This is a genomic window from Streptomyces sp. NPDC002044, assembly GCF_040296725.1.
Classification (GTDB): Bacteria; Actinomycetota; Actinomycetes; order Streptomycetales; family Streptomycetaceae; genus Streptomyces; species Streptomyces antarcticus.
Window position 1 is genome coordinate 1,427 of record NZ_JBEOXU010000019.1, and the last position, 56,485, is coordinate 57,911.

53 protein-coding genes and 2 riboswitches are annotated in these 56,485 nt (G+C 72.4%); of the genes, 31 read left to right on the forward strand and 22 right to left on the reverse strand.

From position 1 onward, the window contains the following. The first annotated feature begins 64 nt into the window (after positions 1–64). Both ABT106_RS07595 and ABT106_RS07600 read left to right on the forward strand, forming a co-directional pair. Positions 65–745 (forward strand): hypothetical protein, encoded by a 681-nt coding sequence (locus ABT106_RS07595; protein WP_351273730.1) that lies wholly within the window; start codon positions 65–67, stop codon positions 743–745. Between the two features lie 200 nt (positions 746–945). Continuing rightward, positions 946–1,161: a DUF6458 family protein gene (locus tag ABT106_RS07600; RefSeq protein ID WP_267717753.1), complete on the forward strand. Its 216-nt coding sequence runs from the start codon at positions 946–948 to the stop codon at positions 1,159–1,161. A gap of 48 nt (positions 1,162–1,209) precedes the next feature. On the opposite strand, the gene ABT106_RS07605 is transcribed toward ABT106_RS07600, so the two are convergent. Beyond that, the gene (locus ABT106_RS07605) at positions 1,210–2,328 is read right to left on the reverse strand and encodes a glycosyltransferase (RefSeq protein WP_351273733.1); all 1,119 of its coding nucleotides are present in this window, start codon (positions 2,326–2,328) and stop codon (positions 1,210–1,212) included. Further along, the gene (locus ABT106_RS07610; RefSeq protein WP_351273736.1) at positions 2,325–2,864 is read right to left on the reverse strand and encodes a WcaF family extracellular polysaccharide biosynthesis acetyltransferase; all 540 of its coding nucleotides are present in this window, start codon (positions 2,862–2,864) and stop codon (positions 2,325–2,327) included. Before ABT106_RS07610 ends, ABT106_RS07605 begins: the two co-directional genes overlap by 4 nt. 96 nt (positions 2,865–2,960) lie before the next feature. Here ABT106_RS07610 and ABT106_RS07615 point away from each other — a divergent pair, with 96 nt between their 5' ends. Next, on the forward strand, positions 2,961–4,472 hold the full coding sequence (locus tag ABT106_RS07615; RefSeq protein ID WP_351273738.1) for a hypothetical protein: 1,512 nt from the start codon (positions 2,961–2,963) through the stop codon (positions 4,470–4,472). Positions 4,473–4,482: 10 nt separating this feature from the next. Here the strand turns inward: ABT106_RS07615 and ABT106_RS07620 are convergent, their stop codons facing one another. From ABT106_RS07620 to ABT106_RS07630, 3 genes are read right to left on the reverse strand one after another with little or no spacing between them, the layout of a single operon-like run. Then, positions 4,483–5,712: an MATE family efflux transporter gene (locus tag ABT106_RS07620; protein WP_351273741.1), complete on the reverse strand. Its 1,230-nt coding sequence runs from the start codon at positions 5,710–5,712 to the stop codon at positions 4,483–4,485. Beyond that, entirely contained in the window at positions 5,709–7,463 is a 1,755-nt protein-coding gene (locus ABT106_RS07625) for a lipopolysaccharide biosynthesis protein (RefSeq protein WP_351273743.1), read from the reverse strand. The genes ABT106_RS07620 and ABT106_RS07625 overlap by 4 nt, the downstream gene beginning before the upstream one ends. Next, positions 7,460–8,665: a glycosyltransferase family 4 protein gene (locus ABT106_RS07630; RefSeq protein WP_351273882.1), complete on the reverse strand. Its 1,206-nt coding sequence runs from the start codon at positions 8,663–8,665 to the stop codon at positions 7,460–7,462. The genes ABT106_RS07625 and ABT106_RS07630 overlap by 4 nt, the downstream gene beginning before the upstream one ends. Positions 8,666–8,837: 172 nt before the next feature. On the opposite strand from ABT106_RS07630, the gene ABT106_RS07635 reads away from it, so the two are divergent. Continuing rightward, entirely contained in the window at positions 8,838–9,326 is a 489-nt protein-coding gene (locus ABT106_RS07635) for an FAD synthase family protein (protein ID WP_351273745.1), read from the forward strand. On the opposite strand, the gene ABT106_RS07640 is transcribed toward ABT106_RS07635, so the two are convergent. Together ABT106_RS07640 and glgX are read right to left on the reverse strand one after the other, a co-directional pair. Beyond that, on the reverse strand, positions 9,307–10,029 hold the full coding sequence (locus ABT106_RS07640) for a CDP-alcohol phosphatidyltransferase family protein (protein ID WP_351273748.1): 723 nt from the start codon (positions 10,027–10,029) through the stop codon (positions 9,307–9,309). The two genes, ABT106_RS07635 and ABT106_RS07640, sit on opposite strands and share 20 nt — an antisense overlap. Positions 10,030–10,266: 237 nt before the next feature. Further along, positions 10,267–12,462 carry a glycogen debranching protein GlgX gene (gene glgX / locus ABT106_RS07645; protein ID WP_351273885.1) on the reverse strand — a complete coding sequence of 732 codons (2,196 nt, stop codon included), beginning with the start codon at positions 12,460–12,462 and terminating at the stop codon, positions 10,267–10,269. A gap of 414 nt (positions 12,463–12,876) precedes the next feature. Between glgX and ABT106_RS07650 the strand changes: the two genes are divergently transcribed. The 8 genes from ABT106_RS07650 to ABT106_RS07685 all read left to right on the forward strand — a co-directional run bounded on the left by ABT106_RS07650 (position 12,877) and on the right by ABT106_RS07685 (position 22,759). Beyond that, on the forward strand, positions 12,877–14,073 hold the full coding sequence (locus ABT106_RS07650; RefSeq protein ID WP_351273750.1) for a L,D-transpeptidase: 1,197 nt from the start codon (positions 12,877–12,879) through the stop codon (positions 14,071–14,073). 226 nt (positions 14,074–14,299) lie between these two features. Further along, positions 14,300–16,468, forward strand: coding sequence for a choice-of-anchor A family protein (locus tag ABT106_RS07655; protein WP_351273753.1), 2,169 nt, complete (start codon positions 14,300–14,302; stop codon positions 16,466–16,468). 130 nt (positions 16,469–16,598) lie between these two features. Further along, positions 16,599–17,399, forward strand: coding sequence for a L,D-transpeptidase family protein (locus ABT106_RS07660; RefSeq protein ID WP_351273756.1), 801 nt, complete (start codon positions 16,599–16,601; stop codon positions 17,397–17,399). 144 nt (positions 17,400–17,543) lie between these two features. After that, positions 17,544–18,782: a L,D-transpeptidase gene (locus ABT106_RS07665; RefSeq protein WP_502979255.1), complete on the forward strand. Its 1,239-nt coding sequence runs from the start codon at positions 17,544–17,546 to the stop codon at positions 18,780–18,782. 106 nt (positions 18,783–18,888) lie between these two features. Then, positions 18,889–19,656: an enoyl-CoA hydratase/isomerase family protein gene (locus tag ABT106_RS07670; RefSeq protein ID WP_351273759.1), complete on the forward strand. Its 768-nt coding sequence runs from the start codon at positions 18,889–18,891 to the stop codon at positions 19,654–19,656. A gap of 243 nt (positions 19,657–19,899) precedes the next feature. Further along, on the forward strand, positions 19,900–20,403 hold the full coding sequence (locus ABT106_RS07675; RefSeq protein ID WP_351273762.1) for an ATP-binding protein: 504 nt from the start codon (positions 19,900–19,902) through the stop codon (positions 20,401–20,403). Between the two features lie 374 nt (positions 20,404–20,777). Beyond that, entirely contained in the window at positions 20,778–21,575 is a 798-nt protein-coding gene (locus ABT106_RS07680) for a polysaccharide deacetylase family protein (protein ID WP_502979258.1), read from the forward strand. After that, positions 21,572–22,759, forward strand: coding sequence for a YncE family protein (locus ABT106_RS07685; protein ID WP_351273768.1), 1,188 nt, complete (start codon positions 21,572–21,574; stop codon positions 22,757–22,759). Before ABT106_RS07680 ends, ABT106_RS07685 begins: the two co-directional genes overlap by 4 nt. Before the next feature lie 107 nt (positions 22,760–22,866). On the opposite strand, the gene ABT106_RS07690 is transcribed toward ABT106_RS07685, so the two are convergent. Together ABT106_RS07690 and ABT106_RS07695 are read right to left on the reverse strand one after the other, a co-directional pair. Beyond that, entirely contained in the window at positions 22,867–24,108 is a 1,242-nt protein-coding gene (locus ABT106_RS07690) for a cytochrome P450 (RefSeq protein ID WP_351273771.1), read from the reverse strand. Further along, the gene (locus ABT106_RS07695; protein WP_351273774.1) at positions 24,089–24,898 is read right to left on the reverse strand and encodes a tRNA-dependent cyclodipeptide synthase; all 810 of its coding nucleotides are present in this window, start codon (positions 24,896–24,898) and stop codon (positions 24,089–24,091) included. Before ABT106_RS07695 ends, ABT106_RS07690 begins: the two co-directional genes overlap by 20 nt. 255 nt (positions 24,899–25,153) lie before the next feature. Between ABT106_RS07695 and ABT106_RS07700 the strand changes: the two genes are divergently transcribed. Continuing rightward, the gene (locus tag ABT106_RS07700) at positions 25,154–25,366 is read left to right on the forward strand and encodes an EF-hand domain-containing protein (protein WP_351273776.1); all 213 of its coding nucleotides are present in this window, start codon (positions 25,154–25,156) and stop codon (positions 25,364–25,366) included. A 43-nt stretch (positions 25,367–25,409) separates the two neighbouring features. On the opposite strand, the gene ABT106_RS07705 is transcribed toward ABT106_RS07700, so the two are convergent. From ABT106_RS07705 to ABT106_RS07725, 5 genes are read right to left on the reverse strand one after another with little or no spacing between them, the layout of a single operon-like run. Continuing rightward, on the reverse strand, positions 25,410–25,967 hold the full coding sequence (locus ABT106_RS07705; protein WP_351273778.1) for a PadR family transcriptional regulator: 558 nt from the start codon (positions 25,965–25,967) through the stop codon (positions 25,410–25,412). Between the two features lie 29 nt (positions 25,968–25,996). Then, positions 25,997–26,845 (reverse strand): ATP-binding cassette domain-containing protein, encoded by an 849-nt coding sequence (locus tag ABT106_RS07710; RefSeq protein ID WP_351273781.1) that lies wholly within the window; start codon positions 26,843–26,845, stop codon positions 25,997–25,999. Further along, positions 26,842–27,591, reverse strand: a complete 750-nt coding sequence (gene cbiQ / locus ABT106_RS07715) for a cobalt ECF transporter T component CbiQ (protein WP_351273784.1) — start codon at positions 27,589–27,591, stop codon at positions 26,842–26,844. The genes ABT106_RS07710 and cbiQ overlap by 4 nt, the downstream gene beginning before the upstream one ends. A gap of 3 nt (positions 27,592–27,594) precedes the next feature. Further along, positions 27,595–27,942, reverse strand: coding sequence for an energy-coupling factor ABC transporter substrate-binding protein (locus ABT106_RS07720; protein WP_351273786.1), 348 nt, complete (start codon positions 27,940–27,942; stop codon positions 27,595–27,597). Next, positions 27,942–28,637, reverse strand: coding sequence for an energy-coupling factor ABC transporter permease (locus ABT106_RS07725; protein WP_351273890.1), 696 nt, complete (start codon positions 28,635–28,637; stop codon positions 27,942–27,944). Before ABT106_RS07725 ends, ABT106_RS07720 begins: the two co-directional genes overlap by 1 nt. 27 nt (positions 28,638–28,664) lie before the next feature. After that, positions 28,665–28,860, reverse strand: a riboswitch (cobalamin riboswitch). Between the two features lie 83 nt (positions 28,861–28,943). On the opposite strand from ABT106_RS07725, the gene ABT106_RS07730 reads away from it, so the two are divergent. Then, positions 28,944–29,675, forward strand: coding sequence for a flavodoxin family protein (locus ABT106_RS07730; protein ID WP_351273789.1), 732 nt, complete (start codon positions 28,944–28,946; stop codon positions 29,673–29,675). Positions 29,676–29,723: 48 nt separating this feature from the next. Here the strand turns inward: ABT106_RS07730 and ABT106_RS07735 are convergent, their stop codons facing one another. The 6 genes from ABT106_RS07735 to gcvT all read right to left on the reverse strand — a co-directional run bounded on the left by ABT106_RS07735 (position 29,724) and on the right by gcvT (position 35,516). Then, positions 29,724–30,284 carry an AMIN-like domain-containing (lipo)protein gene (locus ABT106_RS07735; RefSeq protein WP_351273791.1) on the reverse strand — a complete coding sequence of 187 codons (561 nt, stop codon included), beginning with the start codon at positions 30,282–30,284 and terminating at the stop codon, positions 29,724–29,726. 86 nt (positions 30,285–30,370) lie between these two features. Further along, positions 30,371–30,778, reverse strand: a complete 408-nt coding sequence (locus ABT106_RS07740; protein WP_351273794.1) for an SsgA family sporulation/cell division regulator — start codon at positions 30,776–30,778, stop codon at positions 30,371–30,373. A 203-nt stretch (positions 30,779–30,981) separates the two neighbouring features. Continuing rightward, a complete protein-coding gene (locus tag ABT106_RS07745) occupies positions 30,982–32,364 on the reverse strand; it encodes an L-serine ammonia-lyase (protein ID WP_351273797.1) in 1,383 nt (460 codons plus the stop codon). 280 nt (positions 32,365–32,644) lie between these two features. Further along, positions 32,645–33,901 (reverse strand): serine hydroxymethyltransferase, encoded by a 1,257-nt coding sequence (gene glyA / locus ABT106_RS07750; RefSeq protein WP_351273799.1) that lies wholly within the window; start codon positions 33,899–33,901, stop codon positions 32,645–32,647. A 17-nt stretch (positions 33,902–33,918) separates the two neighbouring features. Then, entirely contained in the window at positions 33,919–34,302 is a 384-nt protein-coding gene (gene gcvH, locus ABT106_RS07755) for a glycine cleavage system protein GcvH (protein ID WP_351273801.1), read from the reverse strand. Between the two features lie 98 nt (positions 34,303–34,400). Continuing rightward, a complete protein-coding gene (gene gcvT, locus ABT106_RS07760) occupies positions 34,401–35,516 on the reverse strand; it encodes a glycine cleavage system aminomethyltransferase GcvT (RefSeq protein ID WP_351273803.1) in 1,116 nt (371 codons plus the stop codon). Between the two features lie 193 nt (positions 35,517–35,709). Further along, positions 35,710–35,813, reverse strand: a riboswitch (glycine riboswitch). Positions 35,814–36,018: 205 nt separating this feature from the next. Here gcvT and ABT106_RS07765 point away from each other — a divergent pair. From ABT106_RS07765 to ABT106_RS07815, 11 genes are all read left to right on the forward strand, one after another. Then, on the forward strand, positions 36,019–36,678 hold the full coding sequence (locus ABT106_RS07765) for an AAA family ATPase (RefSeq protein ID WP_502979257.1): 660 nt from the start codon (positions 36,019–36,021) through the stop codon (positions 36,676–36,678). A gap of 109 nt (positions 36,679–36,787) precedes the next feature. Beyond that, positions 36,788–37,522: an enhanced serine sensitivity protein SseB gene (locus tag ABT106_RS07770; RefSeq protein WP_351273806.1), complete on the forward strand. Its 735-nt coding sequence runs from the start codon at positions 36,788–36,790 to the stop codon at positions 37,520–37,522. An 80-nt stretch (positions 37,523–37,602) separates the two neighbouring features. After that, a complete protein-coding gene (locus tag ABT106_RS07775; protein ID WP_351273809.1) occupies positions 37,603–38,343 on the forward strand; it encodes an enhanced serine sensitivity protein SseB C-terminal domain-containing protein in 741 nt (246 codons plus the stop codon). A 442-nt stretch (positions 38,344–38,785) separates the two neighbouring features. Beyond that, positions 38,786–39,781, forward strand: coding sequence for an ABC transporter permease (locus tag ABT106_RS07780; RefSeq protein WP_351273812.1), 996 nt, complete (start codon positions 38,786–38,788; stop codon positions 39,779–39,781). 76 nt (positions 39,782–39,857) lie between these two features. Beyond that, positions 39,858–41,633 (forward strand): ABC transporter substrate-binding protein, encoded by a 1,776-nt coding sequence (locus ABT106_RS07785; protein WP_351273815.1) that lies wholly within the window; start codon positions 39,858–39,860, stop codon positions 41,631–41,633. Positions 41,634–41,765: 132 nt separating this feature from the next. Next, entirely contained in the window at positions 41,766–42,764 is a 999-nt protein-coding gene (locus ABT106_RS07790; RefSeq protein WP_351273818.1) for an ABC transporter permease, read from the forward strand. After that, entirely contained in the window at positions 42,761–43,852 is a 1,092-nt protein-coding gene (locus ABT106_RS07795) for an ABC transporter ATP-binding protein (protein WP_351273821.1), read from the forward strand. Before ABT106_RS07790 ends, ABT106_RS07795 begins: the two co-directional genes overlap by 4 nt. Positions 43,853–43,866: 14 nt before the next feature. Continuing rightward, entirely contained in the window at positions 43,867–44,961 is a 1,095-nt protein-coding gene (locus ABT106_RS07800; protein WP_351273896.1) for an ABC transporter ATP-binding protein, read from the forward strand. Between the two features lie 158 nt (positions 44,962–45,119). Next, positions 45,120–45,776, forward strand: coding sequence for a trimeric intracellular cation channel family protein (locus ABT106_RS07805; RefSeq protein WP_351273824.1), 657 nt, complete (start codon positions 45,120–45,122; stop codon positions 45,774–45,776). A gap of 47 nt (positions 45,777–45,823) precedes the next feature. Continuing rightward, positions 45,824–46,681 (forward strand): thioesterase family protein, encoded by an 858-nt coding sequence (locus ABT106_RS07810; RefSeq protein ID WP_351273827.1) that lies wholly within the window; start codon positions 45,824–45,826, stop codon positions 46,679–46,681. A 180-nt stretch (positions 46,682–46,861) separates the two neighbouring features. Then, positions 46,862–48,025 carry a cysteine desulfurase family protein gene (locus tag ABT106_RS07815; RefSeq protein ID WP_351273830.1) on the forward strand — a complete coding sequence of 388 codons (1,164 nt, stop codon included), beginning with the start codon at positions 46,862–46,864 and terminating at the stop codon, positions 48,023–48,025. 59 nt (positions 48,026–48,084) lie between these two features. On the opposite strand, the gene ABT106_RS07820 is transcribed toward ABT106_RS07815, so the two are convergent. Then, positions 48,085–48,759 (reverse strand): N-acetylmuramoyl-L-alanine amidase, encoded by a 675-nt coding sequence (locus ABT106_RS07820; RefSeq protein ID WP_351273833.1) that lies wholly within the window; start codon positions 48,757–48,759, stop codon positions 48,085–48,087. Positions 48,760–48,828: 69 nt separating this feature from the next. Between ABT106_RS07820 and mnmA the strand changes: the two genes are divergently transcribed. Then, positions 48,829–49,962, forward strand: coding sequence for a tRNA 2-thiouridine(34) synthase MnmA (gene mnmA / locus ABT106_RS07825; RefSeq protein WP_351273836.1), 1,134 nt, complete (start codon positions 48,829–48,831; stop codon positions 49,960–49,962). Positions 49,963–49,995: 33 nt separating this feature from the next. On the opposite strand, the gene ABT106_RS07830 is transcribed toward mnmA, so the two are convergent. Then, complete coding sequence (locus ABT106_RS07830) at positions 49,996–50,919, reverse strand: NADP-dependent oxidoreductase (protein WP_351273839.1); 924 nt, start codon at positions 50,917–50,919, stop codon at positions 49,996–49,998. A gap of 114 nt (positions 50,920–51,033) precedes the next feature. On the opposite strand from ABT106_RS07830, the gene ABT106_RS07835 reads away from it, so the two are divergent. The 5 genes from ABT106_RS07835 to ligA all read left to right on the forward strand — a co-directional run bounded on the left by ABT106_RS07835 (position 51,034) and on the right by ligA (position 56,446). After that, positions 51,034–52,020 (forward strand): GlxA family transcriptional regulator, encoded by a 987-nt coding sequence (locus ABT106_RS07835; protein WP_351273842.1) that lies wholly within the window; start codon positions 51,034–51,036, stop codon positions 52,018–52,020. 95 nt (positions 52,021–52,115) lie between these two features. Continuing rightward, entirely contained in the window at positions 52,116–52,460 is a 345-nt protein-coding gene (locus tag ABT106_RS07840) for a DUF1330 domain-containing protein (RefSeq protein WP_351273845.1), read from the forward strand. An 84-nt stretch (positions 52,461–52,544) separates the two neighbouring features. Continuing rightward, on the forward strand, positions 52,545–53,234 hold the full coding sequence (locus ABT106_RS07845) for an SDR family oxidoreductase (protein WP_351273848.1): 690 nt from the start codon (positions 52,545–52,547) through the stop codon (positions 53,232–53,234). Further along, positions 53,231–54,214, forward strand: coding sequence for a methionine synthase (locus tag ABT106_RS07850; protein WP_351273851.1), 984 nt, complete (start codon positions 53,231–53,233; stop codon positions 54,212–54,214). Before ABT106_RS07845 ends, ABT106_RS07850 begins: the two co-directional genes overlap by 4 nt. Before the next feature lie 30 nt (positions 54,215–54,244). Continuing rightward, complete coding sequence (gene ligA, locus ABT106_RS07855) at positions 54,245–56,446, forward strand: NAD-dependent DNA ligase LigA (RefSeq protein ID WP_351273854.1); 2,202 nt, start codon at positions 54,245–54,247, stop codon at positions 56,444–56,446. The last annotated feature ends 39 nt before the right edge of the window (positions 56,447–56,485 follow it).

A 56,485-nucleotide genomic window follows, 5' to 3' on the forward strand; every position in this document is an offset into this window, starting at 1 on the left:
GTCCGGCCTCTTCCCGGCCGGGCCCCGCACGCCTGTCCCACCCAGTAAGTACGGGAGCCATCCGATGTACCGACGCTCCGCAGCGGCTGCTGTTCTGCTGGCCGCCGCCCTCACGCTGACCGCCTGCAGTTCGGGCGGCGACAAGGCCGAATCCGCCGCGGCCGCCAAGGCGAAGCCGCCGGCCTCGTCGGCGGTTCCGGACCCGGCGGACACCCCGGCGACGACGGACCCCTCACCCGAGGCCAAGCCGTCCGGCCCGGTCGTCCCGGACAGCAAGCTGACCCCGAAGACGGGCAGTTTCACCGCGCAGGAGAAGAAGTACCTGAGTGGCCGGGTGCCGGAGAAGATGGACCCGGCGGCCGTCCTGCAGAGCGGCCAGGAGTCCTGCCAGCGGGTGCAGCGCACCGCGAAGCGGGACAAGGACGCGGCGACCGGCGCCGTCATCACCGGGGAGATCGCGGGCGCGAAGGACGCGATCAACCTGCTGTGCCCGGAACAGAAGCCGATCCTCGCGGCGGCCGAGAAGGGCTTCCCCGAAGGCCCCCGGACCTCGCCGGCCCCCGGTACGTACCGGGCGCTGACGCAGGCCCCGAACTGCACCTGGGAGGCGAAGGGCAAGGACGGGTCGATCCTGGCCTCGGGCCCCGAGACCCCGCCGAAGGCGGGCGACAAGATCACGGCGGCCGTCCCGGCCGGCACCGCCGAGTTCAACTCGACGGGCTGCTACGCCTGGCTGCCCGCCTAGGACGTCTCCGGTGCCGGGGGCCCGCCGCCGCGCGGACCCGGCTCCCCGTACGCCCCTTCCCCAGCCCTTCCGGGCGCGGGGGAGGGGCGTTCGTGCGTGCCGCGGCCCAACTGTCGCGCGCCCGGGGCGTTTTCGTGTACGGATCGCGGGTACCCGCGGGTCCAGAGCGAGACACGACACCGAATTCGGAGGCGAGTCCTATGACCGGCCTGGGCGGCTGCATCGGTCTGATCGTGGTGGGGGCGATCCTCACCTTCGCGACGGACTGGGAGATGCGGAGCGTCGACCTCGATCTGGTCGGCCTGATCATGATGGCGGTGGGTGCCATCGGCCTCGCCGTGTACTCCAGCGTCCTGAAGCGGCGTCGCACCGTGGGCGCGGTGCCGGTGGTGCAGGAGCGCCGCGACGTCATCTGAGCCCCGCGGCGCGGCCGGTCCTCCCGGAGCCGGCCGGCCCGCGCGCGGTCAGCCGCGTACGGCTCCCTCGTACACCGGCAGCAGCGTGTCCAGGACGGAGTCCATCGAGAACGACCCGGCGGCCAGTTCCCGCGCGGCGGCCGATGCCGCCCGGTTCGCGGCGGGGTCCAGCAGCGACAGGACCGCCGCCGCCACGCCCCGCGGACCGGGGTCCACGGCCCGTCCCGCACCGGCCGCCGCGATGTCGCGGGCCAGGCCGTTGGAATGGGTCACCACCGGGGGCACGCCCACGGCGAGGGCCTCCAGCACCGACATCGGGAACGGCTCGTCCACGGAGGGCAGGACGTAGACGTGCGCCCGGCGCAGCTCGCGCAGCACCTCCTGCCCGCTCAGCGCCCCCGGCACCCGCACCGTGTCCGCGAGCCCCAGCTCCGCGATCCGGCGCAGCACGGCCGCCCGCTCGCCCTCGTCGGGCCCCGCCACGACGAACTCCGCGTCCGGGTGCGCCGCCAGGACGGCCGGGACCGCGTCCACGAAGTCCACCGGCCGCTTGCGGGCCTGTAGCCGCGCCGAGTACAGAACGCGCGGCGGGCCCTGGGGAGCGGGCCGTTCCTCCTGCGCCGGAGTGCCGTTGACCAGGCGCACCGCGTTCGCCAGCGGGGCGCCGACGACCGCGTCGAGGCCCTCCCGCTCGTGCGGGGTCAGGTACAGCACCGCGGCCGCCCCGCGCAGCACCCGGCTTACGGCCAGCGCGTCCAGCACCTTGGCCAGCAGCTTCCCGCTCGGGTCCACCATGCCGTGGGTCTGGAGCACCAGCGGCTTCCCGGCCCGCAGCGCCGCCAGGGCCACGGGCAGCGTCACCAGGTCACGCGCCAGGTGGACGTGGACCACGTCCGCGTCGCGCACCAGCCGGCCCGCCGAGGCCAGCAGGGCCGGCGAGGTCATCCCGCTGAAGCCCAGCGGCAGCAGCCGCCGCGCCGGGAACAGCCTGGCCGGGACCCCCTCGACCTCGGTCGGCCACGGGTCCCCGAACCCCTCGCCCAGCGCGAGCAGCCGCGCCTCGTGGCCGCGGGCCCGCAGCCCCTTGGCCAGGTTCAGCGCGACCCGCACCGGCCCGCCGAAGGCGTGCGACGGCGAGTGCAGGGTGACGGCGTGCAGGACTCTCACTTGGGCTCCTCCACCGGGCGGCGACGCCCGTCCTGGGTCTGCAGGGTCAGCTCCGGCAGGTCCTTGTGCACGACGGACCCGGCGCCCGCGACCGCGCAACGGCCCAGGGTCACCCCGGCCAGCACGGTCGCCCGTACCGCCACCCACGCGCCGTCCCCGACGGTGATCGGGGCGTTGCGGTAGCGGAAGTCGGCGGCCCGGTGGTCGTGCGAGCCGGTGCACAGCATCGCCTCCTGGGAGACGCACGCGTGCGAACCGATCGTCACCGGCTCCAGGTTCAGCACCCAGGCGCCCTCGCCTATCCAGGCGTGATCCCCGACGGTCAGCTTCCACGGCCACAGGATCCGCACCCCGTGCCGGATCAGCACCCCGTCGCCGATCTTCGCCCCGAAGGCCCGCAGCAGCGCCACCCGCAGCCGCGCCGGACAGAACCAGCTCATGAACAGCGTGTTCATCACGGCGAACCAGAGCGCCTGCGTCAGCAGCCCGCGGCCCTTGTCGTATCCGGCCAGCGTGAAGGCAGGAAGATCGCGCAACTGAGGTCCCCTTCGTCCACCCCCGGCGGCGCCTCCCCGGGCGCCGACCGCTCAGACTAGACTGCGGCCGGACCAGGCACATCGGGTGGGGGCGCAGTGGCAACGGACATACGCAAGCCCTCCGCGGCGCGCCCGGCGCCGCCCGCGCCGGACGAGGCCAAGTGGGGCCGGGTCACCACCCCGCGCACCCTGCTCTCCCGGGCGCTCTCCGTCCCCCTCGCCCTCGGGTTCACCGTCTTCCTGCCGCTCTTCGTCGCCGTCCAGACCGGCGACGGCCAGCGCGACGCGGCCTTCTGGCTCCAACTGCTCCTCACCATGTACGCGGGCGCCCGGCTCTCCGCGATGGTCCTCACCAGCCGCCGCAAACTGCTCCAGGGCTCCTTCTGGCTGTTCGTCTACATGGCCATGGGCGTGGCCCCCCTCGCCCAGGCCGTCCTGGGCCGGGTCCCGACGCCCGTCGTCGGCCCGCGCTCCGACCTGACCCTCGCCATCGGCCTGGTCCTGCTCGGCTGCCTCGCCTTCGACGTCGGCGTCCTGCTCGCCCGCCACCGGCCGACCGTCCGCGCGGGCGGCCCCCGCAAGGAGGAACGGCCGGTGATGGCCCACCGGCGGCGCCTGCAGCTCCTCGCGGCCCTGTCGTTCGTGTGCAGCGCGGCGTTCGTCATGAAGCTGGGCGGCCCGGCGGTGTTCTTCTCCAGCCGCCAGGAGATCATCGCGGGCATCGAGGAGGCGGGCGTCTCCAACGGCGACGGCCAGGCCGGCCAGGCCCTGCTGCGCGGCTTCGGCACCGTCCCGGCACTGCTCGCCCTGCTGCTCTACACGCGCTGGGTGATCACCTCGAAGTTCGCCCGGCGCAAGGTCTCCATCATCGTCACCTGGGCGGCGCTGGCCGCCCTGAACCTGGTGGTCAACAACCCGATCTCGAACCCGCGCTACTGGTTCCTCACCGTCATGTTCGCGCTGCTGTTCACCGTCTTCCCGGTGAGCGCCGCGATGTACCGGGTGGCGCTGTCGATGGCCGTGGTGATCGCCCTGCTCGTCTTCCCGTTCGCGGACCGCTTCCGCTACGACGAGAAGAACTACAAGCCGGTCGAGACCACGTCGTTCCTGGAGCCGATGGCGCTCAAGGACTACGACCAGATCGGCATGTTCGCGAACACCATCACCTACGCGGAATCGGGCCCCGGCCACGCCTACGGCCGCCAGCTCGCCGGGTCGGTCCTGTTCGCGGTGCCCCGCTCGGTCTGGCCCGGCAAGGCGCGCGACACGGGCGTCCTGGTCGGCCAGTGGATGGGCACGGTCAACACCAACCTCTCCTCGCCGATCTGGGCCGAGCTGTGGCTCGACTTCGGCCCGCTCGGCATGGTCGGCGGACTCCTCGGCATGGGGTACGCCGCCGCCCGCGTCGACCGCCGCTACGCCAAGCGCGCCACCCGCCGGGCCCCGCCCGGCGCGCTGATCTCGGTGGTGGTGCCGCTGGTCGCGGGCTACTCCTTCATCCTGCTGCGCGGACCGCTGCTCCAGGCTTCGGGCCGGGTCGCGATAGCGGCGATGTGCCTCGCGCTGGTGGCCACGTACCGCGCGGACAAGGGCACCACCCTGCGCTGAAGCCGGCGGATCAGGCCGCCGGCACCGACCGGTCGGGCTCGGCGGCCGGCGCCGGTACCTTCAGCCGGGCCACCCGGAGCCAGCCCGCGCCCGCCTTCGCGGCGGAGCCCAGCGCCAGCCCCCAGGCGGCCCCGGCCACGCCCCACAGGACGTACCCGCCCACGAGCAGGCCCACCGAGAGCAGCGAGAAGACGACCTGGAGGGACAGCGTGGCCCTCGGGTTGAGGACCCGCAGGGTCAGCAGCGCGCAGGTGCCGAGCCCCATGACGGCGTACTGGGCACCCGTGGCCGGCAGCAGCGCGGCCGCCGCCTCCCAGGTGTCGCCGAGCAGCCGGCGCCCGGCCCGGTCGGGGAGCGCGTACAGGACGGCCCCCCATCCGGCGCCGAGCAGCGCGAGCGTGCCGCCCATGAGCGCGGTCAGGCGGACGACGCCCCGCTTGCCGCGGGCCCGGCCGACGATGGGCGGTCCGAAGGCGTTCGCCGAGTTGAACAGCACGTTCAGCGGCCCGAAGAGGGTGGTGGCGCCGCGCAGCGCGCCGACGGCGAGCGGGGTCGCGAAGACGCCGAGGCCGAGCACGGCGAGCTGGCTGGAGCCGTTGCCCACCGCGAACTCGACCACGAACCGCTGCCCGAGGTGACCGCGGCGCAGGTACGGCCGCAGGTCGGCGCGCACGCCCCGGACGTACGGCCGCAGCAGCCACAGCCCGAGCGCCAGCGCCGGCAGCGCGGACAGCCCCCACACCAGCACCAGCCGCCCCGCCGAGGCCCCCTGGGGCTGCACGGCCAGCGCCGCGAGGACGCACGCGAGGCGCAGCGCGTCGGCGGCCAGCGCCCGTCCGGGCACGCGCAGCGCGGAGAAGCAGTACCGCAGGCCGTCCTGGAGCAGCACGAGCGGCAGGACCAGGCCCAGCGCGAGGAAAGCCCGCCCGGCCGGGCCGGGCAGCGCCAGCCCCACGAGCGCGACCACGGCGCCGGCGGCGGCCGAGGAGGCCCCGGTGAAGGCGACGGCCGACCGGCACACGGCGCCGAGACGCTCGCCCTTCTCCAGGACGACGCTCTGGCCGACGTAGGCCATGTTCAGCCCGAGGAGCACGCTGAAGGCCACGTACACCATCGAGAAGTCGGCGAACCCGGACGCCGAGGACAGCCGGGCGGCCAGCACCAGCACCAGGATGTTGGTGGCGCTGGAGGCTGCCTGGTCCAGGACCGACGCGACCGCCGCGAGAGCGCGCCGGCTCACCGCCGGCCCGTGCGGACGGTGCGCAGGGCGACCGTGTCGGTGCCGTCGCCCGGGATGTGCTGCTCGGCCTCGGCGACCTCGTACGGGATCGGCTGGGGCTGCGGCGGCCGCGGCTTCGCGGCCGCGTCCGGCGCCTCCGGGGCGGCGGGGGAGCCGCCGTCCTTGCCCTTGCGGCCGCGCTTCTCGCCGGGCAGCGGCGCGTGCAGCACGGCGCCGAGGACGGTGCCGCCGGCGCCGCTGATCAGCTCGCGGATGCGGGACAGGTCCGTGCGGTGCACGGCGCGCGGGTCGCAGACCACCAGCACGCCGTCGACGCGGTCGACCAGGGCCAGGGCGTCGGCGTACGAGAGCACGGGCGGCGCGAGCACGACCACGGTGGAGTTGGGGGAGTCGGCCTCGGAGATCAGCCGGGTGGCGCGGGCCGAGGTCAGCGCGCGGGGTACGTTGCGCGCCCGCTCGCCGGGGATCAGGTCGAAGGAGCCGGACTCGCCGGCGTCCACGACGAGCTGGCGCCCGTCGGGCCACTCGGAGTCGCCGTGACGCCCGCCGGCGGGGGTATTGCCCGGGGTCTGGCTCCAGCGGGGCCTGCCGCCGGCGTCGGTCGGCAACTGGCTGGCGAGGACGGGGGTGCGCAGGTCCGCCTCGATGAGCAGGACGTCCTTGCCGGTCTCCGCGAAGGAGGCGGCCAGGTTCACGGCCACCGCGGCGGCGGTCTCGCTGCTGCCGCGCGGGGCGACGACGAGCAGCCGGCGCCGGTCGGCGAACCGGGCGTCATAGGCGAGCCGGAAGGCCACCGAGCGGTACTCCTCGGCGAGCCGCGGATCGGCCTCGCCGGCGGCGAGCAGCGGGCCGCCGCCGGTCTTGTCCCGCGGCAGGTAGCCGAGGACGGGCGCGCGCAGCGCGCGGGCCACGTCGCCCTCGGAGCGGGGCGCCGGGTCGAAGACGAGCCGGACCCAGGCGGCGAGGAGACCGAGCGCGAGGCCGACGGCCGCGCCGAGCGCGAGCGACATGACGATGCCGGGGCCGTCGGTCGACGTGGGCGCGGTCGCCGCGCTGGTGACCCGGCCCGGGGTCATGTCCAGCGCCTGGAGCTTGGTGATCTTGCCGTTGTAGCCGCCGACCTCGCTCTGCAGGTCCGTCTTGGTGGACGTGGCGGTGTCGCGCGGGGCGCCGGCCGGCATCCGGGCGATGTCCTTGGACAGCTCGTCGAGCTGCTTGGCGACCGGGTCGCGCTGCTCCTGGTAGCCCTTGACCATCTTGTCGCGGGTCGCGTCCAGGGACTCCTGTCGCTTGAGGAGGTACGCGTCCGTCATCGCGTTGGCCCGCTTGGCGGCCTCCCTGGGGGAGGACGCGGTGTAGGTGAAGCGCAGCACCATGGTCTGCGGCGGGTTGGTCACCTGGAGGCCGCCGCGCAGGGCGCTGAAGTCCTTGGCGGACACGCCGAGCTTCTTCGCGGCCTCGTTGGCTATGGAGGAACTGAGCGCGACCTGCCGCTCGGAGCCGATGTTGATCGCCTTGTCGGGGGCGAGGCTCGGGTTGAACGGGTCGTCGGTCGGCGCGCGCAGGACGACGTCGGCGGTGGCCACGTAGGTGTCCGCCGTGGAGATGCCGAGGTAGACGCCGCCCAGCAGGCCGACCGCGATGCCCGCGCCGATGAGCCGGCGGTAGCGCAGGAGCTGCCTGAACTGGTCCCTGAGGAGGTCGGGCTCGTCCTCCGCCGGGGCCGCTGCTGGGCGGTTCGTCTCGATCACGGCCGGGGACCCCCAAGTGCTTCGTCTATCAGTGCGTCGATCCGGGCCAGGCCCGCTTCGCGGCTCAGGTGGGCCGCCACGTGGCGCGGTCCGGCCGCGCCCAGCGCGTCCGCGCCCTCCGGGTCCTCGGCGAGGGCCCGTACGGCCTTCAGCAGGGCGTCGGGGTCCTCCGGCGGTACGAGGACCCCCGCGCCCGAGCGTTCCACCTCCTGGGCGGTTCCGCCCAGCGCCGCCACGGAGGCGACGACCGGCCGGCCGGCCTGGAAGTAGGACGTGAGTTTCGACGGCACGCTCATGTCCATGACGGCGGCGTGCTGCGTGACCGCGAGCACGTCCGCCGCGGCGAGGATATCCGGGAACTCGCCGTCAGCGGCAGGGGGGATGATGTCAAGGTTCGGCACATCGGCCGCGAGGGTGGCCAGGGCCGAGCGCTGACTGCCGTCACCCATCAGGACAAAGCGGACGCCGGGGTCCAGCCGGGCGGCGCCGACGAGGACTTCGAGCCCCTGCTTGAGGCCCATGTTCCCGGAGTGCAGCACGACCGTCTGGCCCGGGGCCCAGCCCAGGTGGTGACGGGTCTCGCCGCGCGGCTTGGTGGGCACCGCCACGTGGGACCAGTTGGGCACCAGGCGTATCTTCGCCGGGTCCACGCCCATGCCGACGACCCGGTCCACGAAGGTCTCGTGGATGACGCCGACCAGGGTGGCCCGCTTCAGCGCGTACGCCTCGGCGCGGCCCGCGATGGCGGCCGCCTTGTCGCCGCCGCTGATCCCGCTCTGCGCGGCGGCGGCTCCCATCAGGTCCTGGACCACCGGGACGTACGGGACCCTCCACTTCGCCGCGAGCCGGGCCGCGAGGACCCCGCCGGCCAGGCTGGGCATCTGGGCGAGGACCGCGTCCGGCCTGGGCATCCGGGGCGGGGCCACGGCGCCGTGCAGCAGAATCGATCCTTCGAACAGGGCCCGCTTCACGGCGGTCTGGCGCGCCGGCACGGTGTGCGCACGCCGGTGCACCTGAACCCCCGCGCGCTGTTCCGTGCGCCGTAGCGCCCCCTTGTACTCCGGCTCCAGCGACCACGCCGGGTAGTGCGGCATGCCCGCCAGGACGTGCGTCTCGTGGCCGAGATCCGCCCAGTGCTCGGCGATCTGGGTCGCGTACGGCCCGATCCCCGCGTGCTCCGGAGCGTAATTCGTGGAAACCAGCAGCAGGCGCCGGTGACCGGATCTGGACACTGAGCGTCCCCTCTTCCCCTGGATGATGCGCACGTCACCCTATTCGTTCACCGGCATGGTGGGGAACGTGCACGCTATTGTCTGCTAATCCGCCACACCGGGGGGTGTGGCCTCTGGGGGGTAACAGATGACGGAGCGGGACATGTCCGACGTGGGTGCGCCGGCGCGCAGACCGTATCGAGTCGGCTACGCGCCGGGTGCGTACGATCTCTTCCATATAGGGCATCTCAACATCCTTCGGCACGCCCGGAGCCGGTGCGACTACCTCGTGGCCGGAGTGGTCTCCGACGAGATGGCGGAACGGGCCAAGGGCCGCCGCCCGATGATCCCGCTCGTCGAGCGGCTGGAGATCGTCCGCAGTGTGAAGTACGTCGACGCGGCCTTCGTCGAGACCGTCCCGGACAAGGTGGAGACCTGGAAGCAGGTCCGCTTCGACGTCATCTTCAAGGGCGACGACTGGCGGGGCACGCCCAAGGGCGACCGCCTGGAGAAGGACTTCGCCGTCCACGGCGTCGACGTCGTCTACTTCCCGTACACCGTCCACACGTCCAGCACCCAGCTGCGCCGGGCACTGGACGCGCTCGCCGAGCCCCTCGGGGGCCCGGCGAACGTCACCGCGGAACGGCGCTGAGCTCCCGGTACCACTTGGCGAGGAACGCGAGCAGGAACAGGGCGGCCACCGCGCCGAGTCCCGCGTACGCCCAGCGGAACAGCCCCCCGCCGCCGAGCAGCAGGAAGACCAGGCAGAAGACCCCGTAGTCCACGGGCAGCAGGGCCACCGCGCGCACCGTCGACGGTGCGGCGGCGGGGCTGCCCGGGGCGGCCTTCGGCTTCAGCTTCTCGGTCAGCAGCCCGCCGAAGAAGGTGACGACGGCGGCGAACTGGAAGCCCAGCGGCACCAGCAGCCAGGCGTCGGAACCCGTGCCGTACTCCCCGGGGAAACGGTAGAAGGCGATCAGCACGCAGGTGTGCAGCGCGGTGAGCTTGGCGCAGTCCACGACGTGGTCGAGCCACTCGCCCGAGGCGCTGCCGCCTCCGCGCAGCCGCGCCAGCTGCCCGTCCGCCGAGTCGAAGGCGAACCCGACGGCGAGCAGCGCCCACACGGCGATCCCCAGCCCCCACGAGGGCGCCGCCAGCGCGACCGCGGCCGCCCCGGCGAAGCTGAGGGCCGCGCTGACCAGCGTCACCTGGTTCGGGGTGAGCCCGAGCGCGTACGAACCGGCCGCCAGGTAGCGGCCCAGGGGCCGGTTGACGAACCTGGAGTACAGCGACACGCCCTTAGCCGACTTCTGTGCCCCGCGCAGCTCCCGCAGCGCGGTACCGACACTCGCCATGCGCACCCCTGACCTTCTCTATGGCACGCGTGTTCAGTGCACGCGTGTACGACGGCCACATCATCGCAGGGCGGACGGCGCCGCCCGCTCCGGATGCTCCCGCACGTCCGGAAGCAGCGGTACGGCCGGGCCGGCGGCCACCGCCAGGGCGGCGGCCGGGCGGGTGCCGCTCCACGTCGAAACCCGCTGAACGGCGGGCCAGGCCCCGCCCGCCAGGCCCCGCCGGCCCCGCTCTCCTCAGGCCGTCACGCGGAACAGCAGGACCGAGCGGGCCGGCACCGTCAGGGTCTCCCCGCCCAGGTGGCTGGTGCCCGGCGCGGCCGCCTGGTCCTCGCACGAGGTGTCCAGGACGAGTTCGTACCGCTCCGCCCACGGCGCCCCCGGCAGGACCCACCGGGCCGGCCGGTCCCCGGCGTGCAGCAGCGTCAGGAAGCTGTCGTCCGTCACCTGCCGGCCCCGCTCGTCGCGGCCCGGGATGTCCCGCCCCGAGAGGTACATGCCGAGCGCGCCGGCCGGCGCGTACCAGTCCCGCTCCGTCATCTCCGCCCCCGCCGGGGTGAACCAGGCCAGATCGCGCAGCCCGTCCGCGCCCTGCGGCCGCCCGGAGAAGAACGCCCGCCGGCGCAGCACCGGATGGGTGTGCCGCAGCGCGATCAGCCGCCGCGTCAGGGCCAGCAGCTGCTGCCACGAGGGCTCCGCGAGCAGCGACCAGTCCACCCAGCCCGTCTCGTTGTCCTGGCAGTACGCGTTGTTGTTGCCGCCCTGGGTGCGGCCGAACTCGTCGCCCGCGACCAGCATCGGCACCCCGGTGGACAGCAGCAGGCTCGTGAGGAGGTTGCGCAGCTGCCGCCGGCGCAGCGTCCCGATCCGCGCGTCGTCGCTCTCGCCCTCGGCCCCGCAGTTCCAGGACCGGTTGTCGTTGGTTCCGTCCCGGCCCTCCTCGCCGTTCGCCTCGTTGTGCTTGCGTTCGTACGTCACCAGGTCGCGCAGGGTGAAGCCGTCGTGCGCGGTCACGAAGTTCACGGAGGCGTACGGCCGCCGCCCGCCCCACGCGTACAGGTCGCTCGACCCCGACAGCCGGTAGCCCAGGTCCCGCACGTCGGGCAGCGCGCCCCGCCAGAAGTCCCGTACGGCGTCCCGGTAGCGGTCGTTCCACTCGGTCCACAGCGGCGGGAACGCCCCCACCTGGTAGCCGCCCGATCCCACGTCCCACGGTTCGGCGATCAGTTTCACCCGCCGCAGCACCGGGTCCTGGGCGATCACCGCGAGGAACGGGGACAACATGTCCACGTCGTGCATGGAGCGGGCCAGTGCCGCCGCCAGGTCGAAGCGGAAGCCGTCCACCCCCATCTCCGTCACCCAGTAGCGCAGCGAGTCCGTGATCAGGCGCAGCACGTGCGGCCGCCCGGCGTGCAGGGTGTTGCCGCAGCCGGTGTAGTCGGAGTACCGGCGCTGGTCGGACTGGAGCCGGTAGTAGCCCCGATTGTCGATGCCGCGCAGCGACAGCGTCGGGCCGAGTTCGCCCGCCTCCGCCGTGTGGTTGTAGACCACGTCGAGGATCACCTCGATCCCGGCCGCGTGCAGGGCCCGGACCATCCGCTTGAACTCCCCGACCTGCTGCCCGGTCGTCCCGCTGGACGAGTACCCGGCGTGCGGGGCGAAGTAGCCGACCGAGTTGTAGCCCCAGTAGTTGCGCAGGCCCCGGCGCAGCAGGTGGTCCTCGTGCGCGAACTGGTGCACCGGCAGCAGCTCCACGGCCGTCACGCCCAGCCCCGTGAGGTGCTCGATCGCCGCCGGGTGGGCCAGCCCCGCGTAGGTGCCGCGCAGTTCCCGGGGAATGCCCGGATGGCGCATCGTGAAGCCGCGCACGTGCAGCTCGTAGATCACCGAATCGGCCCAGGGGGTCTTGGGCCGGACGTCGTCCGCCCAGTCGTCGTCATCGTGGACGACCACGCCCTTGGGGACGAACGGCGCCGAGTCCCGGTCGTCGCGGACGGTGTCCGCGATGTACTGCTGCGGCCAGTCGCGTACGTGCCCGTACACCTCCGGGGGAAGGGTGAAGTCGCCGTCCACCGCCCGCGCGTACGGGTCCAGGAGCAGCTTCGCCGGATTGTGCCGGGCCCCCGTCCAGGGGTCCCACCGGCCGTGCACCCGCAACCCGTACCGCTGGCCGGGGCGCACGCCCGGCACGAAACCGTGCCAGATCTCGTGCGTCAGCTCGGCCAGCGGACAGCGGGTCTCGGCCCCGCCCTCGTCGAACAGGCACACCTCCACCGCCTCCGCGCCCTGCGCCCACACGGCGAAGTTGGTGCCCGCCGTCCCGCCCGGGCCGTAGTGGAAACGGGCTCCCAGGGGATGGGAGGACCCGGGCCACACCGGTGGCCCGGGGCGTGCGGACGCCCGGGGCGGCTGGACCCGGGCCTGCCCGTTCACCTGGCCGTTCGGCTGCCCGGCGCTCTGCCCGGCGCTCTGCCCGTTCGGCGGTCCGGCGGGACGGCCGTTCGGTTGCCCGACCAGCTGCCCCGCGCCGGGATGGCCGTCGGCCGGCGGTGCGGGCGCGGTCCGGCCGCTCCCCGCCGTGCCCGTGACATCCCCGGCATTCCTGACGGCTTCCACCGCCTCTTGCTCGGCTGCGCTCGACACTGCCCGCCTCCACGGCTCCTGGGTACCGGCAGGGGAGGACGGCAGGGCCCTGGCGTCCCGGCCCGGGCCCGCCCCCGTCTGGTCCTTCCCACTGTTCTGCCCGAACAGTTCTGCCCGGAACGTGGCCCGCGCTCACGTTTCCCCCGGAGGGGCCCTGTCGTTGGAGGGAACGTGACACTTCTGACGAGGCGGGCAGGGGCGGGCTTGGCCGCCGTGGCGGCATGGGCGGCCCTCCTGGGCGGCCTGGCCGGATGCACCCAGGACGGCAGGTCGCCGGTCGAGATCGGGCTGCCGGGGAAACCGCGACCGCCGGAGGAGGCCATCCGGGTCACCCCGGAGGACAACGCCAAGGGGGTCCAGGCGGACGGGAGACTCAACGTCACCGTGCCCGAGGGGAGACTGGAGCGGGTCGTGGTCACCAAGGTCGAGGACGCCCAGGAGGAGCGGGTCCCCGGCGCCATCGCGGCCGACGGGCTCAGCTGGAGCCCCGACCCGGCGGCCGGCCGGCTCGCGCTCGCGGCCAAGTACACCGTGGACGCCGTCGCCCTCGACGGGCACAACCGCCGCCAGGCCCGGCACACCACCTTCACCACCTACGTCCCCGAGGAGCGGTTCATCGGCTACTTCAAGCCCGAGCACCGCTCCACCGTCGGCACCGGGATGATCGTCTCCTTCAACTTCAACCGCTCGATCGAGCGGCGCACGGAGGTCGAGCGGGCCATCACCGTCACCTCCGTCCCGGCCGTGGAGGTCGTCGGACACTGGTTCGGCGACGAGCGCCTCGACTTCCGGCCCAAGGCGTACTGGAAGCCCGGCACCGAGGTCACCGTCAAGGTGAACCTGCGCGACGTCGAGGGGGCGCCCGGTTCGTACGGCATCCAGGACAAGACGATCACCTTCACCGTCGGCCGTTCGCAGGTCTCCACCGTCGACGCGGCCGCCCACACGATGGAGGTCCGGCGCGAGGGGCAGCTGCTGTCCAAGGTGCCGATCAGCGCCGGGGCGCCCAAGACCACCACCTACAACGGGAAGATGGTGGTGATGGAGATGTTCGACGTCACCCGGATGAACGGCCAGACCGTCGGCTTCGGCGGCGAGTACGACATCCCCGACGTCCCGCACGCCATGCGGCTCACCTCCTCGGGGACCTTCCTGCACGGGAACTACTGGCTCAGCCCCGACACGTTCGGCAGCAGCAACATGAGCCACGGCTGCGTGGGCCTGCGCGACGACAAGGGCGGCGGCTCGGACACCCCGGCGGGCTGGTTCTTCGACCGGACGCTGGTCGGAGACGTCGTCGAGGTCGTGAACTCGCAGGACAAGGTCGTCGCCGCGAACAACGGGCTGGGCGGCTGGAACATGTCCTGGGCGGACTGGGTGGCCGGCTCCGCCCGCGTCTGAGCCCGGGCACCGCGCGCGACGCCGCAGCCAGGGCCCCCGGTCAGGGCCCCGGTCAGGCCCCCGGTCCGGGCTCCGGCTCCGTACGGCGGCCCACACGGTGCCCCATACGGGTGATTCGTGTGATCAGAATGCCGTAGCGGACGAGTGTCTCCCGGCCCCCGCCGACCGCCCCCCTCCAGCCTGTCAGGGCACATCAGCCCAGGTGGCAGGTAAGGGACGGAGCGTCATGTCAGCTAGGAACTGGACCCTCGGGGTGGCGATCGGCGCCGTACTGGCGGCCGGGGCGCCCACCGCTCTCGCGGCGGGCCCCGGCGCAGACAGGCCGGCGGCCGCCCCGCGGGCGCTGCTGCCGGGCGGGCTCGGGCCGTGCGTGCCGGCGCCCCCGGCTCCCTGCCCGAACCCGTTCCCGCCCATCGGCAGCAACGGCATCCCCGTCGGCCGGGACAACGGCATCAACATCTTCGTCGGCGGCGACTTCCGCGTCCGCGAGCGGGCCTCGGAGGCCGAGGGCCGCCTCGTCGTCCTCGGCGCTTTCGACCAGGACAAGACGACGGGCGCGGACAGCCGCTACAACGTCGGCATCGTGGGCGCCGGATCGCTGGTGCCGCCGCCGGACGGGGCGGACTTCCTCACCACCGGCGGGAACATCACCGTCGCCGCCGGCGAGCGGCTGATCGCCGACGGTGGAGTGGTCCGCCACGCCGGGACCGTCACGGGAACCGTGACCGGCACCCTGCGCCCGGACCCCGCCGCCGTCGCCCCGTACACCGCCCTGCGCGACCAGCTCAGCGCCGCCAGCGAGTGCTACGCCCGCGTCGACGGCCAGCCCCGCACGGCGACCGGCACCGCCACCAACAGCGGTTTCGCGACGGTCTTCCGCGGCGACGGCACCTCCGCGCTCCAGGTCTTCAACGTCGACGCCGACCTGGTCGGCAACCGGGGCAGCCAGCAGGGGATCACCTTCGAGCAGATCCCGGCGGGCGCGACGATCCTGGTCAACGTCCTCGGCACCAACCGGACGATCAACACCTACAGCGGGGGCATCACCGACGACGACCCGCTCAACGCCTACCGCGAGCGGCTGCTGTGGAACTTCCCGGACGCCACGACGGTCGACCTGAACGGCACCGGCCAGTTCCAGGGCAGTTTCCTGATGGGTGAGCAGACGTCGCAGACCAACGTCCGGCTGCCCGGGATCAACGGCCGGTTCTTCACCACCGGCTCGGTCACGCACACCAGCGAGCCCGGCGGCGGCGGAGGCCAGGAGTTCCACGCCTACCCCTTCACCGGCGACCTCCCCACCTGCGGGCAGCCGCCCGTGACCACGGGCCTGGTCTCCGTCCTCAAGCGCGACGAGACGGGTACGCCGCTGGCGGGCGCCGTCTTCGAGCTGTGGAAGGAGTCCAACGGCACCGAGGGCCTGCAGACCACCGGCCCGACCCCGGACACCGAGGTCACCGAGTGCACCACCCCGCGCAACGGCGTCTGCGAACAGCGGGCCGAACCCGGCACCTACTACTGGCGCGAGACCGCCGCCCCCGACGGCTACGCGCTGCCCGCCGACCCGGTCCACCAGCTCACCCTGACCGAGCAGAACGCCGCGGCCGGCGTCCGGGTCACCGCCGACAACCAGCGGATCCCCGTACCCGGCGCGAGCGTCGTGCTCCGCAAGACCGACCGGGAGACCGGACTCCCGCTGGCCGGAGCCCGCTTCGAGCTGTGGCGTGAGGAGAACGGCCGCGACGGCCTGCAGACGGCCGGCCCGGACGCGGACTTCCAGCTGGCCGCCGGCACGTGCACGACCGATGCCCGGGGCACCTGCACCGTGGAGCTGCCGATCGGCGAGACGTACTACTGGCGGGAGACGGCCGTCCCCGCCGGCTACGACCTGCCGGTGAACCCGGTCACCGCGTTCACCCTGGACCAGGACGACGTGGCAGGCGGCCTGGCCCTGACGGTGTCCAACGCCCGGACCCCGGTGCCGCCGGTGTACGAGGGCTCGGTCCAGGTCCTGAAGAAGGACGCGAAGACCAAGCGGCCGCTGCGCGGCGCGGTCTTCGAGGTCTGGAAGGAGACCAACGGCATCAGGGGCCTCCAGACCCGGGGCATCAACGCCGACCGCCTGGCCAGGCCCGGCTGCGCCACCGACCGGACCGGCGCCTGCGACTTCACCGGGCTGGAAGCGGGCTCGTACTACCTGCTGGAGACGGACGTGCCCGAGGGCTACGTCCTGCCCCGCGACCGGGTGACCGGCCCGCTGGTGCTGGACGGGCGCACCCCGGGCGGGCGGCTCGTGGTCACGGTCCAGAACAAGCGCGACGAGCACGGCAAGGGCAAGGACGGCAAGGACGGCAGGGGCGAGGGCCGCGAGCACGGCCACGGCCCGCACGCCTGACCCGGAGTCCCGTCCGGGTGCGCCGGTGGAGTGAGCACCTCACCCCGCCGGCGCACCCGCAGGGCGCTTGCCCTCCCCGTCGGGTTGGCTGGGCCCCGGCGGCCCGGCCGGCGGGCCCGAGGAGGCCCCTATGACCGCAGGCGACCCGTCAGGCGCGAGGAGCGCGGCGGCCACGGCCCCACGGCCGGCGGGGGCCGCTCCCGGATCCCGCCGCCCCCCGGCGCGCCCGCCCACGGCGGCCCCGGGGCTCCGCCGGACCGCCGTGGTCCCGGCCGCGCTGCTCGCCCTGACGGCCTGCGCGGCCCTGGCACCCCCGGCCGCCGCGGCCCCGCGGGAGCCCTGCACCGCGGGGACCGGCCCGTACCAGCGCGAGCTGGAGGCCCATCTGGGCCGGCCCGCCGACGGGGTGCAGTCCCCGGCCGACTGCGCGGCCGTCCGTACCTTCCAGCGGGCCAACGGCGTACGGCCCGCCGACGGCTACCCGTCACTGGCCACCTACCGCGTGATGACCGCCGTCGCGGCCCGGAAGGCCCCCAACGCCGCCGGCGACTGCCCGGTCCGCGCGCACCGGGTGACGTGTGTCGACATGGCGCGCCAGTTGCTGTGGGTGCAGCGGGGCGAGCGGGTGGTCTTCGCCCCCGTGCCCATCCGCACCGGCCGCGACGACCAGGAGACCCGTCCCGGCTGGCACGAGGTGTACTGGCGCAGCATCGACCACACGTCCACGCTCTACGACGACGCCCCCATGCCCTACGCCCAGTTCTTCGACGGGGGCCAGGCGCTGCACGGCCGTCCCGGCGACCTGTACGCCCACGGCGGTTCGGCCGGCTGCGTCAACCTCTCCGTGCCCGACGCGGAGCGCCTGTGGGACCTGCTCGGCGAGGGCGACGCGGTCTACGTCTGGGGCACCAAGCCGGGCACCGACGACTGACCGCCGCGGCCCGCCCGTTGCCGTCCCGTACCAAGCCGGGTCCTTCCGGCACTTGGGACGGAACGGTGACAAGACCGTGGCTTTTCGTGATTGCCCCGTGTGATTACCTGTCGACAAGCGCGCGACTGCCCGTGCGCGGGGGACATGGGGAGAACACGAGTGAACCTGCAGCCGATACGCGGCCGCGCCCGCACCGGCCTGCCGGCCCTTCTGCTGGGGGCGGCCCTGCTGTTCACCACCGCGTGCAGCGGGGGCACCGGCGGCGCCGGCGGGAGCGGTGACGACAACAGCGCTGGCGGAGCGAAGACGGGGACCGAGGCGTCCAAGGCCGTGGTGACGGTCAAGCCGGACGACGGGGCCAAGGAAGTCGCCACCAGCGGCGTCCTGAAGATAACCAGCGCGGGCGGCAAGCTCGCCACGGTGACGGTCGCCGACACCAAGGGCAACGCGGTGGACGGCACGGTCGGCGCGGACGGCGCGAGCTGGGAGCCGAGCCGCCACCTGGCCTCCGCGACCGAGTACAAGGTGCACGCGGTGGCCAAGGACGAGGCGGGCCGCGAGTCCGCCAAGGACACCACCTTCACCACCCTGACCCCGGCGAACACCTTCATCGGCCAGTACACGCCCGAGGACGGCTCGACCGTCGGCGTGGGCATGCCGGTGTCGATCAACTTCTCCCGCGGGATCACCAACCCCGAGGCCGTCGAGAAGGCCGTCACCGTGACGGCCGAGCCGTCCGTGCCGATCGAGGGCCACTGGTTCGGCAACGACCGCCTCGACTTCCGCCCCGAGAAGTACTGGGCCGCGGGCACGACGGTCACGGTGAAGCTCGCCCTCGACGGAGTCGAAGGCCGGCCGGGCGTCTACGGCAAGCAGACCCGTACGGTCACCTTCAAGGTCGGCCGCTCGCAGGTCTCCACGGTCGACGCGAGCGCGCACACCATGGAGGTCGTCCGCGACGGGCAGGTCCTCAAGAACGTCCCGATCACCGCGGGCGCGCCCTCGACCACCACGTACAACGGTCAGATGGTCATCAGCGAGAAGTACAAGGTGACCCGGATGAACGGCGCCACCGTCGGCTTCGGCGGCGAGTACGACATCTCCGACGTCCCGCACGCGATGCGGTTGTCGAACTCGGGCACCTTCGTCCACGGCAACTACTGGGCCTCGTCCGGCACCTTCGGCTCGGAGAACGTCAGCCACGGCTGCATCGGACTGAAGGACGTCCGCGGCGCCGGAGACGGCAACCAGCCCGCCGCCTGGTTCTTCAACGAGTCGCTGATCGGCGACGTGGTCGTCGTGAAGAACTCCAAGGACAAGAAGATCGCCTCGGACAACGGCCTCAACGGCTGGAACATGGACTGGGCGGAGTGGATCAAGTAGGAGCCCGAGCGGCGCGCGCCGCGCGCTCCAGGTAGTCCCGGGCGGCCCGGTGCTGTGACCCACAGCACCGGGCCGCTTCCCGTTAACCGCCGCTAACCTGGCCCGTATGACCCTCTCTCTCGAAGTCTCCGAAGGCGTCGGCACCCTCCGCCTGGACCGGCCGCCCATGAACGCCCTGGACATCGCCACCCAGGACCGGCTGCGCGAACTCGCGCTGGAGGCCACCGACCGCGCCGACGTCCGCGCGGTCATCCTCTACGGCGGCGAGAAGGTGTTCGCGGCGGGCGCGGACATCAAGGAGATGCAGACGATGGACCACGCGGCGATGGTCGCCCGGTCCCGGGGGCTCCAGGACGCCTTCACCGCGGTGGCCCGGATCCCCAAGCCGGTCGTCGCGGCCGTCACCGGCTACGCGCTGGGCGGCGGTTGCGAGCTGGCGCTCTGCGCCGACTACCGGATCGCCGCCGACAACGCCAAGCTCGGCCAGCCCGAGATCCTGCTCGGCCTGATCCCCGGCGCCGGCGGCACCCAGCGGCTGTCCCGGCTCGTCGGCCCGTCGAAGGCCAAGGACCTGATCTTCACCGGCCGGATGGTCAAGGCGGACGAGGCGCTCTCCCTGGGTCTGGTCGACCGGGTCGTCCCCGCCGCCGAGGTGTACGAGCAGGCGCACGCCTGGGCGGCCAGGCTGGCGCGGGGCCCGGCCCTCGCGCTGCGCGCCGCCAAGGAGTGCGTGGACGCGGGTCTGGAGGCCGACATCGACACCGGCCTGACCATCGAACGCACCTGGTTCGCGGGCCTGTTCGCCACCGAGGACCGCGAGCGCGGCATGCGCAGCTTCGTCGAAGAGGGCCCGGGCAAGGCGAAGTTCGTCTGAGCGAATCCGTCCGGTCCTCCTTGTGAGTGGATTAGCCAGGACTTAAGGCAGCCTTAAGGGGAATGAGTGATCCACTCCCTGTGATCACTCCTGTGTGATGCGTCATCACAGTTCAGAGGGGGTTCCAGAGGACTCCGCTTGCCAACTGCATATGACAGGACGCCCCTTCGGAATCCACTATTCCGGGGGGTGTATTCCTGTGGAACGGCCCGGAGGGGGAGGCCGGCCGTCCATCATGGGGGCATGGCGGGCCTGGAGGGTGTGGAACAGCCGCGGCAGCGCGGCAGCGCTTCGGCCGTGCGGCTCACGGCGGCGCTCGAGGACGAACAGGGCCTCAGGGCACTGGAGTCGCACGGGAATCCGGCCGAGGCGGAAGTGACGCTGCCGTCCATGCCGCAATCCGCGGGCGCGGCCCGACGGCTGACCCAGTGCGTGGTGATCCGCATGTGGGGACTCTCGCCGCAGATCGCCGAGCACGCCGTCCTGCTGGTCTCGGAACTCGTCGGCAACGCGGTCCGGCACACCGGGGCGCGCTCCTTCGGCTTACGCATGGTGCGCCGGCGCGGCTGGATCCGGGTGGAGGTGCGCGACCCCTCGCGCGGGCTGCCCTGCCTGATGCCGGTGCACGAGCTGGACATCACCGGCCGCGGGCTGTTCCTCGTCGACAAGCTCGCCGACCGCTGGGGCGCGGACCTGCTGCCCCGCGGGAAGATCACCTGGTTCGAGATGCGGGTGGCCGACCGCTAGAACGCCCGAAGCCCCCGGCTCGCCATGGTGGGCGTGGGGGGCTTCATGGGTGCGCCGAGGATCGAAGGGGGTGTGATCCTCGGCGTCGAGACTTCGCTCGGGTCAACGGGAAGCCGTGATTCCGACTATGGCAGACGAGGGCCCAAACGCCAAAAGTCCCTACTCGGACATAAGTGTGCAAATAGTAAGACTTTCTAGCTAAATCTTAGGTGAGGTGGGCCACTCACCTCGTAATGTGTGAATAAGCATCGACCGCTCTGGGTGAATCGTTGATCGAATAGCGGACAGGGTCCCGTGTGTACCCGGTCGGGTGAACGTCTCGAATTGGGTCAATCATTACCTTACGGGTCATGCACCCCTTAAATGGGCAAGTGATCTCACATCCGGGCCGCCGCGCGGCCCTGCGCGCGGCCGGTCTCGGGGCGGTCGGAGCCGCGGTGGCCGGACTCGCCACCGCCTGCGGACCGGACCGCCCCGCCGCCGCGCCCGCCGTCCAGCCCCCGCCCCCGGGGCCCGCCAAGCCCGCCCGCCCGGCCGGCGCCGCCGCCGCCCCGCGCCGGTTCGCGGGCTCGCCCGTCGAGATCGGCCACGGCCCCCGCGACCGCCCCCGGGTCGCCCTCACCTTCCACGGGAACGGGGACCCGGCCACCGGCCGGGCGGTGCTGGCCGAGGCGGAACGCGCCGGCGCGCGGGTCACCGTACTGGCGATCGGCGGCTGGCTCGACGCCCACCCGGACATGGCCCGCCGGATCCTGGACGGAGGCCACGAACTCGGCAACCACACCCAGCGCCACCTCGCGATCAACGACATGGCCGAGGCGGAGGCGTACGCCGAGATCACCGGCTGCGCCCAGCGCCTCAAGCGGCTCACCGGCTCGATCGGCACCTGGTTCCGTCCCTCCCAGACCCAGTACGCCACCCCGCTCGTCCAGAAGCTGGCCCAGCGGGCCGGCTACCCCCACGTCCTGTCGTACGACGTGGACTCCCTCGACTTCACCTCACCCGGCGCCGCGGCCGTCATCCGCAACGTCACCGGGACGATCCACGGCGGATCGGTGGTGAGCCTGCACTTCGGCTACGCGGACACGGTCGCCGCGATGCCGCCCCTCCTCGAAGAACTCGCGCGCCGCACGCTGCGCGCGGTGACCACCACGGAGCTGCTGACCCCATGACCACCATCCGCCTTCCCCGGAAGGCCACCGTGCTGCTGGCCGGTCTGGTTCTCGCCGCCCTCGCCGGCTGCGGGTCCGCCGAGAAGGGGCCCGCCGAGGCCCTCGGCTCCAAGGGCCCGGCCAAACCCGCCAAAGCCGTCCCGGCCGCCCCGCCGGGCCTGCCCGGCATGCCCCCGGTCCTCGACCCGAACGACGTCTACGCGGCGGACCGGCCGGGCAAGCTCTCCCCGGTGGTCAAGGACTTCCCGTCCCGCGTCTACGTGCCGAACACCAACTCCAACACGGTGTCCGTCATCGACCCGGCGACGTACCAGGTCATCGACACCATTCCGGTCGGTGTCCAGCCGCAGCACGTGGTCCCGTCCTGGGACATGAAGACCCTCTGGGTCAACAACAACCGGGGCCACACGCTCACCCCGATCAACCCCGCCACGGGCGAGGCCGGAAAGCCGGTCGAGGTGCACGATCCGTACAACCTCTACTTCACGCCGAACGGCAAGTACGCGATCGTCATGGCCTCGATGGACAAAGAGCTGGTCTTCCGCGATCCGCACACGATGGACCGCGTGAAAACCGTCCCCGTGACCTGTTTCGGCGTCAATCACGCGGACTTCTCCGCGGACGGCCGCTACTTCATCGTGAGTTGCGAGTTCTCCGGCGAACTCCTCAAGGTCGACACGGAGAAGATGGAGGTCATCGCCCAGCAGAAACTGCCCTTCGAGGGCGCGATGCCGCAGGACGTCAAGGTCTCGCCGGACGGAAAGACCTTCTACGTCGCGGACATGATGGCGCACGGCGTCTGGGTGCTCAGCGGGGACACGTTCGAGACGCCGAAGCTGCTGCCCACCGGAAAGGGCTGCCACGGCCTGTACATCAGCCGTGACTCCAAGGAGATGTACATCCCCAACCGCGGCGAGGGGACCATCTCGGTGTTCGACTTCCCGCAGAACAAGCTGACCAAGAAGTGGGAGCTCCCCGACGGAGGCAGCCCCGACATGGGCGGCGTCTCCGCCGACGGCAAGGTGCTGTGGCTGTCGGGCCGCTACGACTCCGAGGTGTACGCGATCGACACCGTGACCGGCAGGCAGCTCGCCCGCATCCCGGTCGGCGGCGGCCCGCACGGGCTCGCCGTGTACCCGCAGCCCGGCCGCTACTCGCTCGGCCACACCGGCATCTTCCGCTGAGCCGGCCACCCCGGCCCCCACGTGCGGGCGCGGCGGCGCCCCGGGGGCTCGCACAGCTCCCGGGACACCGCCGTCCGTCCGCCCGTCCGCCGACGGGCGGCGCTTTGCTACCAGGCGACCGGCAGTCGCTCGGGCAGCCGCTTGATGAAGCCCGTACGCCAGACGAGGTTCTCCGCCGGCACCGCGAGGCGCAGCCCGGGCAGCCGCTCGACCAGCACCTCCAGCGCGATCTCGGCGTGCGCCCGGCCCAGCGCGGAGGCCGGGCAGAAGTGCCGGCCCGCGCCGAAGGCGAGGTGGGGGTTCGCGCTCTCGCGCTCCAGGTCCAGCACGTCCGGGTTCTCGAAGGCCGCCGGATCGAAGTTGGCGCCCTCCAGCAGGACGAGCACCAGCTCGCCCTCCTTCACCAGGACGTCGCCGACCTGTACGTCGGCCGTCGCCAGGCGCGGCAGGCCGTCACCGACCGACAGGTTCCAGCGCAGCAGTTCGTCCACGGCCCCGCCCAGCCGCTCGGGGTGCGCGCGCAGGTACCCGATCAGCTCGGGCCGCTGGAGCAGCGCGAGGACCGCGAGCACCAGGAAGGCGGAGGTGGAGACCGCGCCCGCCCCGAAGAGCGAGACGGCGACGGTCGCGAACATCTCGTCGGTCAGGTGGGCCGACTCCGGGTCCGCCTCCTTCAGATCGGCGAACCGGCCGAGGAGCCCCGTACGCTCCTCGGCCGGCAGCGCGAGCTGGACCTTCAGCTGTCCGGCGAAGTAGCCGACGTCCTTGTACCAGTTGAGCGCCGAGTCGGCGAACGGTTCGCGCGCGGTCATGAACGCGACGTCCAGCCCCGACATCAGCCGGCGCCAGTCCTCGAAGGGCACCCCGAGCACCATGGCGTGCAGCGCCGCCGAGAAGGGGTCGGCGAACCCCGCTCGGAGGTCGGCCGGGCCGCCCTCGGCCAGCAACTGGTCGACCAGCTCGCCGGCCGTGGCGCGCAGCCGTTCCTGGAGCCCCTTCTGGCGCGGGTTGAGCGCCTTCATCACGGCGTTGCGCAGGCCCGCGCTGTTGATGTTGCCCATGTTGTTGACGACCTCGGGCGGGATCGTCAGCGCGTACTGGCGCGGGACGCCGGCGTTGGCCGTGTCCTTGAGGCTGAACCTCTCGTCCTCCAGCACCTGCTTGGCCAGCGCGTAGCTGCTCACCAGCCAGGCCGGGTCCCCGGTGAGGGTGCGGACCCTGGCGACGGGAGCCTTCTCGCGCAGCCACGCGCACTCCTCGGGGAGCACGTCACCGCGCCGTGAGAGCGGGAAGTCGAGGAGCGGCTCGTGCTCCCGGCTCTCCTGGCCCTCAAGCTGCTCGACGCTCATCGGTGGTCCTCTCGGTCGGTGCGGTGTGCTGCGGTGCGGTGTTCCGCGCCGCGGTGTGCGGGGGCGCGGTGTGCTGCGGCGCCGGGCCCGCGACGGCCGCGGCCTCGGGGCGTACGACGGCGTACGCCTGGTTGCGGGTCGCGCGCAGGCCCCCGCCGCGGGCGAAGAGGACGTCGGTCAGCGGCATCTTGACGTGGTAGGCCGCCACCGAGGACGGCACGTCGAGAATGCTCGGGGTGTCCACGAAGAACGGCAGCTCGGCGGCCATGTAATCGAAACAGACCTGCAACTGTGCGTCCGTGATCGATTCACCTTCCGGCAACTTGGAGCCGATGAAGTGAAGGGCCATCTTCTCGCAGCCCTTGCGGAATTCGTCGTCGGTCTCCAGGAAATGCAGGACGCGCCGGTGCAGGAGTTGGTACACGGGGTTCGACTGGAACTCGGAAAGTGCCCGCACACGGATTTCGACTTGCGGAGGTCCTGATTCCTCCACGCCCTTGAGAATCCGTCGCCGGACCGCCTTGATTTCCTTCGCGGCGCGCTTCTCCGCATGGTCCCTCGTATAGCCGAAGGCGGCGAACATGCGGTCGACGTGCAGGTCTGCGTAGACGAAGTCGACCTGTGCGAAGCGGGCCGTGGCCCACTGGGCGAGATGGGTGATGCGCTCGGAGCTGAAGTAGCTGTTTCCCGGACTCACTCCGATGAGCACATGGTCGCCGTCTTCCCAGATATGGCGGCAGGTGCGGGTGAAGGGCAGAACTTCGAATGATGCGTCAGCTGTGATCGTCACCTGTGTGATCGCCCTTGTTGCCGCTTGTCCCTGGGAGCCCTGCGCTCCCGGTGTGGCGGCAATGTCAGTACGTTATGCCGTGATCCCGGAGCGTGACAAGAGCGGGCCGGATTTCTTGGCTGGAATTCTCACTTCCGTATGACGGAAGAGTAATTTGGATATCTTTCTGCCGCTCGAACGGGACCCCCGGCGAAGGCGCCTGCGAGGGGCGGCTACCCTGAGCCGGTCAACAAGCACGAAGAAGGGGTGGACCCAGTGGCCGACATCGAGAGCGCACGGGCGACGTTCGACAAGTTCGACGTGAACGGTGACGGATTCGTCACGGCCGACGAGTACAGCGCCGCCATGAGGGCGATGGGCGACGCGTACGTCACCGGCGCGGTCGCCGACGCCGTGCTCGCCTCCAAGGACGCGAACCGCGACGGCCTGCTGAGCTTCGACGAGTTCTGGGCCTCCCTGAACAAGTAGCCCGCCGCGCGCCCCCGCCCCGCCTGCCGGGGCCGGGGCGTCGTCAGTTCCCGGGGCCGGGGGAGCCCTCCATGTCCCCGACCTCGGCCAGCGCCTCCTCCAGCCAGGTCAGCCAGAACGTCTCCAGGGCGATCCCGCCGTGCAGGACGAGCCGGCGCAGCCGGTCCTGCACCGCGTCCCGCCCCGGCGGGAAGTCCTTCTCCTCGATGGCCCCGTACTGCTCCAACTGCCGCCGGTGCAGCTCCAGATGGCGCCGCAGTTCGGGGCCGAGCCCCTGCGGCCCGACGACCCCCGCCGCGCGGATCCGCAGCAGCAGGGGGTCGCGCACCGGCTTCGGGTCCTGGCTCTCGCGGACCCACCGCGCCAGCTCCGCGCCGCCGGCGGGCAGCACCTCGTATTCCTTCTTCTTCCCCCGTACGGGCACCTCGCTGGGCAGCTCCCGGATCAGCCCGGACTCCTCCAGCCGGCCCAGCTCGCGGTAGATCTGCTGGTGCGTCGCCGACCAGAAGTACCCGATCGACCTGTCGAAGCGCCGGGTCAGCTCCAGCCCCGACGAGGGCTTCTCGAGCAGGGCGGTGAGGATGGCGTGCGGCAGGGACATGGCGTCATCCTAGGTTTGCCCCGGTGCCGTCACGCCCCCGGGCGGACCCCGCCGGCGGCCGGCCAGCCGGCCAGCTCCTCCGGGACCCGCGGGCCGGGGGAGTCCGCGCCGAGCAGGCCGTGCGCGCGCAGGAACGCCGTCACCGCCGGGGACCAGGCCGGGCGCAGCCCCGCCGACTTCAGCAGCTCCGGATCCGAGAGGAGCACCGGCGCCGGACCCGTGCGGATGCCCGCCGGGGTCAGGACCGCCGCGTCGTCGGCCCAGCGGACCGCCAGCTCCACGTCGTGGGTGGCCATCACCACGGTGGTGCCCGCGGCCCGCAGCCCCGCCAGGACGTCCAGCAGCCGCTGCTGCCCGTCCGGGTCCAGCCCGGCCGTCGGCTCGTCCAGGATCAGGACGCGCGGCGCCATCGCCACCGCCCCCGCGATGGCCGCCCGCTTGCGCTGCCCGTACGAGAGCAGGTGCGTCGGGCGGTCCCGCAACGCCGTGATGTCCAGGGCCGCCAGCGCCGCGCCCACCCGGGCGCGGACCTCGGGCTCCGGCAGACCGAGGTTCATCGGACCGAACGACACGTCCTGCTCCACGGAGGCCGCGAACAGCTGGTCGTCCGGGTCCTGCACCACCAGCTGGACCGACGTCCGCAGCCGGGTCAGCCCGGCGCGGCCGTGACCTACCTCCGCACCGTCGAGCAGCAGCGCGCCCGAGCCCGGCCGCAGGCCCCCGCTCAGCAGGCGCATCAGCGTGGTCTTGCCGCTGCCGTTGCGCCCCAGCAGCACCAGGGCGCGGCCCTCGGGGATCGCGAAGTCCACGCCGGACAGCACCTCGGGGCCGTCCTCGTAGGCGTAGCCCGCGCCGGCCAGTTCCACCAGCGGCTTCACAGGTACAGCTCCTTCAGTACGAGGGTCAGGGCGACCAGGGAGGCGAGCAGGGCGGCCGTCCCGGCCAGGAACCGCCGGGACAGCGCCGTCTCGGGCACCAGCACGCGCAGCGTGCCGTCGTAGCCGCGCCCGGCCAGCCCCGACTGGAGCCGCGCCGCGCGGTCGAAGGCCCGGACGAACGAGGTCGCGGCGAGCCCGGCGACCGAACGCCACGCCGCCGCCCGCCCGGTGTTGCCGAGGCGGGCCGCCTGGGCCTGGCGTACGCGGGCCAGGGAGTCGAGCAGCAGGAAACCGATCCGGTACATGACCAGGGCCACGTCCACGACCGGGGCCGGCACCCCGGCCCGGACCAGCCGCGGCAGCAGGTCCGAGACGGGGGTGGTGAAGGCGAACAGCAGCACCCCCAGGGAGGCCGCGGAGGTCCGCAGCAGCAGTTCGCCCGCGTGCCGGGGGCCGTCGGGGGCCAGCGCGACGAACCCCGCCGGGCCGCCCACGGAGAACAGCAGCGGCAGCGCCCCGGTGAAGCAGAAGCCCAGCGGGATCCGGAACGCCCGCCACAGCTGCCGCCCCGCCACCCCGGCGGGGCCCAGCAGCAGGGCGAGGGTCGCCGCGGCGACCAGCGGCCCGCCGGGCCACGGCGGCAGGCACACCGCCGTGACCGTCAGGCCCACCCCGAGCACCGCCTTCTCCAGCGGATGGCGGCGGCGCCAGCGGCTGCCGTGCGCCGCCGCGTCGATCGGCAGCACCGCCTACGACTGCGCGGAGGCGTCGGGCGCGGTGGCGCCGGTGGCGCCCGCCGCGGCGGCACCCTGGCGGCGCCCCTTGCGGACCCCGAAGTAGTACGCGAGCACGCCCGCGCCGAGCGCCGCCTGCAGGGCGAACAGCGCCGACTCGATCTCCCCGGAAGGGGGTTCGTACAGCGGCGTGAACCACGGCTCGTAGTCCGGCTTCAGCTCGGTGATGGCCGTCTCCGCCTGCGCGTCGGCGCCCGCGAACGGCTCTTCCTTGCCCTCGCCCAGTCCCAGCGCGAGCGGGAGCACGGCCAGCGCCGCGACCAGGAGCAGCAGCAGGGTGTTGATCTTCGCGTTCCGGCTCATCAGACCGTCGCCTCCCGCTTGGTCTTGCCGGACGTGAGCTTCGCGACGCCGAGCCGGATCAGGTCCGACTTGCTGGACTGCATCAGCAGCCGTACGACGAGCACGGTCAGCAGGCCCTCGCTTACCGCGAGCGGGATCTGCGTCAGCGCGAAGATCTCACCGAACTTCACCAGCGAGCCGGTGAAGCCGGTGGCCTGGTCGGGGAAGGCCAGCGCCAGCTGGACGGAGGTGACGCAGTAGGTGACCAGGTCGGCGAAGAAGGCACCGGAGAACACGGCGACCATCAGCGGCGCGCCGGTCCCGCGCAGCAGGCGGTAGACGGCGTACCCGGCCCAGGGTCCGGCGATGGCCATCGAGAAGACGTTCGCGCCGAGGGTGGTGAGCCCGCCGTGCGCCAGCAGCAGCGCCTGGAACAGCAGGGTGATCGTCCCCAGCACCGCCATGACCGGCGGCCGGAAGAGGATCGCTCCGAGCCCCGTTCCGGTGGGGTGCGAGCAGCTGCCCGTCACCGAGGGGATCTTCAGGGCGGACAGGACGAACGTGAACGCTCCGGCCGCACCGAGCAGCAGCGTGCTCTCCGGGTTGGCCTTGACCTCGCGGGTCAGGGCGCGGACCCCGTGTACGACAAAGGGAGCGGACGCGGCGCCCCAGGCGACCGCGTGCAAGGGGGGCAGAAACCCCTCGGCTATATGCATGAGTAGAGACCTCTCCAGCACCTCGTGGATGGACGACGCGCCTCGGCCGGTCTCCTGGCTCACGGGTGCTGATGCCCGGGCTCCGCCTTCCCGGGGCCGAGCGGTCACCCGCACGACGCCCAGTGGCTTCCCGTAGGAGTGGAGCCGGACTTCCCGATCACAGTGGCGAGGGCCGCACCGGTTTTTCACCGGTTTCCCGAACACCAAGGCCCGATGACCCTAGTCGGCCGCGCGGACCGGTCACAACCCGCCCCTCGCGGGCGCCGTCCGCTGGCGCTCCGGCCGGGGCCCGGACAGGGTGGGAGCGTGCCTGCCGATGATGAAACCCCGACCCCGCCCGACTACTCGGGCCTGTCCGCCGTCTACGTGAACTGCACGCTCAAGCGATCACCCGAGGCCAGCAACACCGACGGCCTGATCGCCCGGAGCCGCGCGGTCATGGAGGCGGCCGGCGCCCGGACCTCGGTCATCCGCGCCGTCGACCACGACATCGCGACCGGCGTCTGGCCGGACATGACCGAGCACGGCTGGGAGAGCGACCAGTGGCCGGTCCTCTACAGCCGGATCATGGACGCCGACATCCTCGTGCTGTGCGGGCCGATCTGGCTCGGTGACAACAGCTCCGTGATGAAGCGGGTCATCGAGCGGCTCTACGCCTGCTCCTCCCTGCTGAACGAGAAGGGCCAGTACGCGTACTACGGGCGCGTCGGCGGCGCGCTGATCACCGGCAACGAGGACGGCGTCAAGCACTGCGCCATGAACGTCCTCTACAGCCTCCAGCACCTGGGCTACGCGATCCCGCCCCAGGCCGACGCGGGCTGGATCGGCGAGGCCGGCCCCGGGCCCTCCTACCTGGACCCGGGCTCCGGCGGCCCCGAGAACGACTTCACCAACCGGAACACCGCCTTCATGTCCTGGAACCTGATGCACCTGGCAGCCCTGCTCAAGCGGGCGGGCGGCATGCCGGCCCACGGGAACCAGCGCTCGCTGTGGGACGCGGGCTGCCGGTTCGACTTCCCCAACCCCGAGCACCGCTGAGGCACGGGGCCCGGGGACGGCGGCGCCGCCCCCCGGGCCCCGGCCCGGTCAGCACACGTTGGGGTGCGCGATGTCCAGCACCAGCCGCTCGGGCGCGTGCAGGACGCTGGTGGAGTAGGCGGGCTTGGTGTCGAAGGCGGCGCCGAAGGTCACGTACCCCTCGTAGTCGCCGGTCATGGCGAGGCCCTTGAGCTTGCTGAGGTAGATCTTCTGCAGACGCGGGCCCTGGTAGACGTTCTGCCCCGCGTCGTCGTGACCGGCGGCGGGGTTCAGGCGGACTTCCAGGAAGTACTTCCCGGCCAGCGGCACGGGCTTGCCGGACCCGTCGTAGTACAGCTTGGGCACGGGCGTGACGGTGACCCCGGGGACGTACCCCTGGAGGTCGATGACGACCCGGTCGAACGTGCAGTGACCGCCCCAGCGGGCATTGACGACGAGCGGGGTCTGGGTGCGGGCGGCGGCCTGGGCGGCCGATGCCGGTGCGGCGAGGGCGAGGCCGGCGGTGAGCAGGGCGCCGGTGGCCAGGGCCACGAGCTGCCGGCGGCGGCGCCGCGCGAACGGCGGACGGTGGGTGGGACGCGGACGCGGGTGGTTCGTGACGTCGTTCATGACGTCCCCCGATTCTCCGGAGACGGGGACTGCGCTGTCACAGCCAAGGACACCTGCCGGACGGCGGCGGTTCCCGCGGCCGGGTGTCAGCCGGGCAGCAGCGCGTCCAGCTCCGCGTCCAGGTCGTAGTGCCGGTGCTCCAGGCCGCGCGGGACCAGCTGGGTCAGGCGGCGGCACAGCCCGCGCACGTCCTTGGCGCGGGCGGAGAACACGCAGCTCTTCCCGCCGTTGCTGAAGGCCAGGAAGACCCGCGGCTCGGTGCCCTTCCAGCGCGGCCAGACCTGTATGTCGCCCTCGCCGGTGGCGCAGGTCTCCCCGTCGAGCAGCAGGTCGCGGGCGAACACCCAGCGCGCCAGATGGGCGCCGCCGCCCTGGAGGTCCACGGCGACTTCGTACGGCCGGTCGGAGCGGTACGTGAAGGCCCCGTGCACCGGGAGGGAGACGGGCGAGGTCTCCAGCCGGAGCGGAAGGACGCGCTGTTCGGTGGTGGCCATGGGGGCGCCCCTCTCGGTCGGCGTGAGGGGGTTTCGCAACCCCCTCCGGGCAAACTAGCCCACCGTCCGCCCGCCGCCCCGTGCCGAAGGTCCCGTCCGGCAGGGCCGCTGGACCCGACTTCCCGCCGGGCGCCCGGGTTCCCGTACGGCCGCGCGCGGGACTTCGTACGGGAGGGCGGGAAGCCGGTTCCGGCGGGCGCCGCTCAGCACTCGATGACGTTGACCGCCAGGCCGCCGCGGGCCGTTTCCTTGTACTTGACCTTCATGTCCGCGCCCGTCTCCTTCATGGTCTTGATGACCTTGTCGAGGGAGACCTTGTGCGTGCCGTCGCCGCGCAGCGCCATCCTGGCCGCCGTGACCGCCTTGACCGCGGCCATGCCGTTGCGCTCGATGCACGGGATCTGCACGAGGCCGCCGACCGGGTCGCAGGTCAGGCCCAGGTTGTGCTCCATGCCGATCTCGGCCGCGTTCTCCACCTGCTCCGGAGTGCCGCCCATGACCTCGGCCAGGGCGCCCGCCGCCATCGAGCAGGCCGAGCCGACCTCGCCCTGGCAGCCGACCTCGGCGCCGGAGATCGACGCGTTCTCCTTGAACAGCATGCCGATCGCGCCCGCCGCGAGGAGGAAGCGGACCACGCCGTCCTCGTCCGCGCCCGGCACGAAGTTCATGTAGTAGTGCAGGACCGCCGGCAGGACCCCGGCCGCGCCGTTGGTGGGGGCCGTCACGACCCGCCCGCCGGCCGCGTTCTCCTCGTTGACGGCCATCGCGTAGATCGTCGCCCACTCGCTGCGGTGCAGCATCGGGTCGCCCTCGGTGCGCAGCTGGCGCGCGGTGGAGGCGGCCCGGCGCTTGACCCGCAGGCCGCCCGGGAGGATGCCCTCGCGGGACATGCCGCGCGCGACGCAGGACTGCATGACGCGCCAGATCTCCAGGAGGCCCTCGCGGATCTCGTCCTCGGTGCGCCAGGCCTTCTCGTTCTCCAGCATCAGGGACGAGATCGACAGGCCGGTCTCGTTCGCCAGGCGGAGCATCTCGTCGCCGGAGCGGAAGGGGTACTTCAGGACCGTGTCGTCGAGCTTGATCCGGTCCTCGCCGACCGCGTCCTCGTCCACGACGAAGCCGCCGCCGACCGAGTAGTACGTCTTCTCCAGCAGCGGGGTGCCGGCGGTGTCGTACGCGAAGAGGGTCATGCCGTTCGCGTGGTAGGGCAGCGAGCGCCGGCGGTGCAGGATCAGCTGGTTCGGCGCGTCGAAGGCGATCTCGTGGGCATCGCCTATCTCCGAGCCGAGGAGGCGCAGCCGCCCCGACTGCCGGATCCGCTCGACCTCCGCGTCGGCCGTCTCCACGTTCACCGTGCGGGGGGAGTGCCCCTCCAGGCCCAGGAGCACCGCCTTGGGGGTGCCGTGGCCGTGGCCGGTCGCGCCGAGCGAGCCGAACAGTTCGGCGCGCACGGACGCGGTCTGGGCGAGGACGCCGTCCTTCTTGAGCCGGGTCACGAACATGCGGGCCGCCCGCATGGGACCGACCGTGTGGGAGGAGGACGGGCCGATGCCGATGGAGAAGAGGTCGAATACGGAGATGGCCACTGGCGGACTCCCTTGTCTGCTCGTGGGGTGGGAGGGGGCAGGAGAAGTGCGATTGGGCGGATTTTGTCCGGCAGACGAGCGTATCGCGTACACATGAACGATTCGTCTGCCGGACCGGCCGGAGGGGTGACCGTCCGGTGGGGGCCCGTTCACGCGCTCGTACGCGGTCCTGCGGGGCCGTGGGCCGCGTCCGCCCGGGGCCGGTCATGAGAAGGGCCCGGCCCTGTGCGCAGGCGAGCACAGGCAGGACCGGGCCTTTCCGGATCGCTCCCGGGTGGTGCTAGAGCGAGGGGTACAGCGGGAACTTCGCGGCGAGCGCGGAGACGCGCGCCTTGAGGTCCTCGCTGTCGTACGCCGGCTTCAGCGCGGCGGCGATGATCTCGGCGACCTCGGTGAAGGCCGCGGCGTCGAAGCCGCGCGTGGCCAGGGCCGGCGTGCCGATCCGCAGGCCCGAGGTCACCATCGGCGGCCGCGGGTCGTTCGGGATGGCGTTCCGGTTGACCGTGATGCCGACCTCGTGGAGCCGGTCCTCGGCCTGCTGGCCGTCCAGCTCGGAGTTGCGCAGGTCGACCAGGACCAGGTGGACGTCCGTGCCGCCGGAGAGGACGGACACGCCGGCCTCGGTGACGTCGGGCTGCACCAGGCGTTCGGCGATGATCTTCGCGCCCTCCAGGGTGCGCACCTGGCGCTCCTTGAAGTCTTCCGAGGCCGCGACCTTGAAGGAGACGGCCTTGGCCGCGATCACGTGCTCCAGCGGGCCGCCCTGCTGGCCCGGGAAGACCGCGGAGTTGATCTTCTTGGCCAGCTCCTGCGTCGACAGGATGACGCCGCCGCGGGGACCGCCGAGAGTCTTGTGCGTGGTGGTCGTGACGACGTGGGCGTGCGGCACCGGGTTCGGGTGCAGGCCCGCGGCGACCAGGCCCGCGAAGTGCGCCATGTCGACCATCAGGTACGCACCGACCTCGTCCGCGATGCGGCGGAAGGCGGCGAAGTCCAGGTGGCGCGGGTAGGCGGACCAGCCCGCGACGATCAGCTGCGGCTTGGACTCCTTGGCGAGGCGCTCGACCTCGGCCATGTCCACCTGGCCGGTCTCGTCGACGTGGTACGGGACCACGTTGTAGAGCTTGCCGGAGAAGTTGATCTTCATGCCGTGGGTCAGGTGACCACCGTGGGCCAGGTTCAGGCCCATGATCGTGTCGCCCGGCTTGATCAGCGCGAACATCGCGGCGGCGTTCGCCTGCGCACCGGAGTGCGGCTGGACGTTGGCGGCCTCGGCGCCGAACAGCGCCTTGACGCGGTCGATCGCGATCTGCTCGACCACGTCGACGTGCTCGCAGCCGCCGTAGTAGCGGCGGCCCGGGTAGCCCTCGGCGTACTTGTTGGTCAGGACCGAGCCCTGGGCCTCCATGACGGCGACCGGAGCGAAGTTCTCCGACGCGATCATTTCCAGGGTCGACTGCTGGCGTACGAGCTCGGCGTCGACGGCGGCGGCGACGTCCGGGTCGAGCTCGTGGAGCGGGGTGTTCAGCACAGACATCAAGATCCCCTGGGGTGTCAGTTGTCGGAGTGGGTGAGCGCGGCGTACTCCTCGGCGGAGAGCAGGTCGTCCGGCTCCTCCGCGACGCGCACCTTGAACAGCCAGCCGCCCTCGAACGGAGCGGTGTTCACGAGCGCCGGGTCGTCCACGACGTCCTGGTTGAACTCGACGATCTCGCCGGAGACGGGGGAGTACAGGTCGCTGACCGACTTGGTCGACTCCAGCTCCCCACAGGTCTCGCCCGCGGTGACCGAGGCGCCCACCTCGGGGAGCTGGGCGTAGACGACGTCACCGAGCGCGTTGGCCGCGAACTCCGTGATGCCGACCGTCGAGACGCCGTCCTCGGCGACCGACAGCCACTCGTGCTCCTTGCTGTAACGCAGCTGCTGGGGGTTGCTCATGGCCTGATTCTCCTGGATGCGGGGGAGTGGGAACGAACGGTCTCGGGTACCGAGACAGGGCCGTACGGCTGACCGTACGGCTGTGGTCTGGAGAAGGACTACTTCCGCCGCTTGTAGAACGGCAGGGCCACGACCTCGTACGGCTCATGCGTACCGCGAATGTCGACGCCGACGCCGGAGGTGCCGGGCGCGGCGTGCGCCGCGTCCACGTACGCCATCGCGATCGGCTTGCCCAGCGTCGGGGACGGGGCGCCCGAGGTGACCTCGCCGACGACCTCGCCGCCGACGACGACCGGGAAACCGGCGCGCGGGACGCGGCGGCCCTCGGCGATCAGGCCGACCAGCTTGCGCGGCGGGTTCGAGGCGGCGCGCTCGGCGGCGGCCTCCAGTGCGGCGCGGCCGACGAAGTCCCCCTCCTTCTCGAACTTCACGACCCGGCCCAGACCCGCGTCGAACGGGGTGAGGGAGGTCGTCAGCTCGTGCCCGTACAGCGGCATGCCCGCCTCCAGGCGCAGCGTGTCGCGGCAGGACAGGCCGGCCGGGACCAGGCCGACGCCCTCGCCGGCCTTGGTCAGGGCCTGCCACAGCTCCACGGCGTGCTCGGGGGAGACGAACAGCTCGAAGCCGTCCTCGCCGGTGTAACCGGTACGGGCGATCAGCGCGGGCACGCCCGCGACGGTGCCCGGCAGGCCGGCGTAGTACTTCAGCCCGTCCAGGTCGGCATCGGTCAGGGACTTCAGGATGCCGGGGGACTCCGGGCCCTGGACGGCGAGCAGCGCGTACGCGTCGCGGTCGTCGCGGACCTCGGCGTCGAAGCCGGCGGCGCGCTCGGTGATCGCGTCCAGGACGACCTGGGCGTTGGAGGCGTTGGCGACGACCATGAACTCGGTCTCGCCCAGCCGGTAGACGATCAGGTCGTCGACGATGCCGCCGTCCGCCTGGCAGATGTGCGTGTAGCGGGCGCGGCCGACGCCGACGGTGGAGATGTTGCCGACCAGCGCGTAGTCGAGGACCTTGACGGCCTCCGGGCCGGTCAGGGTGATCTCGCCCATGTGGGACAGGTCGAAGAGACCGGCCCTGGTGCGTACGGCGTTGTGCTCGTCGCGCTCGCTCGCGTACCGCAGCGGCATGTCCCAGCCCGCGAAATCGGTCATGGTCGCACCGAGGGAACGGTGCAGCGCATCGAGGGCGGTCAGACGGGGGGCAGAGCTCATGGGTGTGACTCCCGGGTCCCAGGGCATCGACATGACATGACGAGGACGTTCCTCCCCATCTGTCATCGGAACCTGAGAGGTTCGCCGAGAGTTCCCCCGATCTTCCGATCCGGCGGGATTCCCGACTTGCACCTTGGGTGGAGCGCGCGCCCCGGCCTCACGGGCGGCGGCACGGCTCGCTTTTCAGATCTGCCTCATCCACGCGGTACGGGGCCTGAGAGATTCAAGGGAGGTTCTTGCTCCTTCGGCGCCCGCGCACGGCCTTGCGGCGTGCCGGGACTCTCCCGCGCGGATTCAAGCGGCCGGTATGCAGTTGGTCCAGATGGCGCACATCATTGCACGCCGTGCACGTGATCGGGCGGGCGGGCCCGAAAGACCGCGGCGTTCGCGGAGGTCCGGACCGGAACCACCCGTCCCGGATTACCGTCTCTTTACACTCAGTGGGCAAGGGTCCTGGCGACCCGATTCGGGGGAGGCGATCACTGTGCGGAGATTCGGAGTAGTGGCGACGACGACGGGAACCGTGGACGCGGTGCCGGACCAGCGCGGCCCGCGCGTGCGCCGGGCGGCGTCCGAGGCCGCCCCCGGCGCCGTACGGGACCTGCGCGGCCCGGCGGTGCGCGGGCCCCAGCGGCTCGGCTTCGCGGCCGGGGACATCGTCGTCGTGTCCGGGCTGCCCGGTGGTGGCAAGAGCACGCTGATCAAGCGGGCGGCCGCCGAGGGCGGGTCCGTCGACTCCCAGGACACCCGCGAGCGCTGGGAGCGCCGGATGCCGGCGTTCCTCCCCTACGGCGCCTACCGGCCTCTGGTCCGCGCCGCCCACTACTGGGGGCTGTGGCGCGTCCTGCGCTCCGGCGCCTCGGTGGTCGTCCACGACTGCGGCACCCAGAGCTGGGTGCGCGGCCTGCTCGCGGCGGCCGCCCGCCGCCGGGGCCGCGAGCTGCACCTGCTGTTCCTGGACAGCAGCCCCGAGGAGGCCCTCTCCGGGCAGGCGGCCCGCGGCCGGCGCGTGTCGGCGTACGCCTTCTCCCGGCACCGGGGCGCGGTCGCCCGCCTGCTGCGCGACGCGGAGGCCGGACACCCGCCCGCGGGCTGCGCCTCGGCGACGCTCCTGGACCGCCGCTCGGCCGCGGCGGTGACGCGGATCGCGTTCCACGGCTGAGGCGGCCCCGCGGCCCGGCGCCCCCCCGGGGGACCGGGGGCGGTCCGCGGCCCGGCAGCGGATAGCCTCGGCAGGAGACGCGGCGGGGACCACACGGAGGCAGGGGAACATGCAGGGCAGCGGCTGGCCGGAGAACGAACTGGAGCAGGTGCTCGGAGCGGCGCTGGGACAGCCCGACGCGGGGGCGCGGATCCTCGAGGTGCTCGGGCGCAGCCGGGTGTGGGTGCCGCTGCCCGCGGGCGGGGCGCCCGACGCGGCGAGCCTGTCCCTGCCGACCATGGACATCGCCGGGGCGGCCTACGTCCCGGTCTACAGCTCCGAGGCGCAGCTGCGCTACTGCGCCGGCCCCGCCATGGACTTCGCCGTCGCCCCCGCCGTCGAGTTCGCCCGCGGCCTGCCCCCGCAGCTCGGCATCGCCGTGAACCCCGAGGGAGCCGTCGGCGTCCCCCTGCCCCCGCCCGCCGTCGCGGAGCTGTGCCGCATCGGAAGCGGCCCCCTGGACGGGCCCGCGTCCGGCGGCCGCGTGCGGCTGTACGAGCCCGACTGGCAGGACGACCCGGTGGACTTCCTGGCCGCCGCCGCGGAGGAGTTCCGGGCGGCCGGCGCCGTCACGGCCGCCTACCGCTGCCTGGCCAGCGTCGAGGGCGGGGAGCCGCAGCTGTTCGTCGGTGTCCGGCTGGTGGGATGGGACCCCGGGACGCAGAACGCCCCGATGGAGGCCCTCGGCCGGGCCCTGACCCGGGTCCCGCCGCCGTGGCCCGTGCAGTTGATCCTGCTGGACGCCGCCGAGGACCCGGTCACGGACTGGATTCGTGAGCGCGTACGCCCCTTCTACCTGCCGTAGGGCCGCTTAAGGTGGTCATACTTGCGGCCGCACGCGCGGCCCGGGTACGTGGACGACGGGCGGACGAAGAGGGGTACCGGGTGAGTGCGTCAGGCACGGCCGCGGCCGGGCAGGTCGAGCACATGCTGCGCCAGGTGACTCCCGGGCGCTATGAGAGCTACGAGTCACTGCTGCGCGCCCTCGCCGAGGGGCGGCTGTGGATGCTGCTCTGGCAGGGGCAGCCGGGATCGCCGGACGCCCAGTACGGCGGCATGGAGGTGGAGGGCCTCGGCTACGCGCCCTGCGTGACCTCCCCCCAGGAGCTGGCCGCCAGCGGCTGGAACCGGGGCTACGAGGTCGTCACGGGCCGGGACATCGCCCGCTCCCTGTACCCGGACCGCTGGGGGCTGTGGCTCAACCCGCACGCCGCGGGCGGCGGCCTCGGCGTGCCCTGGGCGGACCTGCGCCGGATCGCCACCGGCCTGGACCGGATGCCGGCCGGGCCGCTGCGGCTGTCCGAGCCCGCCATCGAACTCCCGCAGTTCTACGGACTGCTGACCCGGCACGCCCACCGCACGCCCGCCGTGCGGTCGCTGCGCCGCGCCTGGGTGCAGCCCGCGCTCGGCTCGCCGTACCTCGCGGTCGGGCTCGACCTGTACGACGCCTCCGCGCCCGCGCTGGAATCCGTACGGGAGATGATGCGCCAGTCGGTCGGCGCGGTCCCCGAGGGCGTCCCGGTGTGCACGGTCGCGCTGGCGGACGAGCACGACCCGGTGGCCATGTGGCTGCGCGCGCAGACCCGGCCGTTCTACGACCGGGAGGGGCAGGGACCGGCGTACTGAGCCGGAGCCCGACCGCTCCCCGAGACATCCGCATACTGAGACATCCGTCTCGAAGGCCGCACCGGAGCCCGCCGGTGCGGCCTTTCGCATATCGCGTCGAATCCGCCCAAGAAGGCTGCCCTAAGTGGCAGTTGGCCGGGATGTCCGTTCCGCGCCTAACGGGCGGTCTTTCACCGCTGAACAGTCCCCGCGGTTCGGATAACGGAAGGTGTAGGCGCAGATCACGGTTGCGCATCACATCCCCGGCAGGTCTGGCGGGCGGCTCAGACGCCGTTGAAGACTCCCCCCACCGAAGGCCGGTCAATCCAGCAAGCACCAGCTCTTCACGTGCACTTCAGGCGCATTTCGTGCCGATCGCACCATCAGCGACGCCGATAGAACCAAGCCGCCACAGCGGCGGGCATGGGCCGGCCACCGTCGGCCGAGAGGGGTCCCCACCACGATGACGGCACCACTGCACGACACCAGCGCGGCCGGGCCCGCGGCCGTGGCCGCCCCCGACGTCCCGCAGAAGGCGATCGAGGGGCGCTCACCGTGGAAGATCGCGTGGATCCGCCTCAAGCGGGACAAGGTCGCCCTGGCCGGCGGTGTCGTCGTGCTCCTGCTGATCCTCGTCGCACTCTTCGCGCCGCTGATCGTCAAGCTCCTCGGGCACCCGCCGGAGGAGCTCCACGAGGACATGCTGGACCCGCTGCTCGGCCTGCCGGCCGGCGACTGGGGCGGCATGAGCGGGGACTTCCTGCTGGGCGTCGAGCCGGTCAACGGCCGCGACGTCTTCAGCCGGATCGTCTACGGCGCCCGGATCTCGCTGCTGGTGGCCTTCCTGTCCGCCTTCGTGGCGGTCGGGCTGGGCACCTTCTTCGGCATCATCGCGGGCTACTTCGGCGGCTGGATCGACGCGGCCGTCAGCCGGGTCATGGACCTGCTGCTGGCCTTCCCGCAGCTGCTGTTCATCATCGCGCTGATCTCCGTCATCCCCAGCAAGCTGTGGGGCTTCGAGGGGTCGGGCCTGCGCATCGCGGTCCTGGTGCTGGTCATCGGCTTCTTCGGGTGGCCGTACATCGGCCGCATCGTCCGCGGGCAGACCCTGTCGCTGCGCGAACGGGAGTACGTCGAAGCGGCGCGCAGCCTCGGCGCGGGCCGGATGTACATCCTCTTCCGCGAACTGCTTCCGAACCTGGTGGCCCCCATCACCGTCTACTCGACGCTGATGATCCCCACCAACGTGCTGACCGAGGCGGCCCTCAGCTTCCTCGGAGTCGGCGTCAAGCCGCCCACGCCGTCCTGGGGAGAGACCCTCTCCACGGCCGTGCGGACCTACGAGGACGATCCGCTCTTCATGATCTTCCCCGGTGTGGCGATCTTCATCACCGTGCTGGCCTTCAACCTCTTCGGCGACGGCGTCCGCGACGCCCTCGACCCGAAGGGCTCCCGCTAGCCACCGCAGGGCAAACCAGGAACCGGCTTCGAGCCGTACGCATACCGGAACTACACAACGGAGGGTTGCGAGCATCGTGACTACCCATCGCACGTCGAAGCGCAGGCTTGCCACTGGCACGGCCGTCGTGCTCGCGGTCATGCTGACCGCGACCGCCTGTGGCGGTACCGAAAAGACGGACGACAAGTCCGCCGGCGGCGCCGGCTTCAACTCGGGCATAGGCAAGATCGCCAACGCGTCCGACAAGAAGGGCGGCGAGCTCAAGTTCGTCGGCACCCAGGAAGCCGACTCGTGGGACCCGCAGCGCGGCTACTACGGCTTCATGTGGGACTTCTCCCGCTACTACGCCCGCCAGCTGGTCAGCTACAAGGCCGCCCCGGGCGACCAGAGCACCGCGCTGGAGCCCGACCTCGCCACCGCCAAGGCCGAGATCAGCGACGGCGGCAAGACCTACAAGTACACCCTCAAGGACAACGTGACCTGGGAGGACGGCACGCCCGTCACCGCCCAGGACGTGAAGTACGGCATCCAGCGCACCTGGGCCCAGGACGTCATCTCCGGCGGCCCGGTCTACCTGATGCAGGTCCTCGACCCGAAGACCGAGTACCCCGGCCCGTACAAGGACACGGCCCCGGACAAGCTCGGCCTCAAGGCGATCGAGACCCCGGACGCGAAGACCATCATCTTCAAGCTCCCCGCGCCCAACGGTGACTTCGAGCAGATGCTGGCGATGCCGGCGGCGAGCCCGGTCAAGCAGGAGAAGGACACCGCGGCCAAGTACGGCCTGAAGCCCTTCTCGAACGGCCCGTACAAGATCGACTCGTACGAGCCCAACAAGAGCATGAAGCTCTCGCGGAACACGAACTACAAGCCCGAGTCGGACACCATCCGCAAGGCGCTCCCGGACACCATCTCGGTCACGTTCATGGCGAACGCGGACGACATGGACAAGCGCCTGATGAACGGCGAGTTCGACCTCGACATCAACGCGACCGGCATCGGCCAGGCGGCCCGCGCCACCGCGCTGAAGGACCACAAGGGCAACCTGGACAACGGCCAGACCGGCTTCATCCGGTACGCCGTCTTCCCGCAGACCGTCGCGCCCTTCGACAACGTCGAGTGCCGCAAGGCCGTCATCTACGCCGCCGACAAGAAGTCCCTGCAGACCGCCCGCGGCGGCCCGCAGGCCGGTGGCGACATCGCCCCCAACATGCTCCCGCTGGGCATCAAGGGCGCCGACGGCAAGTACGACCCGTACGAGGTCCTGAAGAACGACGGCAAGCCGAACGTCGAGAAGGCCAAGGCGGCCCTCGCGGCCTGCGGCAAGCCGGAAGGCTTCAAGACCACCATCGCGGTCCGCAACAACAAGCCGGTCGAGGTCGCCACGGCCGTCTCGCTGCAGAACGCCCTGAAGCAGGTCGGCATCGAGGCCGATGTCGACCAGTTCGACGGCGCCCAGACCTCCGGCATCATCGGTTCGCCGAAGGTCGTCAAGGAGAAGGGCTACGGCATCATCATCATGGGCTGGGGCGCCGACTTCCCGACCGGTCAGGGCTTCTCCCAGCCGCTGGTCGACGGCCGCTTCATCCTGCAGAGCGGCAACAACAACTTCTCCGAGCTGAACGACCCGGCGGTCAACAAGCTGTTCGACGACGCCATCGCGGAGACGGACCCGGCCAAGGCCGGCGACATCTACAAGCAGATGAACCAGAAGGTCTCCGAGGCCGCGGTCTACCTGCCCTTCGTCTACGACAAGACGATCACCTGGCGCAGCAGCCGGCTGACGAACGCCTACACCTCCGACGCCTATAACGGCCGCTACGACTACGCGTCCCTCGGCGTCGTGAAGTAACCGTCCGTCAGTCCAGTTCCAGTGTTCCAGTGCCACACCCGCTAGGCACGAAGGGCAGGTGATGGCCGCGGTCGCGGCGCGGGGGCGCTCTCCAGAAGAGGGCGCCCCCGGGCAGCGGCCAGGCCGAGCGCAGTGCTTGCATATCTCATCCGGCGGTTCTTCGCCGTCATCGTCATGCTGTTGGTCATCACGCTGGTGACCTTCGGAATCTTCTTCCTCTTCCCGAAGATGATCGGGACGGATCCGGCGCTGTACTTCGTCGGCAAGCAGTCCGACCCCGCCGCCATCGAGGGCATCCGGCAGAAGATGGGTCTCGACGACCCGATCCTCGTCCAGTTCGGCAAGTTCGTCGTCGGGCTGGTGGCGGGTCGCACGTACGCCAACGGCTCCGACGTCACGCAATGCGCCGCGCCCTGCTTCGGATACTCCTTCAAGACCGAGCAGGAGGTCTGGCCGCTGCTGACCGACTGGCTGCCGGTCACCCTCTCGCTCGCCGCCGGCGCCGTCGTGCTCTGGGTCATCGGCGGTGTCGCCACCGGCGTCATCTCCGCCCTCAAGCGCGGTACGGTCCTGGACCGCTCGGCCATGGGCATCGCGCTGGCCGGCGTCTCGCTCCCCATCTACTTCACGGGCATGCTCGCCATCGCCCTGTTCTCCGACCAGCTCGGCTGGTTCGGGCGCCCCGAGGCCACGTTCGCCGACGATCCGGTCAAGTGGTTCAACGGGATGATCCTCCCGTGGGTCTCCCTCGCCTTCCTCTACGCGGCGATGTACGCCCGGCTCACCCGCGCGACGATGCTGGAGGTCCTCAATGAGGACTACATCCGCACCGCCCGCGCCAAGGGCCTGACGGAACCCGTCGTCATCGGGAAGCACGCGATGCGGTCGACGATGACGCCCATCCTGACCGTCCTCGGCCTGGACCTCGGCGCCCTGATGGGCGGCGCGGTGCTGACCGAGTACACGTTCTCGCTGCACGGCCTCGGCTACAGCGCCGTCCGCGCGATCAGCGAGCACGACCTGCCGGTCATCCTGGGCATCACCCTCATCTCCGCCTTCTTCGTCGTCGCGGCGAACCTCATCGTTGACCTCATGTACGCGGTGATCGACCCCCGAGTGAGGCTGTCATGACCGATCTGACCAAGACCGGAGTCCTGGGCCAGCCCGTCACCGGAACGGCCCCCACCGCCTTCCTGGAGGTCCGCGACCTCAAGGTGCACTTCCCGACCGAGGACGGCCTGGTCAAGTCGGTCGACGGGCTCTCCTTCACGCTGGAGAAGGGCAAGACCCTCGGCATCGTGGGCGAGTCCGGCTCCGGCAAGTCGGTCACCTCGCTCGGCATCATGGGCCTGCACCGCGTCGGCCAGTACGGCCGCCAGCGGGCCCGGATCTCCGGCGAGATCTGGCTGAACGGCAAGGAGCTGCTCACCGCCGAAGAGGACGAGGTGCGCAAGCTGCGCGGCCGGGAGATCGCGATGATCTTCCAGGACCCGCTGTCCGCGATGCACCCGTACTTCACCATCGGCAAGCAGATCGCCGAGGCGTACCGCGTCCACAACAAGGTCGACAAGAAGGCCGCCCGCAAGCGGGCCGTCGACCTCCTGGACCGCGTCGGCATCCCCGAGCCGCACAAGCGCGTCGACAGCTACCCGCACGAGTTCTCCGGCGGCATGCGCCAGCGCGCGATGATCGCGATGGCGCTGGTCAACAACCCCGAGCTGCTCATCGCGGACGAGCCGACGACCGCCCTGGACGTCACCGTCCAGGCCCAGATCCTCGACCTGATCCGGGACCTCCAGAAGGAGTTCGGCTCCGCGGTCATCATGATCACGCACGACCTGGGCGTGGTCGCCGAGATGGCCGACGAACTCCTGGTCATGTACGGCGGCCGCTGCGTCGAGCGGGGCACGGCCGAGAAGGTCTTCTACGAGCCCCGCCACCCCTACACCTGGGGCCTGCTGGGCTCGATGCCGCGGATCGACCGCGAGCAGACCGAGCGCCTCATCCCGGTCAAGGGCTCGCCGCCCAGCCTCATCAACATCCCGGGCGGCTGTGCCTTCAACCCGCGCTGCCCGTACGCCGACGTCCCCAAGGACAACGTGACGCGTACGGTCCGGCCCGAGCTCACGCAGGACGGCACCCACCACTGGTCCGCCTGCCACATGACGCACGAGCAGCGGACCCGGATCTGGACCGAAGAGATTGCGCCGAAGCTGTGACCGAGACCCCCGACATGAAGAAGACGGACACGGCCGTCATCCCCAGGCAGGCCACCGACTCGCCCGAGGTGCTGCTCAAGGTCTCCGGCCTGACCAAGCACTTCCCCCTCACCAAGGGGCTGCTGCGGCGCCAGGCCGGCGCCGTCAAGGCCGTCGACGGCATCGACTTCGACGTCCGGCGCGGTGAGACCCTCGGCATCGTCGGCGAGTCCGGCTGCGGCAAGTCCACCATGGGCCGGCTGATCACCCGGCTGCTGGAGCCCACGGGCGGCACCGTCGAGTTCGAGGGCAAGGACATCACGCACCTCGGCGTGGCCGGCATGCGGCCGCTGCGCCGCGACATCCAGATGATCTTCCAGGACCCGTACGGCTCGCTGAACCCCCGGCACACCGTGGGCACCATCGTCAGCGCGCCGTTCAAGCTCCAGAACGTCACGCCCGAAGGCGGGATCAAGCCGGAGGTGCAGCGGCTGCTGTCGCTGGTCGGCCTCAACCCCGAGCACTACAACCGCTACCCGCACGAGTTCTCGGGCGGCCAGCGCCAGCGCATCGGCATCGCCCGGGCCCTGGCGCTCAACCCGAAGCTGGTCGTCGCGGACGAGCCGGTCTCGGCGCTGGACGTGTCCATCCAGGCCCAGGTGGTCAACCTGCTGGACGACCTCCAGCAGGAGCTCGGCCTCACGTACGTGATCATCGCCCACGACCTCTCCGTCATCCGGCACGTGTCGGACCGGATCGCGGTGATGTACCTGGGCAAGATCGTCGAGCTGGCGGACAACAAGGCCCTGTACGGGGCCCCGATGCACCCCTACACCACGGCGCTCATGTCGGCCGTGCCCGTGCCGGACCCGCGCCGGCGCGGCGCCGCGAGCGGCCGCATCCTGCTCAAGGGCGACGTGCCGTCGCCGATCTCGCCGCCGAGCGGCTGCCGCTTCCACACGCGGTGCTGGAAGGCCACGCAGGTCTGCACCACGCAGGAGCCGCCGCTGCTGGCGCTCAAGACGGGGCACCAGGTGGCCTGCCACCACCCGGAGAACGCCCCCGACCAGGTGCCGGGTGACCAGCCCCTGCCGGGCGCGGCCGACGCGGTGACCACGGTTTCGGAGTAGCGGCCGAAAACACGCGCGGGGCCGGAGGACCTCCGGCCCCGCCCGCGTGTGCGGCCGGCCCCGCCCGCGTGAGCGGTGCCGGAGGGCCGGTGGAGCCGGACGGGTGCCGGGCCCGGTCCGGGGCGTGCGGCGGGCCCGCCGCAGGCGACAATGTCCCGGTGCTCCACGATCTCTTCCCGCCCGGCATCCAGCACGCGCTGGACCTCGCGGGCATCTTCGTCTTCGCCACGGCCGGCGCGCTCCTCGCCGTACGCAAGAACTTCGACGTCTTCGGCATCGCCGTCCTCGCCCTGGTCACCGCGCTCGGCGGCGGTCTCTTCCGCGACCTCGTCATCGGGGCCGTCCCGCCCGCCGCCTTCGGCGAGCTCAGTTTCTTCGTCACGCCGCTGATCGCCGCCGCGCTCGTCTTCTTCCTGCACCCGGAGGTCCAGCGGATCAACCGGGCCATCAACGTCTTCGACGCCGCCGGCCTCGCGCTGTTCTGCGTGACGGGCACGACCAAGGCGTACGAGTACGGACTCGGCCTCACCGCGTCCGCCGCGCTCGGGCTGGCCACGGCCGTCGGCGGGGGAGTCCTGCGCGACGTGCTCGTCAACGAGGTGCCCTCGCTGCTGCGGGACCGCGAGATGTACGCCGTCCCGGCCATGGTCGGCGCCTCGATGGTCGCCGTCTTCATCGCGCTCGACACCCTGAACGCGATCACCACGGGCCTGGCGATCGTCACCACCTTCGTCCTGCGCCTCCTGGCCATCCGCTACCACCTGCGCGCGCCCCTGGCCTGGAACCGCCGGTCCTCGGTGGCCGAGGAGCCGTAACAGAAATAAGCTACCGCTTAGTAGATCTCCGGTGTACCGTCGTTTGCATGTCACACGCAGCTGCCCAGGCCTCCATCGGCGACAGCGAGTTCGACCGCGACACCACCATCACCGCCCGCGCGGGCGAGGCCGGGGTGTACGACGCGGAACTCTCCGCCGGCTGGACGATCATCACCGCCGTCAATGGCGGATACCTGCTGGCCCTGGTCGGCCGGGCCCTGTCGGCCACCCTGCCGCACCCGGACCCCTTCACGGTCTCCGCGCACTACCTGACCTCCTCCGTGCCCGGCCCCGCCGTGATCCGCACCCAGGTCGTCCGGATCGGCCGCACCCTCTCCACGGGCCAGGCTTCGCTGTTCCAGTACGACGAGAACGGCGCCGAGGTCGAGCGCATCCGCGTCCTCGCCTCCTACGGCGACCTCGCCTCGCTCCCGGACGACGTACGGACCACGGCCCGCCCGCCCGTCATGCCCCCCTACGAGGACTGCCTCGGCCCCGAGGCCGGCCCGGCCCCGATCCCCGGCAGTTCCGCGATCGTCGACCGGCTCCGGCTGCGGCTGGACCCGGCCACGGCCGGCTGGGCCGTCGGCGCGCCCTCCGGCAAGGGCGAGATGCGGGCGTGGTTCGAGCTGGCCGACGGCCGCGACGCCGATCCGCTCTCCATGCTGCTCGCGGTGGACGCCCTGCCGCCCACCTCCTTCGACCTCGGCCTGATCGGCTGGACCCCGACCGTGGAGCTGACCACCCACGTCCGCCGCCGCCCGGCGCCGGGCCCCCTGCGGGTCGCCATCACCACGCGCAACCTGGCCGGCGGCTTCCTGGAGGAGGACGCCGAGGTCTGGGACTCCGCGGACCGCCTCGTGGCCCAGTCCCGCCAGCTGGCCCGCGCACCGCGCCAGGTCTGATCACCGCCGGCACGCCCGCCGGGCCCGGCCCGGGTCCCTGACCTCGGCCGGGCCCGGCGGCACGCCCCGGCGCCGAGGCCGGCCGGCCCCCCCGCCCCGCCGTGCGACCGCGGCGGGGGTCCGGTCCGGGGAGTCCCGCTGGAGATCCGCGGCCCGGGGGACTCGTAGAATCGGGGGATCATGGCCTACCTCGACCACGCCGCCACCACCCCGATGCTGCCGGAGGCCGCCGCGGCGATGGCCGCGCAGTTCGCCGCCACGGGGAACGCCTCCTCCCTCCACGCCGCCGGCCGCCGGGCCCGCCGTACCGTCGAGGAGGCCCGCGAGGCCCTCGCCGAGGCGATCGGCGCCCGCCCGAGCGAGGTGGTCTTCACCGCGGGCGGGACCGAGGCCGACAACCTCGCCGTCAAGGGCCTCTACTGGGCCCGGCGCGACGCCGACCCCGCCCGGACCCGGATCCTGACCAGCCCCGTCGAGCACCACGCGGTCCTCGACGCCGTGCACTGGCTCGCCGAGCACGAGGGCGCGCGGGTGGAGTACCTGCCCGTGGACCGTCACGGGCGCGTCCACCCCGACGCCTTCCGGGAGGCCGTCGAGCGCGACCCCGACGACGTGGCGCTCGCCACCGTGATGTGGGCGAACAACGAGATCGGCACCGTCATGCCGGTCCGCGCACTGGCCGACGTCGCCGCCGCGCACGGCATCCCGCTCCACTCCGACGCCGTCCAGGCCTTCGGCCAGCTCGACGTCCGCTTCGCCGACAGCGGCCTGGCAGCCATGACCGTCAGCGGCCACAAGATCGGCGGCCCCTACGGGATCGGCGCCCTGCTGCTCGGCCGCGACCAGACCCCGGTGCCCGTCCTGCACGGCGGCGGCCAGGAACGGCACGTGCGCTCCGGCACCCTCGACGTGCCCGCCATCGCCGCCTTCGCGGTCGCCGCCGTCCTCGCCGCCGAACGGCGCGAGCGGTTCGCCGCCGAGATCGGCGCCCTGCGCGACGAACTCGTCTCCGCCGTGCTGGCCGCCGTACCCGACGCCGTCCTCGGCGGCGACCCCGAGGACCGCCTCCCGGCCAACGCCCACTTCAGCTTCCCCGGCTGCGAGGGGGACTCCCTGCTGCTCCTGCTCGACGCCCAGGGCATCGAGTGCTCCACCGGCTCGGCCTGCACCGCCGGGGTCGCCCAGCCCAGCCACGTCCTGCTGGCCACCGGCACCGATCCGAGGCTGGCCCGCGGCACCCTGCGCTTCTCCCTGGGCCACACCTCCACGAGGCAGGACGTCGCCGCCGTCGCGGCGGCCATCGGCCCGGCGGTCGACCGCGCCCGCACCGCGGGGCTCAGCTAGCGGCCCGGGGGGCTTCGGCCCGCGGGGCTTCAGCCCGCGGGGTCTCAGCCCGCGGGGTCTCAGCCCGCGGCGCGCAGGGCCTCGCCGACCAGGCGGACGTACCGGTCCCAGTCCCAGTGGCGGCCCGGGTCCGTGTGGTCGGCGCCCGGCACCTCGGAGTGCCCGACGATGTGGGTGCGGTCCGCCGGTATGCCGTAGCGCCGGCAGACGCCCGCCGCCAGCACGGCCGAGGCCGCGTACATCGCGTCGGTGAAGTCCTGCGGGCGGTCCACGAAGCCCACGTGCTCGATGCCGACGCTCCGCTCGTTCATCGACCGGTTGCCCGCGTGGAAAGCGACGTCCAACTCCCGCACCATCTGCTCGACATGGCCGTCCTGGCGCACTATGTAGTGCGCCGACGCCTTGTGCCACGGGTTCTTGAACGCGTCCACCGAGGACGCGAAACCACCCTGTGTGACATGCACGACGATCCGGTCCACGCGGTAGTCGTCCGGCCGGTCCGCGAGCCGCCAGTTCGCCGGGGAGGCCGCGGTCCAGCCCGCCCCCGCGTGGTCGATCTCGCCGTCCTTGCGCGGTTTGGACACCCCCGGCATCAGCCACCAGGCACGGCCCAGCTCGTCCCGGCCGACGACCGCCGCCGCGGCGACGACCCCGAGCCCCCCGAACAGCACCGCCCTGCGGGTCCGGCGCGGTCTCCCCGCGGCCTTCCCGTCCTTCGCGCCCTCGCTCGCCATGTGATCCACCCCCCTGACCCCGACAACGCGCTGTGACCCCTTGCGGTTCCCCGTACCCTGGACGGTGCTATGACTGAGAACCTGCCGCGCACCACCCGCCCCCTCCGCGTCCTGGCCGCCATGTCCGGCGGCGTGGACTCCGCCGTCGCCGCCGCCCGCGCGGTCGAAGCCGGGCACGACGTGACCGGCGTCCACCTCGCGCTCTCCGCGAACCCGCAGTCCTTCCGCACCGGAGCCCGCGGCTGCTGCACCATCGAGGACTCCCGCGACGCCCGCCGCGCCGCCGACGTCATCGGCATCCCGTTCTACGTCTGGGACCTCGCCGAGCGCTTCCGCGAGGACGTCGTCGAGGACTTCATCTCCGAGTACGAGGCCGGGCGCACCCCGAACCCCTGCCTGCGCTGCAACGAGAAGATCAAGTTCGCCGCGCTGCTGGACAAGGCCCTCGCCCTCGGCTTCGACGCCGTCTGCACCGGCCACTACGCCACCGTCGTACGGAACGCGGACGGCTCCCGCGAGCTGCACCGCGCCTGCGACATGGCCAAGGACCAGTCGTACGTCCTCGGCGTGCTCGACGAGAAGCAGCTCGCCCACGCCCTCTTCCCGCTCGGTGACACCCTCACCACCAAGGAGGAGATCCGGGCCGAGGCCGAGGAGCGCGGCCTGGCCGTCGCGAAGAAGCCCGACAGCCACGACATCTGCTTCATCGCCGACGGCGACACCCAGGGCTTCCTCGCGGGCCGCCTCGGCAAGGCCGAGGGCGACATCGTCGACGAGACCGGTGAGAAGGTCGGCACCCACGAGGGCGCCTTCGGCTTCACCATCGGCCAGCGCAAGGGCCTGCGCATCGGGCACCCGGCCGCCGACGGCAAGCCGCGCTACGTCCTCGACATCTCCCCGGTGAACAACACCGTCACCGTCGGCCCCGTCGAGGCCCTGGACGTCACCGCCCTCACCGCGATCCGCCCGCGCTGGTGCGGTTCCACGGCCGCCGCCCCCGGCACGTACACCGCGCAGCTGCGCGCCCACGGCGGCGAGAGCGAGGTCTTCGCCGAGCTGGTGGACGGCGAGCTGCGCGTCTCCTTCACGGAGCCGGTCCGCGGCGTGGCCCCCGGCCAGGCGATCGTGCTCTACGACGGCACCCGCGTGGTCGGCTCCGCCACCATCGCGACGACCACGCGGGCCGCGGCCGCGTCCGTGTAGGGCGCCGTGCGGGGCGCCCTCCCCGCCGGCGTGTCAGGCCACCGTCAGGACGATCTTGCCGGTGGTCCGGCCGCGCTCGCCGAGCTCGTGGGCCTTCGCGGCCTGCTCCAGCGGCAGGACCGCCTCGATCAGCGGCTTGAGCAGGCCCCGGTCCGCCAGGGCGGCGATCTCCCGGAGGCCCCCCAGGTCCGGCTCCACCAGGAGCCAGACGGCGTGCACGCCGTCCGCGCCGTCCGGAACCCCGTCGGGGCCCGGCAGGGTCACCAGGTGGCCGCCTGCCTTGAGCACCTTCAGCGAGCGCCGCCCGTTGTCCCCGCCGACCGCGTCGATCACGACGTCCACGTCGGAGACGACGTCCTCGAAGTCCGTGGTGCGGTAGTCGATCACCTCGTCCGCGCCCAGCTCGCGCAGCAGCCCGTGCTTGGCGGCGCTCGCGGTGCCGATCACGTACGCGCCGCGGGCCTTGGCGATCTGCACGGCCAGGTGGCCGACCCCGCCGGCCGCCGCGTGGACCAGCACCCGCTGTCCGGCCGTGACTCCCGCGGTGTCCACCAGGGCCTGCCAGGCGGTCAGCGCGGCCAGCGGCAGCGCCGCCGCCTGTACGTGGTCCAGCGAGGCGGGCTTGCGGGCGAAGTGCCGGGCCGGGGCGGTCACGTACTCGGCGTACGCGCCGGCCTGCTGCGGGAAGCGGGGCATGCCGTACACCTCGTCGCCCGCCCGGTACAGGGTCACGCCCGGGCCGACCGCCTCGACGGTGCCCGAGACGTCCCAGCCGACCGCCGGGACCGGCCCCCAGGGGATCAGGGCGCCGCTCTCGCGGGTCTTCCAGTCGACCGGGTTCACCCCGGCGGCGTGGACCCGTACGAGGACCTCGCCCATGCCGGGCTCCGGGCGCTCGGCCTGCGTCTCGACGAGGACCTCGGGTCCGCCCCACTTGCTGACGACGACGGCGCGCATGAATGTCTCCTTGATGCTGGTCCGTGCCGGTTTCCCCGGCCGATGACCCCAGCTTCGCGGCCCCGGAGCCCGCGTAGTGCTGACCGTACGGCCACCATGTGACAGGATCTGGCCATGCACCGTATTGCCGTACTGGCCCTCGAAGGCGTCCCCCCGTTCGAGCTCGGGATGCCCTCCCGGGTCTTCGGCAACGCCCAGGACGAGGCCGGCGGCCCGCTCTACGAGGTCACCGTCTGCACCGCCGACGGCCTCCCCGTCGCCAGCGACGCGGGCTTCACGGTCGGCGTCTCGGCCGGCCCCGAGGCGCTCGCCGCCGCCGACACCGTGATCATCCCGCCCACGCACGCCATGGACGACCTCGCCCACGGCGCCCCGCTGCCGCCCGCCCTGGCCGCGGCCCTCGCCGCGATCCGCCCCGGCACCCGGCTGGTGTCCATCTGCACCGGCTCGTACGTCCTCGCCGCGGCCGGGCTGCTCGACGGCCGGCCCGCCACCACCCACTGGCTGCACGCCCCCGAGTTCCAGCGGGCCTTCCCGCGCGTCCGGCTCGACGAGGAGGTCCTCTTCGTCGACGACGGTGACATCCTCACCTCCGCCGGAGTGGCCGCGGGCGTCGACCTCTGCCTCTACCTCGTCCGCCGCGACCACGGCACCGCCGTCGCCAACCGCGCCGCCCGGCTGTGCGTCGTACCGCCGTGGCGCGACGGCGGGCAGGCCCAGTACATCGACCGGCCCGTCCCCGAGCCGACCGTCGCCACCACCACCGCGACCCGCGCGTGGGCCCTGGAACGGCTCGCGGAACCCGTCACGCTGGCCGAGCTGGCCGCGCACGCCCGGATGAGCCTGCGCACCTTCACCCGCCGGTTCCGCGACGAGGTCGGCATGACCCCCGTGCAGTGGCTCACCGCCCAACGCCTGGAGATCGCCCGCCACTTGCTGGAGTCCAGCGACCTGCCCGTGGACCTGGTCGCCCACCGCGCGGGCTTCGGCTCCGCCAACTCCCTGCGCCAGCACATGCGCTCCGTGCTCGGCACCTCCCCGATCGCCTACCGCCGCACCTTCCAGCCGCACGACCCGGCGGCCGCCCCCGCACCGGCATGACCCCACGGGTCATGGCCCCGCGGCCGCCCGGTCGGCAGGATCGGAGCAACGGCCCGGACCACCGGGCCGGCCGGCGACCGACAGGGGAGACCGCCATGACCGCGTACGCCATCGCCCACATCCGCCCCGCGACGATGCACGAGGACGTCCTGCGCTACATCGAGTCCATCCAGGCCACCATGGACCCCTTCGGCGGCCGCTTCCTCGTCCACGGCCGCGAGGTCGAGGTCCTGGAGGGCCCCTTCCCCGGCACGGTCGTCATGATCGGCTTCCCCGACATGGGGCGGGCCCGCGCCTGGTACGCCTCCGACGCCTACCAGGCGATCCTCCCGCTGCGCACCGGACACGTCCCGGGCGAGGCCATCCTGGTCGACGGCGTCGCCCCCGACTACGACGCCGCGAAGACGGCCGCGGGCCTCCGCGCGGCCGCGGGGCTCTGACCCGGGGCGCCGGCGCTACGGCGCGGCGGCCCGGCGGCGGGCGGCCGGGACGCGGGCCCCGGACGGGGTGCGAGCATGGGCACCATGGCTACTCACCTGATCACCGGTGCCGGATCCGGCATCGGCGCCGCCGTCGCGGCCCGCCTGCACGCCCGCGGCGACGACCTCGTCCTCCTCGCCCGCGACGCCGGCCGGGCCCGCCTGCTCGTCGACCGCTACCCGGGGTCGGCGGCCCTCGTCGGCGACCTCGCCGACCCCGACCGGCTCTCGTGGGCGTTCTCCAAGCAGGCGGTCCCGGAGCGGATCGACTCGCTGCTGCACATCGCCGGGATCGTCGATCTCGGCCCCGTCGGCGACCTGCGCCCCAAGACCTGGCACCAGCAGCTCAACGTCAACCTCATCGCCCCCGCCGAGGTCACCCGGCTGCTGCTGCCCACCCTGCGGGCCTCCCGCGCGGACATCGTCTTCGTGAACTCCGGCGCCGGACTGCGCGCCCACGCCGACTGGAGCGCGTACGCCGCCTCCAAGCACGGCCTGAAGGCCCTGGCCGACTCCCTGCGCGACGAGGAGCGGCCGAACGGCATCCGCGTCACCTCCGTCTACCCGGGCCGCACCGCCAGCCCCATGCAGGCCAAGGTGCACTCCCAGGAGGGCAAGGACTACGACCCCGCCGCCTGGATCGACCCCGAGTCCGTGGCCACCACCATCGTCATGGCCATCGACCTGCCCCGCGACGCCGAGGTCAACGACCTGACCGTCAGGCCCGGCCGATGAGCGCGGGCGCCACCGGAATCGGCTCGCTGCCCGGCGGCGACGCCCGCGAGGCCGCCAGGACCGTCACGGGCTCCTTCGAGGACTTCCCGTACCTCGCCGAACTGCCCGCCCGCGGCCCCGGAGCCGACATGATCGGCCGCTCGCTGGGACTGCTCGTCGACATGTACGCGCACGTCGAGCCCAGCGGCTGGCGGATCAGCGACCGGCCCGGCCGCGACAGCCGGCGCGCCCGCTCCTGGCTCGGCGAGGACCTCGACGCGCTGGAGGAGTTCACCCAGGGCTACGAGGGCCGGCTCAAGGTCCAGGCCGTCGGGCCCTGGACACTCGCCGCGGCCCTGGAGCTGCACGGCGGCGAAGCCGTCCTGAAGGACCCCGGGGCCTGCCGCGACCTGGCCGGATCCCTCGCCGAGGGCCTGCGCGAGCACCTGGCGGACGTCCGCAAGCGGATCCCCGGCGCCGAGATCGTCCTCCAGCTCGACGAGCCCTCCCTGACCGCCGTACTGCTCGGCCGGGTCCGCTCCGCCAGCGGCTACCGCACCTACCGCGCCGTCGACCGGCAGGTCGTCGAGGGCACGCTGCGCGACCTCGTCGCCGTCCACGACGGCGAGGTCGTCGCGCACTCCTGCGCGCCCGAGGTCCCCTTCGCCCTGCTCCGGCGGGCCGGCGTCACGGGCGTGTCGTTCGATTTCTCCTTGCTCACCGAGCGCGAGGACGACGCCCTCGGGGAGGCCGTCGAGGACGGTACGAAACTCTTCGCCGGAGTGGTGCCCGGGACCGACGGCCCGTTGTCGGACCCGGGCGGTAGCGTCATGGGTGTCAGGAAGCTCTGGCGCAGGCTGGGACTGGCCCCGGGGACTCTGGCGGAGTCCGTCGTGGTCACCCCGTCGTGCGGTCTGGCGGGCGCCTCGCCCGCCTACGCCCGCGCGGCGCAGGCGCATTGCGCCAGAGCGGCGAGGTCGCTCGCCGACAACCCTGAGTGACGGTCGGGACGGGCCACGGGAGGACACGGCATGGCAGCCGAACAGCAGGACACGGCAGTACCGGCGGCGGTGCGCGAGCAGCACGCACTGCTCGCCGAACAGATCGAGGAGCACCGCTTCCGGTACTACGTGAACGACCAGCCGGTCGTCAGCGACGCCGAGTTCGACACGCTGCTGCGCTCGCTGGAGGCGCTGGAGGAGCGGTACACGGAGCTGCGCACGCCCGACTCGCCCACCCAGAAGGTGGCCGGGGCGTACGAGACGGACTTCGCGTCCGTCGTGCACCGGGAGCGCATGCTCTCCCTCGACAACGCCTTCGACGACGAGGAACTGTCCGCCTGGGCCGAGCGGGTGGCCCGCGACGTGAACACCTCGGACTACCACTACCTGTGCGAGCTGAAGGTGGACGGCCTCGCCGTCAATCTCACCTACGAGAACGGCCGGCTGACCCGGGCCGCCACCCGCGGCGACGGCCGCACCGGTGAGGACATCACCCCCAACGTCCGCACCATCACCGATGTCCCGGACCGGCTCGAGGGGGACCGGATCCCGGCCCTCGTCGAGATCCGCGGCGAGGTCTTCTTCCCGATGGAGAAGTTCGAGGAGCTCAACGCCCGCCTGGTCGAGACCGACGGCAAGCCCTTCGCCAACCCGCGCAACGCGGCGGCCGGTTCACTGCGCCAGAAGGACCCGAAGGTCACCGCGAGCCGCCCGCTGCACATGGTGGTGCACGGGATCGGCGCGCGCGAGGGCTTCGAGATCACCTGCCAGTCCCAGGCGTACGAGCTGCTGCACGAGTGGGGCCTGCCGACCGCCCGGCACAACAAGGTCGTCTCCACGCTCGCCGAAGTCCGCGAGTTCATCGCCGACTTCGGCGCGAACCGGCACTCGGTGGAGCACGAGATCGACGGCGTCGTCGTCAAGCTCGACGAGATCGCCCTTCAGGGCCGGCTGGGCTCCACGGCCCGCGCACCGCGCTGGGCCATCGCCTGGAAGTACGCCCCCGAAGAGGTCAACAGCAAGCTCATCGACATCAAGGTCGGCGTCGGCCGCACCGGGCGGGTGACCCCGTACGCGCAGGTGGAGCCGGTGACGGTGGCCGGCTCCGAGGTCGAGTTCGCCACCCTGCACAACCAGCAGGTCGTCAAGGCCAAGGGCGTGCTCATCGGGGACACCGTGGTGCTGCGCAAGGCGGGCGATGTCATCCCCGAGATCCTCGGGCCGGTGGTGGACCTGCGCGACGGCAGCGAACGGGAGTTCGTGATGCCGGCCGAGTGCCCCGAGTGCGGGGCGGAGCTGCGGCCGATGAAGGAGGGGGACATCGACGTCCGGTGCCCCAACGCCCAGACCTGCCCGGCCCAGCTGCGCCAGCGGCTGTTCTACCTCGCGGGCCGGCAGAGCCTGGACATCGAGAACTTCGGCATGGTGGCGGCCGCCGCGCTGACCGGGCCGCTGGAGCCGGCCGAGCCCCCGCTGCTGGACGAGGGCGACCTCTTCGGCCTGACCATCGAGCAGCTGCTGCCCATCAAGGCGTACGTCCTGGACCAGGACAGCGGGCTGCCCAAGCGGGACCCGAAGACGGGCGAGGAGAAGATCGTCACGGTCTTCGCCAACCAGAAGGGCGAGCCGAAGAAGAACGCCCTGGCCATGCTGGAGCACATCGCGGCGGCCAAGGACCGCCCGCTGGCGCGCTTCATCAACGGCCTGTCGATCCGGCACGTCGGCCCGGTGGCGGCGGAGGCACTCGCCCGCGAGTTCCGCTCGGTCGAGCGCATCGAGCAGGCCACCGAGGAGGAGCTGACGGGCACCGAGGGCGTCGGCGCGATCATCGCCGCCTCCCTCAAGGAGTGGTTCGCCGTCGACTGGCACCAGGAGATCCTGCGCAAGTGGCGGGAGGCCGGCGTCCGGATGGAGGAGGACGGGGCCGACGAGGAGCAGGGGCCGCGCCCGCTGGAGGGGCTCACCGTCGTCGTCACGGGCACGCTCCGGGACCACACCCGGGACGGTGCGAAGGACGCCCTGCAGAGCCGGGGCGCCAAGGTCACCGGATCGGTGTCGAAGAAGACCTCGTTCGTCGTGGTGGGGGACAACCCCGGCTCGAAGTACGACAAGGCCGTGCAGTTGAAGCTCGCCGTCCTCGACGACGCCGGTTTCGAGGTCCTGCTGGAGCAGGGACCGGACGCGGCCCGGGCCGCCGCGCTCCCCCTGGACGGGGACGGCGAAGCGGAGTAATACCCCATGAGGGAACCCTTCGGGGCGAGTGGACCCGGG

Excerpts from the sequence above, each read along its gene's own strand:
- ABT106_RS07665 (WP_502979255.1), top strand. The coding sequence starts at position 17,544 with ATGGGGAGAACACGAGTGAACCTGCAGCCGATACGCGGCCGCGCCCGC.
- mnmA (WP_351273836.1), top strand. The coding sequence starts at position 48,829 with ATGACTGAGAACCTGCCGCGCACCACCCGCCCCCTCCGCGTCCTGGCC.
- ABT106_RS07725 (WP_351273890.1), bottom strand. The coding sequence starts at position 28,637 with ATGCATATAGCCGAGGGGTTTCTGCCCCCCTTGCACGCGGTCGCCTGG.
- ABT106_RS07835 (WP_351273842.1), top strand. The coding sequence starts at position 51,034 with ATGCACCGTATTGCCGTACTGGCCCTCGAAGGCGTCCCCCCGTTCGAG.
- glyA (WP_351273799.1), bottom strand. The coding sequence starts at position 33,901 with ATGTCTGTGCTGAACACCCCGCTCCACGAGCTCGACCCGGACGTCGCC.
- ABT106_RS07660 (WP_351273756.1), top strand. The coding sequence starts at position 16,599 with ATGACCGCAGGCGACCCGTCAGGCGCGAGGAGCGCGGCGGCCACGGCC.
- ABT106_RS07640 (WP_351273748.1), bottom strand. The coding sequence starts at position 10,029 with ATGGCGAGTGTCGGTACCGCGCTGCGGGAGCTGCGCGGGGCACAGAAG.
- ABT106_RS07815 (WP_351273830.1), top strand. The coding sequence starts at position 46,862 with ATGGCCTACCTCGACCACGCCGCCACCACCCCGATGCTGCCGGAGGCC.
- ABT106_RS07795 (WP_351273821.1), top strand. The coding sequence starts at position 42,761 with ATGACCGATCTGACCAAGACCGGAGTCCTGGGCCAGCCCGTCACCGGA.
- ABT106_RS07820 (WP_351273833.1), bottom strand. The coding sequence starts at position 48,759 with ATGGCGAGCGAGGGCGCGAAGGACGGGAAGGCCGCGGGGAGACCGCGC.
- ABT106_RS07830 (WP_351273839.1), bottom strand. The coding sequence starts at position 50,919 with ATGCGCGCCGTCGTCGTCAGCAAGTGGGGCGGACCCGAGGTCCTCGTC.
- ABT106_RS07670 (WP_351273759.1), top strand. The coding sequence starts at position 18,889 with ATGACCCTCTCTCTCGAAGTCTCCGAAGGCGTCGGCACCCTCCGCCTG.
- gcvT (WP_351273803.1), bottom strand. The coding sequence starts at position 35,516 with ATGAGCTCTGCCCCCCGTCTGACCGCCCTCGATGCGCTGCACCGTTCC.
- ABT106_RS07845 (WP_351273848.1), top strand. The coding sequence starts at position 52,545 with ATGGCTACTCACCTGATCACCGGTGCCGGATCCGGCATCGGCGCCGCC.
- ABT106_RS07720 (WP_351273786.1), bottom strand. The coding sequence starts at position 27,942 with ATGAGCCGGAACGCGAAGATCAACACCCTGCTGCTGCTCCTGGTCGCG.
- ABT106_RS07810 (WP_351273827.1), top strand. The coding sequence starts at position 45,824 with ATGTCACACGCAGCTGCCCAGGCCTCCATCGGCGACAGCGAGTTCGAC.
- gcvH (WP_351273801.1), bottom strand. The coding sequence starts at position 34,302 with ATGAGCAACCCCCAGCAGCTGCGTTACAGCAAGGAGCACGAGTGGCTG.
- ABT106_RS07690 (WP_351273771.1), bottom strand. The coding sequence starts at position 24,108 with ATGAGCGTCGAGCAGCTTGAGGGCCAGGAGAGCCGGGAGCACGAGCCG.
- ABT106_RS07740 (WP_351273794.1), bottom strand. The coding sequence starts at position 30,778 with ATGGCCACCACCGAACAGCGCGTCCTTCCGCTCCGGCTGGAGACCTCG.
- ABT106_RS07655 (WP_351273753.1), top strand. The coding sequence starts at position 14,300 with ATGTCAGCTAGGAACTGGACCCTCGGGGTGGCGATCGGCGCCGTACTG.
- ABT106_RS07595 (WP_351273730.1), top strand. The coding sequence starts at position 65 with ATGTACCGACGCTCCGCAGCGGCTGCTGTTCTGCTGGCCGCCGCCCTC.
- ABT106_RS07780 (WP_351273812.1), top strand. The coding sequence starts at position 38,786 with ATGACGGCACCACTGCACGACACCAGCGCGGCCGGGCCCGCGGCCGTG.
- ABT106_RS07675 (WP_351273762.1), top strand. The coding sequence starts at position 19,900 with ATGGCGGGCCTGGAGGGTGTGGAACAGCCGCGGCAGCGCGGCAGCGCT.
- ABT106_RS07685 (WP_351273768.1), top strand. The coding sequence starts at position 21,572 with ATGACCACCATCCGCCTTCCCCGGAAGGCCACCGTGCTGCTGGCCGGT.
- ABT106_RS07840 (WP_351273845.1), top strand. The coding sequence starts at position 52,116 with ATGACCGCGTACGCCATCGCCCACATCCGCCCCGCGACGATGCACGAG.
- ABT106_RS07705 (WP_351273778.1), bottom strand. The coding sequence starts at position 25,967 with ATGTCCCTGCCGCACGCCATCCTCACCGCCCTGCTCGAGAAGCCCTCG.
- ABT106_RS07635 (WP_351273745.1), top strand. The coding sequence starts at position 8,838 with ATGTCCGACGTGGGTGCGCCGGCGCGCAGACCGTATCGAGTCGGCTAC.
- ligA (WP_351273854.1), top strand. The coding sequence starts at position 54,245 with ATGGCAGCCGAACAGCAGGACACGGCAGTACCGGCGGCGGTGCGCGAG.
- ABT106_RS07850 (WP_351273851.1), top strand. The coding sequence starts at position 53,231 with ATGAGCGCGGGCGCCACCGGAATCGGCTCGCTGCCCGGCGGCGACGCC.
- ABT106_RS07600 (WP_267717753.1), top strand. The coding sequence starts at position 946 with ATGACCGGCCTGGGCGGCTGCATCGGTCTGATCGTGGTGGGGGCGATC.
- ABT106_RS07735 (WP_351273791.1), bottom strand. The coding sequence starts at position 30,284 with ATGAACGACGTCACGAACCACCCGCGTCCGCGTCCCACCCACCGTCCG.
- ABT106_RS07770 (WP_351273806.1), top strand. The coding sequence starts at position 36,788 with ATGCAGGGCAGCGGCTGGCCGGAGAACGAACTGGAGCAGGTGCTCGGA.
- ABT106_RS07800 (WP_351273896.1), top strand. The coding sequence starts at position 43,867 with ATGAAGAAGACGGACACGGCCGTCATCCCCAGGCAGGCCACCGACTCG.